General features: G+C 63.8%; 42 protein-coding genes and 2 pseudogenes. 31 read left to right on the forward strand and 13 right to left on the reverse strand.

The window, feature by feature from the left end:
- The first annotated feature begins 944 nt into the window (after window positions 1-944).
- The 13 genes from G1E_RS12365 (at window position 945) to nuoN (ending at window position 15,907) form a co-directional block, all read left to right on the forward strand.
- Window positions 945-1,358 (forward strand): NADH-quinone oxidoreductase subunit A, encoded by a 414-nt coding sequence (locus G1E_RS12365; protein WP_003251427.1) that lies wholly within the window; start codon window positions 945-947, stop codon window positions 1,356-1,358.
- A 9-nt stretch (window positions 1,359-1,367) separates the two neighbouring features.
- Window positions 1,368-2,045, forward strand: a complete 678-nt coding sequence (locus G1E_RS12370; protein ID WP_009686426.1) for an NADH-quinone oxidoreductase subunit B family protein — start codon at window positions 1,368-1,370, stop codon at window positions 2,043-2,045.
- Between the two features lie 79 nt (window positions 2,046-2,124).
- Entirely contained in the window at window positions 2,125-3,906 is a 1,782-nt protein-coding gene (gene nuoC / locus G1E_RS12375) for an NADH-quinone oxidoreductase subunit C/D (protein ID WP_009686425.1), read from the forward strand.
- A 2-nt stretch (window positions 3,907-3,908) separates the two neighbouring features.
- Complete coding sequence (nuoE, locus tag G1E_RS12380; protein ID WP_003251433.1) at window positions 3,909-4,406, forward strand: NADH-quinone oxidoreductase subunit NuoE; 498 nt, start codon at window positions 3,909-3,911, stop codon at window positions 4,404-4,406.
- Window positions 4,403-5,764 carry an NADH-quinone oxidoreductase subunit NuoF gene (nuoF, locus tag G1E_RS12385; protein ID WP_009686424.1) on the forward strand — a complete coding sequence of 454 codons (1,362 nt, stop codon included), beginning with the start codon at window positions 4,403-4,405 and terminating at the stop codon, window positions 5,762-5,764. The genes nuoE and nuoF overlap by 4 nt, the downstream gene beginning before the upstream one ends.
- A 132-nt stretch (window positions 5,765-5,896) precedes the next feature.
- Window positions 5,897-8,611: an NADH-quinone oxidoreductase subunit NuoG gene (nuoG, locus tag G1E_RS12390; protein ID WP_009686423.1), complete on the forward strand. Its 2,715-nt coding sequence runs from the start codon at window positions 5,897-5,899 to the stop codon at window positions 8,609-8,611.
- Complete coding sequence (gene nuoH, locus G1E_RS12395) at window positions 8,608-9,615, forward strand: NADH-quinone oxidoreductase subunit NuoH (protein WP_029886631.1); 1,008 nt, start codon at window positions 8,608-8,610, stop codon at window positions 9,613-9,615. Before nuoG ends, nuoH begins: the two co-directional genes overlap by 4 nt.
- Before the next feature lie 11 nt (window positions 9,616-9,626).
- Entirely contained in the window at window positions 9,627-10,175 is a 549-nt protein-coding gene (nuoI, locus tag G1E_RS12400; protein WP_016488223.1) for an NADH-quinone oxidoreductase subunit NuoI, read from the forward strand.
- Window positions 10,176-10,185: 10 nt separating this feature from the next.
- On the forward strand, window positions 10,186-10,686 hold the full coding sequence (gene nuoJ, locus G1E_RS12405) for an NADH-quinone oxidoreductase subunit J (protein WP_009686420.1): 501 nt from the start codon (window positions 10,186-10,188) through the stop codon (window positions 10,684-10,686).
- A gap of 3 nt (window positions 10,687-10,689) precedes the next feature.
- Window positions 10,690-10,998, forward strand: coding sequence for an NADH-quinone oxidoreductase subunit NuoK (gene nuoK, locus G1E_RS12410; protein WP_003251446.1), 309 nt, complete (start codon window positions 10,690-10,692; stop codon window positions 10,996-10,998).
- On the forward strand, window positions 10,995-12,848 hold the full coding sequence (gene nuoL, locus G1E_RS12415; RefSeq protein WP_009686419.1) for an NADH-quinone oxidoreductase subunit L: 1,854 nt from the start codon (window positions 10,995-10,997) through the stop codon (window positions 12,846-12,848). Before nuoK ends, nuoL begins: the two co-directional genes overlap by 4 nt.
- 49 nt (window positions 12,849-12,897) lie before the next feature.
- On the forward strand, window positions 12,898-14,430 hold the full coding sequence (gene nuoM, locus G1E_RS12420) for an NADH-quinone oxidoreductase subunit M (RefSeq protein ID WP_047149852.1): 1,533 nt from the start codon (window positions 12,898-12,900) through the stop codon (window positions 14,428-14,430).
- Window positions 14,431-14,437: 7 nt separating this feature from the next.
- A complete protein-coding gene (gene nuoN / locus G1E_RS12425; protein ID WP_009686417.1) occupies window positions 14,438-15,907 on the forward strand; it encodes an NADH-quinone oxidoreductase subunit NuoN in 1,470 nt (489 codons plus the stop codon).
- A gap of 78 nt (window positions 15,908-15,985) precedes the next feature.
- Here nuoN and G1E_RS12430 read toward each other — a convergent pair whose 3' ends face one another.
- Window positions 15,986-16,249 carry an ogr/Delta-like zinc finger family protein gene (locus tag G1E_RS12430; protein ID WP_033691101.1) on the reverse strand — a complete coding sequence of 88 codons (264 nt, stop codon included), beginning with the start codon at window positions 16,247-16,249 and terminating at the stop codon, window positions 15,986-15,988.
- A gap of 200 nt (window positions 16,250-16,449) precedes the next feature.
- Between G1E_RS12430 and G1E_RS12435 the strand changes: the two genes are divergently transcribed.
- Window positions 16,450-16,818, forward strand: coding sequence for a helix-turn-helix domain-containing protein (locus tag G1E_RS12435; protein WP_009686415.1), 369 nt, complete (start codon window positions 16,450-16,452; stop codon window positions 16,816-16,818).
- Here G1E_RS12435 and G1E_RS12440 read toward each other — a convergent pair.
- From G1E_RS12440 to G1E_RS12450, 3 genes are read right to left on the reverse strand one after another with little or no spacing between them, the layout of a single operon-like run.
- Entirely contained in the window at window positions 16,815-17,177 is a 363-nt protein-coding gene (locus tag G1E_RS12440) for a hypothetical protein (RefSeq protein ID WP_009686414.1), read from the reverse strand. The genes G1E_RS12435 and G1E_RS12440 overlap by 4 nt on opposite strands.
- Window positions 17,170-17,514, reverse strand: coding sequence for a head completion/stabilization protein (locus G1E_RS12445; protein WP_009686413.1), 345 nt, complete (start codon window positions 17,512-17,514; stop codon window positions 17,170-17,172). The genes G1E_RS12440 and G1E_RS12445 overlap by 8 nt, the downstream gene beginning before the upstream one ends.
- Before the next feature lie 11 nt (window positions 17,515-17,525).
- Window positions 17,526-17,774 (reverse strand): helix-turn-helix transcriptional regulator, encoded by a 249-nt coding sequence (locus G1E_RS12450; protein ID WP_009686412.1) that lies wholly within the window; start codon window positions 17,772-17,774, stop codon window positions 17,526-17,528.
- A gap of 219 nt (window positions 17,775-17,993) precedes the next feature.
- Between G1E_RS12450 and G1E_RS12455 the strand changes: the two genes are divergently transcribed.
- A complete protein-coding gene (locus G1E_RS12455) occupies window positions 17,994-20,066 on the forward strand; it encodes a TonB-dependent receptor domain-containing protein (RefSeq protein WP_047149853.1) in 2,073 nt (690 codons plus the stop codon).
- Between the two features lie 70 nt (window positions 20,067-20,136).
- Here G1E_RS12455 and G1E_RS12460 read toward each other — a convergent pair whose 3' ends face one another.
- A complete protein-coding gene (locus G1E_RS12460; protein WP_009686409.1) occupies window positions 20,137-20,697 on the reverse strand; it encodes an NADPH-dependent FMN reductase in 561 nt (186 codons plus the stop codon).
- 156 nt (window positions 20,698-20,853) lie between these two features.
- Between G1E_RS12460 and G1E_RS12465 the strand changes: the two genes are divergently transcribed.
- Window positions 20,854-21,072 (forward strand): hypothetical protein, encoded by a 219-nt coding sequence (locus G1E_RS12465; protein ID WP_009686408.1) that lies wholly within the window; start codon window positions 20,854-20,856, stop codon window positions 21,070-21,072.
- Window positions 21,073-21,133: 61 nt separating this feature from the next.
- On the opposite strand, the gene dnaQ is transcribed toward G1E_RS12465, so the two are convergent.
- From dnaQ to G1E_RS12480, 3 genes are read right to left on the reverse strand one after another with little or no spacing between them, the layout of a single operon-like run.
- Complete coding sequence (gene dnaQ, locus G1E_RS12470; RefSeq protein WP_009686407.1) at window positions 21,134-21,892, reverse strand: DNA polymerase III subunit epsilon; 759 nt, start codon at window positions 21,890-21,892, stop codon at window positions 21,134-21,136.
- 50 nt (window positions 21,893-21,942) lie between these two features.
- Window positions 21,943-22,389: a ribonuclease HI gene (rnhA, locus tag G1E_RS12475; RefSeq protein WP_029886642.1), complete on the reverse strand. Its 447-nt coding sequence runs from the start codon at window positions 22,387-22,389 to the stop codon at window positions 21,943-21,945.
- Window positions 22,390-22,404: 15 nt separating this feature from the next.
- Window positions 22,405-23,178: a class I SAM-dependent methyltransferase gene (locus G1E_RS12480; protein ID WP_047149854.1), complete on the reverse strand. Its 774-nt coding sequence runs from the start codon at window positions 23,176-23,178 to the stop codon at window positions 22,405-22,407.
- An 85-nt stretch (window positions 23,179-23,263) separates the two neighbouring features.
- Between G1E_RS12480 and gloB the strand changes: the two genes are divergently transcribed.
- The 7 genes from gloB to G1E_RS12515 all read left to right on the forward strand — a co-directional run bounded on the left by gloB (window position 23,264) and on the right by G1E_RS12515 (window position 33,102).
- Window positions 23,264-24,046 carry a hydroxyacylglutathione hydrolase gene (gene gloB / locus G1E_RS12485; RefSeq protein WP_009686404.1) on the forward strand — a complete coding sequence of 261 codons (783 nt, stop codon included), beginning with the start codon at window positions 23,264-23,266 and terminating at the stop codon, window positions 24,044-24,046.
- Between the two features lie 100 nt (window positions 24,047-24,146).
- The gene (locus G1E_RS12490; protein ID WP_009686403.1) at window positions 24,147-25,577 is read left to right on the forward strand and encodes a transglycosylase SLT domain-containing protein; all 1,431 of its coding nucleotides are present in this window, start codon (window positions 24,147-24,149) and stop codon (window positions 25,575-25,577) included.
- A gap of 158 nt (window positions 25,578-25,735) precedes the next feature.
- Window positions 25,736-27,565: an extracellular solute-binding protein gene (locus G1E_RS12495; protein WP_207939746.1), complete on the forward strand. Its 1,830-nt coding sequence runs from the start codon at window positions 25,736-25,738 to the stop codon at window positions 27,563-27,565.
- Window positions 27,562-29,397 (forward strand): extracellular solute-binding protein, encoded by a 1,836-nt coding sequence (locus G1E_RS12500; protein WP_047149855.1) that lies wholly within the window; start codon window positions 27,562-27,564, stop codon window positions 29,395-29,397. The genes G1E_RS12495 and G1E_RS12500 overlap by 4 nt, the downstream gene beginning before the upstream one ends.
- Before the next feature lies 1 nt (window position 29,398).
- The gene (locus tag G1E_RS12505; protein ID WP_009686399.1) at window positions 29,399-30,472 is read left to right on the forward strand and encodes a microcin C ABC transporter permease YejB; all 1,074 of its coding nucleotides are present in this window, start codon (window positions 29,399-29,401) and stop codon (window positions 30,470-30,472) included.
- Between the two features lies 1 nt (window position 30,473).
- Window positions 30,474-31,493 carry an ABC transporter permease gene (locus tag G1E_RS12510; protein WP_009686398.1) on the forward strand — a complete coding sequence of 340 codons (1,020 nt, stop codon included), beginning with the start codon at window positions 30,474-30,476 and terminating at the stop codon, window positions 31,491-31,493.
- Between the two features lies 1 nt (window position 31,494).
- Window positions 31,495-33,102 (forward strand): ABC transporter ATP-binding protein, encoded by a 1,608-nt coding sequence (locus tag G1E_RS12515; RefSeq protein WP_009686397.1) that lies wholly within the window; start codon window positions 31,495-31,497, stop codon window positions 33,100-33,102.
- 63 nt (window positions 33,103-33,165) lie between these two features.
- On the opposite strand, the gene G1E_RS30205 is transcribed toward G1E_RS12515, so the two are convergent.
- The 3 genes and pseudogenes from G1E_RS30205 to G1E_RS12525 form a co-directional block, all read right to left on the reverse strand.
- A complete protein-coding gene (locus tag G1E_RS30205; protein WP_223809676.1) occupies window positions 33,166-33,669 on the reverse strand; it encodes a methyl-accepting chemotaxis protein in 504 nt (167 codons plus the stop codon).
- A 30-nt stretch (window positions 33,670-33,699) separates the two neighbouring features.
- A pseudogene (locus tag G1E_RS30210) lies at window positions 33,700-34,275 on the reverse strand (PAS domain-containing protein); the annotation flags it as partial.
- Between the two features lie 37 nt (window positions 34,276-34,312).
- The gene (locus G1E_RS12525) at window positions 34,313-36,094 is read right to left on the reverse strand and encodes an EAL domain-containing protein (RefSeq protein WP_009686395.1); all 1,782 of its coding nucleotides are present in this window, start codon (window positions 36,092-36,094) and stop codon (window positions 34,313-34,315) included.
- Window positions 36,095-36,409: 315 nt separating this feature from the next.
- On the opposite strand from G1E_RS12525, the pseudogene G1E_RS12530 reads away from it, so the two are divergent.
- The 8 genes and pseudogenes from G1E_RS12530 to G1E_RS12565 all read left to right on the forward strand — a co-directional run bounded on the left by G1E_RS12530 (window position 36,410) and on the right by G1E_RS12565 (window position 52,006).
- Window positions 36,410-39,359: pseudogene (locus tag G1E_RS12530) on the forward strand (aminotransferase).
- A gap of 558 nt (window positions 39,360-39,917) precedes the next feature.
- Window positions 39,918-41,477 (forward strand): glycogen synthase GlgA, encoded by a 1,560-nt coding sequence (glgA, locus tag G1E_RS12535; RefSeq protein ID WP_009686389.1) that lies wholly within the window; start codon window positions 39,918-39,920, stop codon window positions 41,475-41,477.
- 14 nt (window positions 41,478-41,491) lie between these two features.
- Window positions 41,492-43,234 (forward strand): malto-oligosyltrehalose trehalohydrolase, encoded by a 1,743-nt coding sequence (treZ, locus tag G1E_RS12540; RefSeq protein ID WP_047149856.1) that lies wholly within the window; start codon window positions 41,492-41,494, stop codon window positions 43,232-43,234.
- Window positions 43,231-45,312, forward strand: a complete 2,082-nt coding sequence (gene malQ, locus G1E_RS12545; RefSeq protein ID WP_047149857.1) for a 4-alpha-glucanotransferase — start codon at window positions 43,231-43,233, stop codon at window positions 45,310-45,312. The genes treZ and malQ overlap by 4 nt, the downstream gene beginning before the upstream one ends.
- A complete protein-coding gene (locus G1E_RS12550) occupies window positions 45,309-48,083 on the forward strand; it encodes a malto-oligosyltrehalose synthase (protein WP_047149858.1) in 2,775 nt (924 codons plus the stop codon). Before malQ ends, G1E_RS12550 begins: the two co-directional genes overlap by 4 nt.
- A gap of 17 nt (window positions 48,084-48,100) precedes the next feature.
- Window positions 48,101-48,382, forward strand: a complete 282-nt coding sequence (locus tag G1E_RS12555) for a DUF2934 domain-containing protein (RefSeq protein WP_009686382.1) — start codon at window positions 48,101-48,103, stop codon at window positions 48,380-48,382.
- 156 nt (window positions 48,383-48,538) lie between these two features.
- Window positions 48,539-50,692 carry a glycogen debranching protein GlgX gene (gene glgX / locus G1E_RS12560; RefSeq protein WP_047149859.1) on the forward strand — a complete coding sequence of 718 codons (2,154 nt, stop codon included), beginning with the start codon at window positions 48,539-48,541 and terminating at the stop codon, window positions 50,690-50,692.
- A 405-nt stretch (window positions 50,693-51,097) separates the two neighbouring features.
- The gene (locus tag G1E_RS12565; RefSeq protein ID WP_009686379.1) at window positions 51,098-52,006 is read left to right on the forward strand and encodes an autotransporter outer membrane beta-barrel domain-containing protein; all 909 of its coding nucleotides are present in this window, start codon (window positions 51,098-51,100) and stop codon (window positions 52,004-52,006) included.
- A 55-nt stretch (window positions 52,007-52,061) separates the two neighbouring features.
- Here G1E_RS12565 and glgB read toward each other — a convergent pair whose 3' ends face one another.
- Together glgB and treS are read right to left on the reverse strand one after the other, a co-directional pair.
- Window positions 52,062-54,272 (reverse strand): 1,4-alpha-glucan branching protein GlgB, encoded by a 2,211-nt coding sequence (gene glgB, locus G1E_RS12570; RefSeq protein WP_009686378.1) that lies wholly within the window; start codon window positions 54,270-54,272, stop codon window positions 52,062-52,064.
- Complete coding sequence (gene treS, locus G1E_RS12575; RefSeq protein ID WP_009686377.1) at window positions 54,269-57,589, reverse strand: maltose alpha-D-glucosyltransferase; 3,321 nt, start codon at window positions 57,587-57,589, stop codon at window positions 54,269-54,271. Before treS ends, glgB begins: the two co-directional genes overlap by 4 nt.
- Window positions 57,590-57,671: the final 82 nt, after the last annotated feature.

Below are 57,671 nucleotides of genomic sequence, written 5' to 3' on the forward strand. Positions count from 1 at the left end.
CCATACAAATGGCAGCCCTCCCGCGACCCAACGGCAGCCCCAACAAACCCCATAATCAGGTCTATGTTGAGGCAGCAAACCAGCAAGGACCGCATCAGGGCGGCGAGGTGCCTGCCTTGGTTTTTGCGGTGTTGCGCAGATCGAGCGCCGCCCGCGCGGCGCTTCGCGAGCTGCGCTCGCTCCTACGTTTGTTTCGGGCCAATTATGCCTGGGGGATTTGCGCGCGAACGCTTTGGCGCACGCCTCGATATGGCGACGTACAAACAAGGCGGTCGCGCGCGCCTGGCACAGGATGGACTGGCCGGAAACAAACGTAGGAGCGGCTTTAGCCGCGATGCGCCGCGCGAGCGGCGCTCGGTTTCACAGGCGCTGCATTCCTTTCGCCATACAAATGGCAGCCCTCACGCGACCCACGCCAGCCCAACAAACCCCACAATCACGTCTATGCTTGTGGCAGCACCGCACCCAGGGCAGCACTGGCCGGCCGCTTCATCAGCCAGTCATGACCCAACCACTAAAGTATTGACCCAGAGCGGTGCAACCGCCGCGCAAAGCTGCTAGAACACGGCCCTTTCGCATTTACAAGTAGGGGGACTCGCCAGATGAACTTTACAAGGCTCAGAACAGCCCAATTAAATGGCATCAGGTCAAATGATATTAATTATCATTACGAAACTTGTAATTCGTTACCACTCGCAAGAAACATAATTAACAAAAGCGCACGCAATGCCCGAATTTCAAGGCTTTCAGCCATTTACGCGCTGCTGTTGCACTAAATCCTACGGATAAATTTGCTACAGAAATTTTACTTGCACCAGGTTTACCCATAAAATCAGCGCGATTGATTCAGCTGCGACATTTGGTCACTGCATGTGCGACACCAGGTCGCCGCTCTACACTTATTTCAGACTGCAGAGCTGGGTCTCTGTATAAGGATTTCTAGCATGTCCGATTCGGCAGGACTCATCGCCCACAACTGGGGCTTTGCCATCTTCCTCCTGGGTGTCGTCGGCCTGTGCGCCTTCATGCTCGGCCTGTCCAGCCTGCTCGGTAGCAAGGCATGGGGCCGCGCCAAGAACGAACCCTTCGAATCCGGCATGCTGCCCGTCGGCAGCGCCCGCCTGCGCCTGTCCGCCAAATTCTATCTGGTCGCGATGCTGTTCGTGATCTTCGATATCGAAGCCCTCTTTCTCTTTGCATGGTCTGTGTCCGTCCGCGAAAGCGGCTGGACCGGGTTCGTCGAAGCACTCGTTTTCATAGCAATTCTGTTGGCAGGTCTTGTCTACCTATGGCGCGTCGGGGCACTTGATTGGGCTCCCGAAGGTCGCCGCAAGCGGCAAGCGAAGCTGAAACAATGAGGCTTTGGCATGCAATACAATCTCACCAGAATCGATCCGGATGCGCCCAACGAGCAGTACCCGGTCGGTGAACGGGAAACCGTCACCGATCAGCTGCTGGAGGACCAGGTCCACAAGAACATCTTCATGGGCAAGCTCGAAGATGTGCTGCGTGGCGCGGTCAACTGGGGTCGCAAGAACTCACTGTGGCCGTACAACTTCGGCCTGTCCTGCTGCTACGTGGAAATGACCACGGCCTTCACCGCACCCCACGACATCGCCCGCTTCGGCGCCGAAGTCATCCGGGCCTCGCCGCGTCAGGCCGACTTCATGGTCATTGCCGGTACCTGCTTCGTGAAAATGGCGCCGATCATCCAGCGCCTGTACGAGCAGATGCTCGAGCCCAAGTGGGTGATCTCCATGGGGTCGTGCGCCAACTCCGGTGGCATGTACGACATCTACTCGGTCGTTCAGGGGGTCGACAAGTTCCTCCCCGTGGACGTCTATGTGCCTGGCTGCCCGCCACGCCCTGAGGCTTTCCTGCAAGGCTTGATGCTGCTGCAGGAGTCGATTGGCCAAGAACGACGCCCGCTTTCCTGGGTTGTTGGTGATCAAGGTATTTACCGTGCCGAGATGCCAGCCCAGAAAGACATGCGTCGCGAGCAGCGCATTGCCGTAACCAACCTGCGCAGCCCCGACGAAGTCTGATCCAGCGACCTGCCGCCCGCTCCCCATGGAGCCGGCGGCCTGGCTTCATTCTTAACGTTGACCCAAAGCGACCGAGACCATGACAGCGGACAACGCTATTTTCATTCCGCCCTACAAGGCTGACGACCAGGATGTGGTCGTCGAACTGCACAACCGTTTTGGCGCCGAAGCATTCGTCGCCCAGGAAACCCGCACCGGCATGCCCGTGCTGTGGGTCAAGCGCGCCCAACTCAAGGAAGTGTTGAGCTTCCTGCGTGGCGTGGCCAAGCCGTACAGCATGCTGTACGACCTGCACGGCGTCGACGAACGCCTGCGTACCCAGCGCCGCGGCCTGCCAGCCGCCGACTTCAGCGTGTTCTACCACCTGCTGTCGATCGAGCGTAACAGCGACGTGATGATCAAGGTGTCGCTCAGCGAAGGCGACCTCAACCTGCCATCGGTGACCAGCATCTGGCCGAACGCCAACTGGTACGAGCGCGAAGTCTGGGACATGTTTGGCATCGACTTTGCCGGCCACCCGCACCTCAGCCGCATCATGATGCCCCCCACCTGGGAAGGCCACCCGCTGCGCAAGGACTACCCGGCCCGTGCCACCGAGTTCGACCCGTACAGCCTGACCCTGGCCAAGCAGCAGCTCGAAGAGGAATCGGCGCGCTTCAACCCCGAAGCCTGGGGCATGAAGCGTCAGGGCGCCAACGAGGACTACATGTTCCTCAACCTCGGCCCCAACCACCCTTCGGCGCACGGTGCATTCCGTATCGTGCTGCAGCTGGACGGTGAAGAGATCGTCGACTGCGTACCGGACATCGGCTACCACCACCGTGGCGCCGAGAAAATGGCCGAGCGCCAGTCCTGGCACAGCTTCATCCCCTACACCGACCGTATCGACTACCTCGGCGGGGTGATGAACAACCTGCCGTACGTGCTCGCGGTGGAGAAGCTGGCCGGCATCCAGGTGCCGCAGAAGGTCGACGTGATCCGCATCATGCTCGCCGAGTTCTTCCGCATCACCAGCCACCTGCTGTTCCTGGGCACCTATATTCAGGACGTGGGTGCCATGACCCCGGTGTTCTTCACCTTCACCGACCGCCAGCGCGCCTACACCGTGATCGAGGCGATCACCGGTTTCCGCCTGCACCCGGCCTGGTACCGTATCGGTGGCGTCGCCCACGACCTGCCGCGCGGCTGGGACAAGCTGGTCAAGGACTTCGTCGAATGGCTGCCCAAGCGCCTCGACGAGTACACCAAGGCGGCCTTGCAGAACAGCATCCTCAAGGGCCGCACCATCGGCGTCGCTGCCTACAACACCAAGGAAGCACTGGCCTGGGGCACCACCGGTGCCGGCCTGCGCGCCACCGGTTGCGACTTCGACCTGCGCAAAGCCCGCCCTTACTCCGGCTACGAGAACTTCGAGTTCGAAGTACCGCTGGCCCACAACGGCGATGCCTACGATCGCTGCATGGTCCGTGTCGAGGAGATGCGCCAGAGTATCCGCATCATCGACCAGTGCCTGCGCAACATGCCGGAAGGCCCGTACAAGGCGGATCACCCGCTGACCACGCCGCCGCCGAAAGAGCGCACCCTGCAGCACATCGAAACCCTGATCACGCACTTCCTGCAAGTCTCGTGGGGCCCGGTGATGCCGGCCAACGAGTCGTTCCAGATGATCGAGGCGACCAAGGGCATCAACAGTTACTACCTGACGAGCGATGGCGGCACCATGAGCTACCGCACCCGGATCCGTACCCCGAGCTACCCGCACCTGCAGCAGATCCCATCGGTGATCAAAGGCAGCATGGTCGCCGACCTCATTGCGTACCTGGGCAGTATCGACTTCGTTATGGCTGACGTGGACCGCTAAGCATGAACAGCACGCTTATCCAGACAGACCGTTTCGCCCTGAGCGAAACCGAGCGCTCGGCCATCGAGCACGAAATGCACCACTACGAGGACCCGCGCGCGGCGTCCATCGAAGCCCTGAAGATCGTTCAGAAGGAACGCGGCTGGGTGCCGGACGGCGCCATTCACGCCATCGGCGAAGTGCTGGGCATTCCGGCCAGCGACGTCGAAGGTGTAGCCACCTTCTACAGCCAGATTTTCCGCCAGCCAGTCGGCCGCCACATCATCCGCGTGTGCGACAGCATGGTCTGCTACATCGGCGGCCACGAATCGGTGGTCAGCCAGATCCAGAGCGAACTGGGCATCGGCCTTGGCCAGACTACCGCAGACGGCCGCTTCACCCTGCTGCCGGTATGCTGCCTGGGCAACTGCGACAAAGCCCCGGCGCTGATGATCGACGACGACACCTTCGGTGACGTGCAGCCGGCTGGCGTTTCCAAACTGCTGGAGGGTTACGTATGACCATTACTTCCTTCGGCCCGGCCAACCGCATCGCGCGCACGGCCGAAACCCACCCGCTGACCTGGCGCCTGCGTGACGACGGCGAACCGGTATGGCTGGCCGAGTATGAATCGAAGAACGGCTACGCCGCCGCGCGCAAGGCGCTGGCAGACATGTCCGCCGACGATATCGTGCAAAGCGTCAAGGACTCCGGCCTCAAGGGCCGTGGTGGCGCCGGCTTCCCCACCGGGGTGAAGTGGGGCCTGATGCCCAAAGACGAATCCATGAACATCCGCTACCTGCTGTGCAACGCGGACGAAATGGAGCCCAACACCTGGAAGGACCGCATGCTGATGGAGCAACAGCCCCATCTGCTGGTGGAGGGCATGCTGATCAGCGCCCGCGCCCTGAAGGCCTACCGCGGCTACATCTTCCTGCGCGGCGAATACACCACCGCCGCGAAGAACCTCAACCGCGCCATCGATGAAGCCAAGGCCGCAGGCCTTTTGGGCAAGAACATCCTGGGCAGCGGTTTCGATTTCGAGCTGTTCGTGCACACCGGTGCCGGGCGCTACATCTGCGGTGAAGAAACCGCGCTGATCAACTCGCTGGAAGGCCGCCGCGCCAACCCGCGCTCCAAACCGCCCTTCCCTGCTGCCGTGGGTGTATGGGGCAAACCGACCTGCGTGAACAACGTCGAAACCCTGTGCAACGTGCCAGCCATCGTCGCCAACGGCAACGACTGGTACAAGTCGCTGGCCCGTGAAGGCAGCGAAGACCACGGCACCAAGCTGATGGGCTTCTCCGGCAAGGTCAAGAACCCGGGCCTGTGGGAGCTGCCGTTCGGCGTTACCGCCCGCGAGCTGTTCGAGGACTACGCCGGTGGCATGCGTGACGGCTTCAAGCTCAAGTGCTGGCAGCCAGGCGGCGCCGGTACCGGCTTCCTGCTGCCCGAGCACCTCGACGCGCAGATGTACGCCGGTGGCATCGCCAAGGTCGGCACCCGCATGGGTACGGGCCTGGCCATGGCGGTAGACGACAGCGTCAACATGGTGTCGCTGCTGCGCAACATGGAAGAGTTCTTCGCCCGCGAGTCGTGTGGCTGGTGCACCCCTTGCCGTGACGGCCTGCCGTGGAGCGTGAAAATGCTGCGCGCACTGGAAAACGGCCAGGGCCGCGCCGAAGACATCGAGACGCTGCTGGGGCTGGTCAACTTCCTCGGCCCAGGCCGTACCTTCTGTGCTCACGCACCGGGTGCCGTCGAGCCATTGGGCAGTGCCATCAAATACTTCCGCTCGGAGTTCGAGGCCGGTGTGGCGCCTGAAAGCGCTGGCACCCTGCGCCCGAACCTGGCGAAGCCGATTGTGGTCGGCGCATAAAAAGATAGAACGCGGGTGGTCCGTGCCACCCGCCAGCCCGCCGGCAGGCCCGAATGACTCGTGGCGTGCCGCAGGCTCACCGATTTCCATTAGCCACGCCCGCTCACGCGGGCCAACGAAGAACTTTGAACAATGGCCACTATCCACGTAGACGGCAAAGCGCTCGAAGTCAACGGTGCTGACAACCTGTTACAGGCGTGTCTGTCACTCGGCCTCGACATCCCTTATTTCTGCTGGCACCCCGCGCTTGGTAGCGTGGGTGCCTGCCGGCAGTGCGCGGTCAAGCAGTACACCGACGAGAACGACACCCGTGGTCGTATCGTCATGTCCTGCATGACCCCTGCTTCCGACGGCACCTGGATCTCCATCGACGATGAAGAGTCCAAGGCGTTCCGCGCCAGCGTCGTCGAATGGCTGATGACCAACCACCCGCACGACTGCCCGGTGTGCGAGGAAGGCGGTCACTGCCACCTGCAGGACATGACGGTAATGACCGGCCACAACGAGCGCCGCTACCGTTTCACCAAGCGTACCCACCAGAACCAGGACCTCGGCCCGTTCATCGCCCATGAGATGAACCGCTGCATCGCCTGCTATCGCTGCGTGCGCTACTACAAGGACTACGCCGGCGGGACCGACCTGGGTGTCTACGGCGCCCACGACAACGTGTACTTCGGTCGCGTCGAAGACGGCGTGCTGGAAAGCGAGTTCTCCGGCAATCTGACCGAAGTCTGCCCAACGGGCGTGTTCACCGACAAGACCCACTCCGAGCGCTACAACCGCAAGTGGGACATGCAGTTTGCCCCGAGCATCTGCCATGGCTGCTCCAGCGGCTGCAACATCAGCCCAGGCGAGCGCTATGGCGAGCTGCGCCGTATCGAAAACCGCTTCAACGGTTCGGTGAACCAGTACTTCCTGTGCGACCGCGGCCGCTTTGGCTACGGTTACGTCAACCGCACGGACCGCCCGCGCCAGCCACAACTGGCCGACGGCACCAAGCTGGGCCTGGACGCCGCCCTGGACAAGGCCGCCGACCTGCTGCGCGGCCGCACCATCGTCGGCATCGGTTCGCCACGCGCCAGCCTCGAAAGCAACTACGGCCTGCGTGAGCTGGTCGGTGCCGAGTACTTCTACTCGGGCATGGAAGCTGGCGAGCTGGCCCGGGTACGCCTGGCCCTGGACGTGCTGAACAACAGCCCGCTGCCGGTGCCGACCCTGCGCGATATCGAAGACCACGACGCCGTGTTCGTGCTGGGTGAAGACCTGACCCAGACCGCTGCCCGCGTCGCCCTGGCTGTGCGCCAGGCGACCAAGGGCAAGGCCGAGGCCATGGCCGAAGCGATGAAGGTGCAGCCTTGGCTCGACGCTGCCGTGAAGAACATCGGCCAGCACGCGCTGTACCCGCTGTTCATCGCTTCGCTGGCGCAAACCAAGCTGGACGACGTGGCTGAAGAGTGCGTGCACGCAGCCCCCGCCGACCTGGCCCGCCTCGGCTTCGCCGTGGCCCACGCCATCGACCCGAGCGCCCCGGCCGTCGAAGGCCTGGACGCCGAAGCCAAAGCCCTGGCCCAGCGCATCGCCGACGCCCTGGTGGCCGCCAAGCGCCCATTGGTGGTAGCGGGCACTTCGCTGGCCGACCCGGCCCTGATCGAAGCCGCCGCCAACATCGCCAAGGCCCTGAAGCTGCGCGAGAAAAACGGCTCCCTGAGCCTGGTGGTGCCAGAGGCCAACAGCATCGGCCTGGCCATGCTCGGTGGCGAGTCGGTGGATGCCGCGCTGGACGCCGTCATCAGCGGCAAAGCCGATGCGATCGTGGTGCTGGAAAACGACCTGTACGCCCGCGTAGCGGCTTCCAAGGTCGACGCAGCCCTGGCGGCCGCCAAAGTGGTGATCGTCGCTGACCACTCGAAAACCCCGACGGTCGACCGCGCCCACCTGGTGTTGCCGGCCGCCTCGTTCGCCGAAGGCGACGGTACCCTGGTCAGCCAGGAAGGCCGTGCCCAGCGCTTCTTCCAGGTGTTCGACCCGCAGTACCTGGACAGCAGCATCCAGATCCACGAAGGCTGGCGCTGGATGCACGCCCTGCGTGCCACCCTGCTGAACAAGCCGGTCGACTGGACGCAACTGGACCACGTCACCAGCGCCTGTGCTGCTGCCGCGCCGCAACTGGCCGGCATCGTCAATGCCGCGCCAAGCGCCGCGTTCCGCATCAAGGGCATGAAGCTGGCCCGCGAGCCGCTGCGCTACTCCGGCCGTACCGCCATGCGCGCCAACATCAGCGTGCACGAGCCACGTACCCCGCAAGACAAGGACACCGCGTTCGCCTTCTCCATGGAAGGCTACTCGGGCTCGGCCGAACCGCGCCAGCAGGTGCCGTTCGCCTGGTCGCCGGGCTGGAACTCGCCGCAAGCCTGGAACAAGTTCCAGGACGAGGTCGGTGGCCACCTGCGTGCTGGTGACCCGGGCGTGCGCCTGATCGAGTCGCAAGGCGACCGCCTGAACTGGTTCAGCGCCATTCCGGGCGCCTTCAACCCGGCCCGTGGCACCTGGACGGCGGTGCCGTTCTTCCACCTGTTCGGCAGCGAAGAAAGCTCCTCGCGCGCCGCCCCGGTGCAACAGCGTATTCCGGCGGCCTACGTGGCCCTGGCCAAGTCCGAGGCCGACCGCCTGGGCGTCAACGAAGGTGCGCTGCTGAGCCTGACCGTTGCCGGTGTGGCCCTGCGCCTGCCGCTGCGTATCAATGAAGAGCTGGGCGCTGGCCTGGTCGCGCTGCCGAAAGGCCTGGCCGGCATTCCGCCTGCCATCTTCGGTGCACCCGTCGAAGGTCTGCAGGAGGCAGCACAATGAGCTGGTTCACCCCCGAAGTGATCGATGTGATCATCCAGGTCGTCAAGGCTATCGTGGTGCTGTTGGCCGTGGTGGTCTGCGGCGCGCTGCTCAGCTTCGTCGAACGCCGCTTGCTGGGCTGGTGGCAGGACCGCTACGGTCCGAACCGTGTGGGCCCGTTCGGCATGTTCCAGATCGCAGCCGACATGCTGAAGATGTTCTTCAAGGAAGACTGGAACCCGCCCTTCGTCGACAAGATGATCTTCACCCTGGCGCCAGTCGTGGCCATGAGCGCCCTGCTGATTGGCTTCTCGATCATCCCGATCACCCCGGGCTGGGGCGTCGCCGACCTGAACATCGGCCTGCTGTTCTTCTTCGCCATGGCCGGCCTGTCGGTCTACGCGGTGCTGTTTGCCGGCTGGTCGTCGAACAACAAGTACGCCCTGTTGGGCAGCTTGCGGGCTTCGGCACAGACCGTGTCGTACGAAGTGTTCCTGGGCCTGGCGCTGATGGGCGTGGTGGTGCAGGTGGGTTCGTTCAACATGCGCGACATCGTCGAGTACCAGGCGCAGAACCTGTGGTTCATCATTCCGCAGTTCTTCGGCTTCTGCACCTTCTTCATCGCTGGCGTGGCCGTGACTCACCGTCACCCGTTCGACCAGCCGGAAGCGGAACAGGAACTGGCCGACGGCTACCACATCGAGTATGCCGGCATGAAGTGGGGCATGTTCTTCGTCGGTGAGTACATCGGCATCATCCTCATCTCGGCGCTGCTGGTAACCCTGTTCTTCGGCGGCTGGCACGGCCCGTTCGGCATCCTGCCGCAACTGCCGTTCCTGTGGTTCGCATTGAAGACCGCGTTCTTCATCATGCTGTTCATCCTGCTGCGCGCCTCGATCCCGCGCCCACGCTATGACCAGGTGATGGACTTCAGCTGGAAGTTCTGCCTGCCGCTGACCCTGATCAATTTGCTGGTGACCGCTGCGCTCGTGCTCTACAACACGCCAGCCGTCGCGGCCCAGTGAGGATTTGACCCATGTTCAAGTATATCGGCGACATCGTTAAAGGCACCGGCACCCAGCTGCGCAGCCTGGCCATGGTGTTCTCCCACGGGTTTCGCAAACGTGACACCCTGCAGTACCCCGAAGAGCCCGTGTACCTGCCGCCGCGCTACCGCGGCCGCATCGTGCTCACCCGCGACCCCGACGGCGAGGAGCGCTGCGTAGCGTGCAACCTCTGCGCGGTGGCCTGCCCGGTCGGCTGCATCTCGCTGCAGAAAGCCGAAACCGAGGACGGCCGCTGGTACCCGGAGTTCTTCCGCATCAACTTCTCGCGCTGCATCTTCTGCGGCCTGTGTGAAGAAGCGTGCCCGACCACCGCGATCCAGCTGACTCCGGATTTCGAAATGGCCGAGTTCAAGCGTCAGGACCTGGTGTACGAGAAAGAAGATCTGCTGATCTCCGGCCCCGGCAAGAACCCTGACTACAACTTCTACCGTGTTGCGGGTATGGCCATCGCTGGCAAGCCGAAAGGCGCTGCACAGAACGAAGCCGAGCCGATCAACGTGAAGAGCTTGCTCCCATAAGGACAGAAAGATGGAATTCGCTTTCTACTTCGCATCCGGGATCGCCGTGGTGTCCACCCTTCGGGTGGTGACCGGCACCAACCCCGTGCACGCCTTGCTTTACCTGATCATTTCGCTGATCTCCGTGGCCATGATCTTCTTCTCCCTGGGTGCACCGTTCGCCGGTGCCCTGGAAGTGATCGCCTACGCCGGCGCCATCATGGTGCTGTTCGTGTTCGTGGTGATGATGCTCAACCTCGGGCCGGCTTCGGTGGCCCAGGAGCGCGGCTGGCTCAAGCCCGGCATCTGGGCCGGGCCGGTCATTCTTGGCGCCCTGCTGCTGGCAGAGCTGCTGTACGTGCTGTTCGTCACCCCGAGCGGCGCCGGCATCAGCGGTACCACCGTGGGCCCGAAAGCCGTGGGGGTCAGCTTGTTCGGCCCTTACCTGCTGGTGGTCGAACTGGCGTCGATGCTGCTGCTGGCGGCAGCTGTGACCGCCTTCCACCTGGGCCGCAACGAGGCGAAGGAGTAAATCATGGGTGCTATCCCTCTCGAACATGGCCTGGCAGTCGCCGGCATCCTGTTCTGCTTAGGTCTGGTTGGCCTGATGGTCCGCCGCAACATCCTCTTCGTGCTCATGAGCCTGGAAGTCATGATGAACGCTTCTGCCCTGGCGTTCGTCGTCGCCGGGGCCCGTTGGGTCCAGCCCGACGGCCAGGTGATGTTCATTCTGGTGATCAGCCTGGCAGCTGCCGAGGCCAGCATTGGCCTGGCCATCCTGCTGCAGCTGTACCGCCGGTTCCACACTCTCGACATCGATGCTGCCAGTGAGATGCGCGGATGAACCTTCTCTTCCTGACTTTCGTCTTTCCCCTCATCGGCTTCCTGCTGCTGTCGTTCTCGCGCGGACGGTTCTCGGAGAACCTGTCCGCGCTGATCGGCGTCGGCTCGGTAGGCCTGTCGGCGGCCACGGCCGCCTACGTCATCTGGCAATTCAACGTCGCCCCACCTGAAGGCGGCGCTTACAGCCAGTTGCTGTGGCAGTGGATGTCGGTGGACGGCTTCGCGCCGAACTTTACCCTGTACCTGGACGGCCTGTCGGTCACCATGCTCGGCGTGGTCACCGGTGTCGGCTTCCTGATCCACCTGTTCGCCTCCTGGTACATGCGTGGCGAAGCCGGCTACTCGCGCTTCTTCTCGTACACCAACCTGTTCATCGCCAGCATGCTGTTCCTGATCCTTGGCGATAACCTGCTGTTCATCTACTTCGGCTGGGAAGGCGTGGGCCTGTGCTCGTACCTGTTGATCGGCTTCTACTACAGCAACCGCAACAACGGTAATGCCGCGCTCAAGGCATTCATCGTCACCCGCATCGGCGACGTGTTCATGGCCATCGGCCTGTTCATCCTGTTCGCCCAGCTGGGTACCTTGAACGTGCAGGAGCTGCTGGTGCTGGCACCACAGAAATTCCAGGCGGGCGACACCTGGATGGTGCTGGCAACGCTGATGCTGCTGGGTGGTGCGGTGGGTAAATCGGCCCAGTTGCCACTGCAGACCTGGCTGGCGGACGCGATGGCCGGCCCGACCCCGGTTTCGGCACTGATCCACGCCGCGACCATGGTGACTGCGGGCGTGTACCTGATCGCCCGTACCAACGGCCTGTTCCTGCTGGCGCCCGACATCCTGCACCTGGTAGGCGTGGTCGGTGGCGTGACCCTGGTACTGGCCGGCTTCGCTGCGCTGGTGCAAACCGACATCAAGCGTATCCTCGCCTACTCGACCATGAGCCAGATCGGCTACATGTTCCTGGCCCTGGGCGTCGGTGCCTGGGACGCGGCGATCTTCCACCTGATGACCCACGCGTTCTTCAAGGCACTGCTGTTCCTGGCCTCCGGTGCGGTGATCGTGGCCTGCCACCACGAGCAGAACATCTTCAAGATGGGCGGCCTGTGGAAGAAACTGCCACTGGCCTATGCCAGCTTCGTGGTCGGTGGCGCGGCCCTGGCCGCCCTGCCGATCGTGACGGTAGGCTTCTACTCCAAGGACGAGATCCTCTGGGAAGCCTTCGCCAGTGGCAACACCGGCCTGCTGTACGCCGGCCTGGTGGGCGCGTTCATGACCTCGCTGTACACCTTCCGCCTGATCTTCATCGCCTTCCACGGCGAAGCCAAGACCGAAGCGCATGCCGGCCACGGCATCAGCCACTGGCTGCCGCTGGGCGTACTGATCGTGCTGTCGACCTTCATCGGTGCCTGGATCACCCCACCGCTGGCCGGCGTGCTGCCTGAAAGCGCCGGCCATGCCGGTGGCGCCGCCAAGCACGCGCTGGAAATCACCTCGGGGTCGATCGCCATTGCCGGTATCCTGCTGGCAGCCCTGCTGTTCCTGGGCAAGCGCAGCTTCGTCAGTGCGGTGGCCAACAGCAGCATCGGCCGTGTGCTTTCGGCCTGGTGGTTCGCTGCCTGGGGCTTCGACTGGATCTACGACAAGCTGTTCGTCAAACCTTACCTGCTGATCAGCCACATGCTGCGCAAGGATCCGGTTGACCGCGGCATTGGCCTCATCCCTCGCCTTGCTCGCGGCGGCCACGTCGCCATGAGCAAGACCGAGACTGGCCAACTGCGCTGGTACACCGCCTCGATCGCCGTTGGCGCAGTGCTGGTACTCGGCGCTGTGGTAGTGGCTGCGGTATGACCATGAACTTTGCGAACCTTGCGACCCTGCAAAAGGAAACGAACCCGTCATGATTTTGCCTTGGCTGATCCTGATCCCCTTCATCGGCGGCTTCCTGTGCTGGCTGGGTGAGCGCTTCGGCGCCCCCCTGCCGCGCTGGATCGCGCTGCTGACCATGTCCCTGCTGCTAGGCATCGGCCTGTGGCTGTGGGCTCACGGCGATTACACCCTCGCCCCCGCACCTGGCGCCGAACCGGCCTGGGCCCTGGAATACAAAGTCCAGTGGATCCAGCGCTTCGGCATCAGCATCCACCTGGCCCTCGATGGCCTGTCGCTGCTGATGATCCTGCTTACCGGCCTGCTCGGTGTGCTGTCGGTCCTGTGCTCGTGGAAAGAGATCCAGCGTCACGTCGGCTTCTTCCACCTCAACCTGATGTGGATCCTGGGCGGCGTGGTCGGTGTGTTCCTGGCACTGGACCTGTTCCTGTTCTTCTTCTTCTGGGAAATGATGCTGGTGCCGATGTACTTCCTCATCGCGCTCTGGGGTCACAGCTCGGCAGATGGCAAGAAGACCCGGATCTACGCGGCGACCAAGTTCTTCATCTTCACCCAGGCCAGCGGCCTGATCATGCTGGTGGCGATCCTTGGCCTGGTCCTGGTCAACTACAACACAACCGGCGTGCTCACCTTCAACTACAGCGACCTGCTCAAGGCCCAGTTGCCTGCGGGCGTGGAATACCTGCTGATGCTGGGCTTCTTCATCGCCTTTGCGGTGAAGCTGCCGGTGGTGCCGTTCCACTCCTGGTTGCCTGACGCTCACGCCCAGGCGCCCACTGCAGGTTCCGTGGACCTGGCCGGTATCCTGCTGAAGACTGCGGCCTATGGCCTGCTGCGCTTCGCCCTGCCGCTGTTCCCGAACGCCTCGGCCGAGTTCGCGCCGATTGCCATGACCCTGGGCCTGATCGGCATCTTCTACGGTGCGTTCCTGGCTTTCGCGCAAACCGACATCAAGCGCCTGATCGCCTTCTCCAGCGTCTCGCACATGGGCTTCGTGCTGATCGGTATCTACTCCGGCAGCCAGCAGGCCCTGCAAGGCGCGGTGATCCAGATGCTGGCCCACGGCCTGTCGGCTGCCGCGCTGTTCATCCTGTCGGGCCAGCTGTACGAGCGCCTGCACACCCGTGACATGCGCCAGATGGGCGGCCTGTGGCACCGTATCGCCTACCTGCCCGCCATCAGCCTGTTCTTCGCCGCTGCCTCGCTGGGCCTGCCCGGCACCGGCAACTTCGTCGGCGAGTTCCTGATCCTGCTCGGCAGCTTCGTGCATGTACCGTGGATCACCGTGATCGCCACCACCGGCCTGGTATTTGGCTCGGTGTACTCGCTGATCATGATCCACCGCGCCTACTTCGGCCCGGCCAAGAGCGACACCGTACTGGCCGGCATGGACGGTCGCGAGCTGATCATGGTGCTGGGCCTGGCGGTCCTGCTGATCCTGCTGGGCGTGTATCCGCAGCCATTCCTCGACACCTCTGCCGCCACCATGAGTGGTGTGCAGCAGTGGCTCGGCTCCGCTTTCACTCAACTCGCTTCGGCCCGGTAAGAGCGCTATGGAATTCACCACTCAACACTTCATCGCATTGGCGCCGATGCTGATCACCACCATCACCACGGTGGTGGTGATGCTGGCGATCGCCTGGAAGCGCAACCACTCGCAAACCTTCCTGCTGTCCACCGTGGGCCTGAACCTGGCGCTGCTGTCGATCCTGCCGGTGCTGAAGGTGGCACCGTTGGCGGTCACCCCGCTGCTGACCATCGACAAGTTCGCCTGCCTGTACATGGCGATCATCCTGGTGGCCACGCTGGCTTGCGTCACCCTGGCCCACGCCTACCTGGGCGAAGGCTCCAAAGGCTTCCCGGGCAACCGTGAAGAGCTCTACCTGCTGCTGCTGATGTCGGCACTCGGTGGCCTGGTGCTGGTCAGCGCCAACCACCTGGCGGGGCTGTTCATCGGCCTGGAGCTGCTGTCGGTGCCGGTCTACGGCCTGGTGGCCTATGCGTTCTTCAACAAGCGCTCGCTGGAAGCCGGTATCAAGTACATGGTGCTGTCGGCCGCCGGTTCAGCGTTCCTGCTGTTCGGCATGGCCTTGCTGTACGCCGACGCCGGCAGCCTGAGCTTCGACCAGATTGGCAAGGCCCTGGCGGCTACCAGCATGCCAAGCCTGGTGGCCCAACTGGGCCTGGGCATGATGCTGGTCGGCCTGGCCTTCAAGCTGTCGCTGGTACCTTTCCACCTGTGGACCCCGGACGTGTACGAAGGCGCCCCGGCGCCGGTTGCCGCATTCCTGGCAACCGCCAGCAAGGTCGCGGTGTTCGCCGTGGTCGTGCGCCTATTCATGCTCTCCCCTGCTGCCAGCAGCGGCGTGCTGAGCACCGTACTGGCGGTCATCGCCGTTGCCTCCATCCTGGTCGGTAACCTGCTGGCGCTGACCCAGAGCAACCTCAAGCGCCTGCTTGGTTACTCGTCCATCGCCCACTTCGGTTACCTGCTCATCGCCCTGATCGCCAGCAAGGGCCTGGCCCTGGAAGCCATGGGCGTGTACCTGGTCACCTACGTGATCACCAGCCTGGGCGCCTTCGGGGTCATCACCCTGATGTCCTCGCCCTATGGCGGCCGTGACGCCGATGCCCTGTACGAATACCGCGGCCTGTTCTGGCGCCGCCCGTACCTGACCGCAGTGCTGACCGTGATGATGCTGTCGCTGGCGGGCATCCCGCTGACCGCCGGTTTCATCGGCAAGTTCTACATCATCGCCACCGGTGTCGAGTCGCACCTGTGGTGGCTGGTTGGGGCCCTGGTGATCGGCAGCGCCATCGGCGTGTACTACTACCTGCGTGTCATGGTCACCCTGTACCTGGTCGAGCCGAACCTGCGTCGCCACGACGCACCGCTGAAGTGGGAGCAGCGCACCGGTGGCGTCATGCTGCTGGCCATCGCCATTCTTGCTTTCGTACTGGGTGTGTACCCGCAACCCCTGCTGGAAATGGTCCAGCAAGCCGGCCTGCAACTGATCGGCTGATTGCCCTGCCAATGAAAACACCCCGCTGATGCGGGGTGTTTTTTTATGTGCGTGTTTTAGGTCGCTGAGCATGCCAGCTCATTCACCAGGGCTACCCAGCCCTGCGCCCGGCAGGGCCGCCTTGCGCAAATCACCATTGGCAGAAGGCAGGTAGACTTCCGGGTTGGGCATGCCGCTGGGCGACAGTTCATGGGTCATTTCGAATTCGGCACGTACCGACCAGCCACAGACCTCGGTTGTGCATTGCAAATAAGCAATGCGCAGGAAAATATGGCGACCTTCACTGGTGCGGATGCGCATCCTGCTGTGGCAGTGCGGGCAGACAAGCTTGTAAGTACTCACGGCAAGTACCTGCAAGCACTGTTCAGGTTCAACTTCAGTGAGAATGCTCGCCGGAGTGTGTCAGTATTGGCCACAAAATCGGGACTATTCTTCAGTTTGGTGTTTCTCATTGCAGAAATGCTCCTTAAAACGCAGGGCTGTATTCATAACGAGTAGTTTAAGCCCATGGAATATCATTAAACCAGTCATGGATATTTGTTATGAGTACTCACGTACTGGCTGCGGTGCTCACGCGGCTCAAGCTTCTAACTGGCGCGCAGTCCGACGCCGAACTTTCGCGCGCACTGTCGGTGAGCCCGCAGACGCTCAGCAGCTGGAAGGTGCGCGATAGCATTCCCTATTCCCTTTGCATCGAGATCGCCAGGCAACATGCCTGCTCGCTGGACTGGCTTCTGCTCGGCCATGGCGAGCAGGCCCCGGCAAGCCGGGGCCTGACGGGTTGGGAAGCCGATGTGCTCGAGCGCCTGCGCACCTTGTCGCCCAGCGACCGCCAAGCCATCTTGCTGTTCATCGAAGACAAGCAGCGAATCCGGCAACTGGAACAGCGGTTGAGCGAGCTGGCGGGTTAACCCCGCTTACGCCAGCGCTGGATCAGTTCACGCGGGTCGAGGGTGTCGACCAGCACCATGACCTTCAGGCTGACCGGAATGACGATTACCGCTGCCACAAAACCGGCCATGCCACGTGACAGCAAGGGCACCGACTCCGAAATCAGCGGCTCGAACAAATGGCCCACGCCTACGGTGACAAACACCAGCAAGAGTTTCTTGGCCAGTGTCAGCCGCTTGGCGGTGTTGGTGATCAACCGGTCGCGTGCGGCACTGACCAGCAACGCCCCCAGCAACGCGGCGAACAACACATTGCCATCCACCCCCAGCATCTGCGCCAGGGTTGAACCCAAGTGGTCGCAGAACCATTGTTCAGGCATGTTTCAGCCCTCGTCGCGGTCCAGCAAGGCAAGGCGCGGAACCCAAGGTATGCAGGATCGCGGCTTCGACAAAACGGGTGTAACACACGTGCAAGGCGCGCCCATGGTCATGCCCGGCCACGTCCTCGAGGCGTTGGTAGCCCCGCTCACGCAGCGCCGCTCGCCAGCGGGCGAACTCGCTTGCCGCGGCAATCACGGCACAGCGCGCGGCCACCTCCAGCGCCGCATCACTGACTGGCTGCTGCAGCTTCAGCCGTTCATGCAACCTGCCCAAGTCCACCCGCGGCCAGAACGGGTCGTGGCTATCGGCAATGCGTGGTAGGCGATCGGTACTCATGCGTCACCTCCTCATTGCTCGGCCAGCATGCCGTAACGAATAGCCTTGATCACTGCAGCTACCCGGGTGGGCACATCGAATTTGCGCAGGATGTTGGACACGTGGAAATTCACGGTCGACTCCTTGCACGCCAGGATCTGCCCGATTTCCCAGGAACTCTTGCCATAGGCGCACCACAGCAGCACCTGCTGTTCACGTGGTGTCAGGCGCACCGGGGCGTCCGCCAGAGGGTGCTGCGAATGTCGAGCGTTGTCGGTCATGTTTGAACTCCACGGGTGAGTGAGCACGGCACGCTTGCCGATCTGCGTTCACCTTACGAAGCCCGGGCGGCAGCCTCCATCGCCGCCGCTTGTAAAGAACTTTCGTACAAAAGCGTCTGACGAAAGCAGCGGGAAAATGAGTGCTTTTCTTCGTGCTCCCGGCGGCATTTCGCTCGTCTCAACGCCGTTGTCCATTCGCTTTTCGCCTGGAGTCGTACAATGCGTCGCGTTATGCCCCTGTCATCCTGCCTGGGCCTGCTGGCTGCCATGGGCGCCACCCAGCCCGTCGTGGCGGCACCCTCGGTCGAGCTCGACCAGGTTCTGATCACCGACGAGGAGCAGACCGAACTGACGGCCGCCACCCAGCGCCTGCGCGAAATACCGGGCGCCAGCAACCTGGTGGACATGCAACGGGTCGGCCAAGGCCGGGTGGCCAGCAACCAGGACGTGCTGGCCTACCAGCCCGGTGTGTTCGCACAATCGGCAGGCAACGACGGGATCAAGTTGTCGATCCGCGGCTCAGGCCTCAATCGTGCCCCGGGGGCACATGGCTCTGGCATCTACACGATGTTCGACGGGCTGCCATTGACCGGCCCGGGGGGCACCCCCTACGAGCTGTTCGAACCCTTGTGGCTAAGCCGCGCCGAAGTGTTGCGCGGCGCCAACGGCTTCGATCAGGGCGCGCTGGCACTGGGTGGCGCGATCAACTACGTCACCCACACCGGCTATGACGCTGCACCGCTGCAGGTGCGCTACGAGGTGGGCAGCCGCGGCTACCAGCATCGGCATATCAGCTCGGGCCAGGTGCTGGGCGACCTCGACTACTACGTCGCGTTGACCGATGCCGAATACGACGGTTACCAGGCTCACAGCAGCGGCAGTGCCAAGGGCGTGGCTGCCAATGTCGGCTACCGCTTCAACCCCAACCTCGAAACGCGCTTCTACCTGCGCTACCGGGAAACCGAGAACGAACTGGCCGGGCGCCTGACCAAGGACCAGATCAAACACCACCCTCGGGCGGCCAACCCGGCCTACCTGGCCCGTGACGATAGCCGCCCGCAACCGGGCAGCACCTGGGTAGGCAACAAGACTACCTTCTACCTCGAAGATGACGCGCGGGTGGAAGCCGGCCTGGTCTACCACGACTACCCCATGGACCTGCGCGAAGGGCCGATGCGCCTGAAGGTGGCCTATACCGACGTCAGCGGCACGCTCAACTATTCGCGCCGCGACAGCCTGTACGGCCACGAGAGCAAGACCACCCTCGGCTGGCGCACCACCAAACACCTGCCAAACAGCGGCGCCTCGCAGTTCGCCCGCACTGGCGACGTGTTCGGTGCAAGGACGCGGGACTTCACCTACCAGGGCTCCGATACCGTGCTGCATGCCGGCAATGACCTGGAACTGGTGCCCAACCTGTGGCTGACCACCGGCCTGGCCATGATCTACACCCGGCGTGAAAGCGACGTCACCTACCCTGCCGAGGGCGGCAAAGTGAGCATGCATGACTGGGATTACGCCCCCCGTGTGGGCTTGCGCTACGACCTTCGGCCGGACCTGCAGGTGTATGGCAACCTCAGCCGTTCGGTCGAGCCGCCACACCCCTGGTCGCTGATCTGGAGCGCACCGAGTACTGGCGGCAAACAGATCCAGCCGATCGAAATGCAGAACCAGACTGCAACCACCCTGGAAGTGGGCGCACGTGGCGATTCGGGCATCGGCCGCTGGGACCTGGCCTGGTACTACGCACAGGTGCGCCACGAACTGCTCGCCGTGGAAGTGGTGCCGAACTTCACCTCCGAGTTCAATGCCAGCGCCACAGTGCACCAAGGTGTGGAAGCCAGCCTCGTCAGCACCTTGTGGGAACGCGCAGGCACGGGCAAGTTGAGCCTGCGCCAGGCCTATACATTCAGTGATTTCCACTACCGCGATGACGAGGCGTTCGGTGACAATCGCCTGCCTGGCATCCCCATGCACTATTACCAGGCCGAGCTACGCTACGACTGGCCGAACGGTTTCCATGCCGGGGTGAATACCCAGCTGGCATCCAAGGTTCAGGTGGACTACGCCAACAGCTACCACGCTGATGAATATGCCCTGCTCGGCGCGCGTATCGGTTGGGATTCACCCCGCCAGGACTGGCAAACCTGGCTGGACCTGCGCAACCTCACCAACCAGCGTTATGCAGCGACGGTGACGCCCGCCTACAACGATGCCGGTAATGACAATGCGCGCTCCACCCCGGGCGAAGGCTTCAGCGTATACGCCGGGGTTTCCTACAGCTTCCGCTAACGCATGGCGCCCCTTGCAGCAGCGGGCCAGGCCACTGCGGCAAGGGGCATCTCACGAGTGGGTTGGCGGTTCAGACCGACCGGTTCAGCTTCACCCATGAAGCAAACTTGTCGATGAAGGCCTGCAGGAATGGCCGGGTCTTGTCGTTGAGCTTGCCCGACTCGTCGAACAGGTTGGCGGCACCGCCAATGTAGGCTTCGGGCATCTGCATGCACGGCATGTCCAGAAATACCAGCGCCTGGCGCACGGCATGGTTGGCACCAAAGCCGCCGATAGCCCCTGGCGAAACGCTCACCACCGCAGTGGGCTTGCCGCTCCAGGCACTGTGCCCGTAAGGCCGGGAGCCAACGTCAATGGCGTTCTTCAGGCAGCCGGGGACCGAGCGGTTGTATTCAGGGGTGACGAACAGCACGGCATCGCTGCGGCGAATTTCATCGCGAAACCGTTTCCAGGACTCGGGAGCACCCTCGGCCTCGACATCCTCGTTGTACAGCGGCAGATCGCCAATTTCGACGATTTTCAGGGCAAGGCTGGACGATGCCAGCTCCGCAAGTGCGCGGGCGACCTTACGGTTGTAGGACTCCTTGCGCAAGCTACCGACAACAACCGCAACCGAATACACCTGGCTCATGGCAATTTCCTACCTATACGGGTTAAAGGACGTTGTAGTTATAGATGACCGTTTCTCGCCGCTTTGGTTTTTTTTCATCGACGCGAAAACTTCCAGCCCTCCTGCACGGTCTATGACTACAGACATTTCCTACGTATTTCAGAGGTTTCCACCCAAATGGCAGCAGTAATGGTCGGCCAATTCCACGCCCGTGACGCCGAAGGCCGCATCTACCCCGTGCACGAGTTCCAGGAGTCGACCCTGCAACTTGACGGCAGCACACTGGGCGCCCCCATCACCACCTACCGCCTGGCCATCGGCGACAAGGTCAATTACCTGGGTGAAAACCGCTTCGAGCTGGCCCGCAGCGGTGTCGAGCTCATTCGCATTCCGTGAAGCAAGCCGTGGCGCATGGCCGGTGATGGATGACCGGCAGCAGCAAGACAGATAGCCACAATCAGCCGGCAGCTGACTCGGTCAGCAGCTGCCACATCGAAGGCCCGCCTGCCGATTTGGCTATGGCTGCCAACCGCTCGGCATGCGCTTCCAGCTCTTGGGCATTGGCCATGATCACGCGCCCCGGCGCTCGCCCGGTGATCCGGCGGATTTCGCTGCCGCCGCCAGCCTGCCCGTCACCCTCGGCATCCGCCCCATGACCGGCCAGCGACAGGCTGGTCTGGCCACCGGTCATCGCCAGGTAGACGTCGGCCAGCAGTTCCGAGTCGAGCAGTGCGCCGTGCAGCTCGCGGCCCGAGTTGTCGATATCGTAGCGTTTGCACAGCGCATCGAGGCTGTTGCGCTGCCCCGGGTGGCGCGAACGCGCCAGCAGCAAGGTGTCGAGAACGGTGCAGTACTGCGACACGTCCGCGCGATGCTGCTGGCCCAGCAAGGCGAATTCGTTGTTGATGAAGCCTACGTCGAACGCCGCGTTGTGGATGACCAGCGTGGCGCCTTGGATGAACTCGAAGAATTCATCGGCCACATCGGCGAAGCGCGGCTTGCCGACCAGAAACGCGTCGGTGATGCCGTGGACGTTGATCGCCCCCTCGTCACTTTCGCGGTCCGGCTGCAGGTAGACATGGAAATGCCGCCCGGTCAGCCGCCGGCCGATCACCTCGACACAGCCGATTTCGATGATCCGGTGACCTTCGCCAACCGGCATACCCGTGGTCTCGGTATCGAGAATCACGTACCGTTTATCTTGCTGCTGCTCCACGCCGGGTGCTCCAACTTGCATCAGTTACAAAGCGGCGATTGTACCCCAGCTCAACGCTGGGCGCGCACCTCATCGACCCCACGGTTGGCCAACTGGTCGGCCCGTTCGTTGCCGGGGTGGCCGATGTGCCCGCGTACCCACTTCCAGGTGACCTTGTGGCGGTTGACCTGCTCATCGAGCAGTTGCCACAGGTCGGCGTTTTTTACCGGCTCCTTGGCCGCGGTTTTCCAGCCGCGCTTCTTCCAGTTGACCATCCACTCGTTGATGCCCTTCATCACATATTGCGAGTCGGTGGTCAGCACGACTTCGCATTCACGCTTGAGCGACATCAGCCCCTGGATCGCCGCCATCAGTTCCATGCGGTTGTTGGTGGTTTCACGTTCGCCGCCCCACAGTTCCTTCTCGACGCCCTTGTAGATCATCAGCACCCCCCAGCCACCCGGGCCAGGGTTGCCCTTGCAGGCACCATCGGTAAACATTTCGACGCTATCGCTCATGTACCACTCTTGAATTCAGTGCTTGTCAGTTTCAGGGTTGGCTGCCGTGCGGTTGACCTTGGCCAGCGGCAGCGGCAGCAGCTTGCCCATGGGCTCGCGACGCTGCTGACGCAGGGGCCGCAGCCCTACCACCATCTTGCGCGCCACCAGCAGGTAGACCCCACCACCGGCACCTTGCCAGCCGCCGGCCAGCCGCTCCCAGCCTTGCAGGCGCTGCTGCCAGGCCGGTGAGGCAAGCGGCGGACGATAGCACCCGAAGCGGCGTTTCTCCAGCGCGAAGCCCAGCAGGTTGAGCCAGTCGCCAACCCGCGACGGCGAGATGCAGCGCGCCTTGCGCAAGGCGCCATGGCTGAAGAAATGGCGCAGGCCCCAACTGCTCCACGGGTTGATGCCCACGATCAGCAAGTGCCCACCCGGGCGCACGGCACTGGCTGCCTCGCGCAGCAGGCCATGCGGGGACAGGCAGAAGTCCAGGCCATGCTGCAGCACCACCACGTCGGCAGCATGCTCGCTCAGCGGCCAGGCCTGTTCCTCGCAGACAATTTCAACCCCAGGCAACGGCGCACCAAGGCGCACATTGCGCTGCACCTGGGGTGCCTGGGGCGGTGCTTCGGCGCAGGGCCCGTAATGCACCAGGTAACCGCCAAAAAAGCGCCCCAGCTCTTCCTCCAGCAGTTGGTCTTCTTCCTTGAGCATCAGTTGGCCGAGTGGGCCATTGAACCACTCACGGGCCAGGCTGATCAGCTCGACCCAGTCCGGATCGGCCTGGGCAAAGGCTTGGTCGGTCATTGCGCTCTCCCTCGAAGGTTCTCCCGCCGCGCCATCGCGGCTAAGATGCCTTCATGTGCCACGCTAGGTGAATCGGATCCGCACCATGATACAGATCGATGCTCTTCCCGCTTTCTCCGACAACTACATCTGGTTGTTACAGGATACTGCCAAACGCCGTTGTGCGGTGGTCGACCCCGGCGACGCCGGCCCGGTGGAGCGTTGGCTGGCCGCCAACCCCGGCTGGGCGCTGAGCGACATCCTCATTACCCACCACCACAACGACCACGTCGGCGGCGTGGCACGGCTCAAGCAACTGACCGGCGCGCGGGTCTGTGGCCCGGCCAACGAGCAGATTCCCTGCCGTGACCTGGCGCTGGACGAGGGCGCCGAGGTCGAAGTGCTGGGCGTGGTGTTCCAGGTGCTGGCGGTGCCCGGCCACACCCTGGGCCATATCGCTTTCTTCAGTGACCAGCCGTCGGAAACCCCGCTCCTGTTCAGCGGCGATACCCTGTTCGCGGCCGGTTGCGGGCGCATGTTCGAGGGCACGCCCGAGCAGATGCAACCCGCCCTGGCCCGCCTGGCGGCCCTGCCCGCGCACACCCAGGTGTACTGCGCCCACGAATACACGCTTGCCAACCTGCGCTTCGCCAAGGCCGTCGAGCCCGACAACCCGCATGTGCAGCAGCGCTTCGACGAGGTGACCCGGTTGCGCGCCGACCAGCGCATCACATTGCCGTCGACAATTGGCCTGGAGCGCCTGACCAACCCTTTTTTGCGCACCTCTGAAACATTAGTTAAACAAAAAGCAGACGAATGGAAGGGACATTCCAACGCTACGCATGTCGCTGTTTTTGCTGCCTTGAGGTCTTGGAAAGACACCTTCTGATAACCGCAAGATATATCGCAATCTGTGCTCAACGGTTGACCCGGCCCGGAGCGGTTTCTAGAATCGCCGAAATTTTTTGCCCGGATACCTGTCTCAGCCGATGTCTTCCCGTAGCCGCAGAACCTCTCATTCAGTCGCCCTGACGCGCCTGGCCCAAATCAGTGCGCTGGCTCTGGCCGCCACTCTGGTGGGTTGCCAGAGCACCCGTCAGCTCGACGAATCCGATAGCGTTCGCGCGCACAACTACCAGGCGCGGATCAAGCACAAGCCCGCGCCGCTGCTGGTCAAGCCGGCCGAGCAGGCGCCACAGGACGTATGGGAGCGCATGCGCCAGGGCTTTGCCCTGCAGGACAGCATCGACGTCAACCCGCGCATCGAGCAACAGCGTTTGTGGTTCGCCAGCAACCCCACCTTCATCGAGAGCGCCGGCGAGCGCGGCAGCCTGTACCTGCACTACATCGTCGAGCGCCTCGAGGAGCGTGATATGCCCCTGGAGCTGGCGCTGCTGCCAGCCATCGAAAGCGCCTACAACCCGATGGCGTATTCGCGGGCCAGCGCCGCAGGCATGTGGCAGTTCATGCCGGCAACCGGTCGCCACTTCAACCTGCGCCAGACCAATTTCTATGACGGCCGCCGCGACATCACCGCCTCGACCAATGCCGCGCTGGACTACCTGACCCGCCTGCATGACATGTTCAACGGCGACTGGCTGCTGGCCCTGGCCGCCTACAACGCCGGCGAAGGCACGGTCAGCCGCGCCATCGAACGTAACGAGCGCCTGGGCCTGCCAACCGACTACTGGAACCTGCCGCTGCCCCAGGAAACCCGTGACTACGTACCCAAGTTGCTGGCGCTGTCGCAGGTGGTGTCCACGCCTGAAGCCTATGGCGTCAATCTCACCCCGATCGCCAACGAACCGTACTTCGAAGCAGTGGCGATCAACGAACGCTTGGACCTGACCCGGGTTGCCGCCTTCGCCAACATCGACGAGGACGAGCTGATCCAGCTCAACCCGGCGTTCAAGAAACGCATGACCGTCGATGGCCCGAAACAGCTGCTGGTGCCAACCGCCAAAGCACAGCTGCTCAGTGCCAGCCTGTCCAACCTCAACCCCGAGCAACTGGTCAGCCTGCAACCGCCAAAAGCCGCATTCGCCCGCGCCGTGGCCGAAGCCAAGGCACCGGTGGCCACGCGTAGCTACCGGGTCAAGCGGGGTGACAACCTCGGTGCCATCGCCAAGGCCAACCGCGTATCGATCAAGGACATCAAGCGCTGGAACCGCCTGTCCGGCAACAACCTGCGCGCTGGCCAGGTCCTGGCCCTGCGCGGCGGCAACGCCCCGAGCGCCGCCGGCAATCGCGTAGCGGCGTCGGCGCAGCGCTCTACCCAGTACAAGGTGCGCAAGGGTGACTCGCTGTACCTGGTGGCCAAGCGCTTCAACGTGGAAATGAAGCACCTCAAGCGCTGGAACCCGCGCAGCGGTCATGCCCTCAAGCCCGGGCAGACCCTGACCGTCTACGTCGGGCATTGAAAGTCTCAAGCTGCAAGCAGCAAGAAAAAAGCAATTCGCGTACACCGCCGCTTTTTCTTGCAGCTTGAAGCTTGAAGCTTGCCGCTCTCTTTTTCCCACCCCCCCAAGCTGTTACTGTACGCCGACAAAAGCCCAACGCCTCTGGATCGGATGCCGACTTGATACGTCCCCTCCTGCTGTCAATCAGCCTGGCCTTGAGCTTTCCCGCAGTCGCGATGGTGAGCGAAAGCCACGGATACGCGCAGTTCGGCACGCTCAAGTACCCAGCCACGTTCACCCACTTCGACTGGGTCAACCCGCAAGCGCCCAAAGGCGGCACGTTGCGGGCAATGGCCTTTGGCACCTTCGACACCCTCAACCCCTATACCTTCAAGGGGTCGAGCCCGGTTACCACGCCCAACTTCCAGCAGTACGGTATCAGCGAGCTCAACGAGCCGCTGATGGTCGGTACCGGCCAATACGACCCGTCCGGCGACGAGCCCACTTCCAGCTACGGCCTGATTGCCCGCTCGGTGGAATACAGCGAAGACCGTAGCTGGGTGGTGTTCAACCTGCGCCCGGAAGCCCGCTGGCATGACGGCAAGCCGATCACCGCGGCAGACGTGGCCTTCTCCTACCGCACGTTGCTCAAGGACGGCCACCCGATCTATCGCACCAACCTGCAGGAGGTGCAGCGGGTCGACATCCTCGGCCCGCTGCGCATCCGCTTCGTGTTCAAGCGCGCTGGCAACCCACTGCTCATCCTGCGCCTGGGCGAGATGCCAGTGCTGCCCAAGCACTACTGGCAGCACCGTGACTTCAAGGCCACTACCTTCGAGCCGCCATTGGGCAGTGGCCCGTACCGCATCACCGAGGTGCAGCCGGGGCGCCGGCTGGTGTTCGAGCGCGTCAAGCGTTACTGGGGCAAGGACCTGGCCGTCAACCGAGGCAAGTACAACTTCGATCGCGTGGAGTACGAATTCTACCGTGATGCCACCGTGGCCTTCGAAGCGTTCAAGGCCGGTGAATTCGACATCTATATCGAACACCAGGCGAAGAATTGGGCCAACGGCTACAACTTCCCGGCCGTGCGCCGGGGCGAGGTGATCAAGGCGCAGATCCCGCACCGCATCCCCACGCAAACCCAGGGCCTGTTCATGAACAGCCGCCGGGCGACCTTCAGCGACCCGCGGGTACGCCAGGCACTGGGGCTGATGCTCGACTTCGAGTGGACCAACCGCGCCCTGTTCAGCAACGCCTACCGGCGCTCGACCAGCTACTACCCCAACAGTGAGTTCGCCGCCAGCGGTGTGCCCACCGGCAAGGAATGGCTGCTGCTGGCCCCATTCCGTGACCAGTTACCCGCCAAACTGTTCAGCGAACCGTACCAAGTCAGCCACACCGCCGGCCGTGGCGTCAGCCGCGAAACCTTGCGCCAGGCACTGGCCCTGCTCGCCGAGGCGGGGTGGAAGCTGAACGGCCAGCGCCTGGTCGACAGCAAAGGCCAGCAGTTGCGCATGGAGCTGCTGCTGGTAAACCCCAACCTTGAACGCATCCTGCAACCTTATGTCGAAAATCTGTCCAGCATCGGTATCGATGCGCGCTTGCGCACCGTGGACCGTGCCCAGTACAAACAACGCCTGGACCAGTTCGATTTCGACATGATTCTGATGACCCTCAATCAGACCCTGAGCCCCGGCCTGGAGCAGTGGTTGTACTTCCATTCGAGCCAGGCCGGCACCAAGGGCAGCAAGAACTATGCAGGGGTCAAGGACCCGGTGGTCGACCACCTGCTCGACACCCTGTTGGCCGCACGCACCCGCGACGACCAGGTGGCTGCCGCCCGCGCCCTGGACCGCGTCCTCTCATGGCAGTACTACATGATCCCCAACTGGTACCTGGACAACCATCGCCTGGCCTACCGCAACCGGTTCGCCTTCGTCACCACACCGCCCTATACCCTTGGGCTGAACAGCTGGTGGATAAAGACTTCGGAGAAAGCCCAATGATGCCAACGCACCGCTTGCGCCGGCTGGCTGGCAGCCTGTTGCTCGCCTGCCTGAGCCTTCCCGCCCTGGCCGCACCGCAACATGCGCTCACCCTGTACGACGAGCCGCCCAAATACCCTGCCGACTTCAAGCACTTCGACTACGTGAACCCCGAGGCGCCCAAGGGTGGCACCTTCCGCCAGTCCAGTTTCGGCGGGTTCGACAGCCTCAACCCGTTCATCAACAAGGGCGTGCCGGCCGAAAACATCAGCATCATCTACGACACCCTGATGCGCCAGAGCCAGGACGAACCCTTCACCGAATACGGCCTGGTCGCCGGCAAGATCGAGAAAGCCCCGGACAACAGCTGGGTGCGCTTCTACCTGCGCCCCGAAGCACGTTTCCACGATGGCCACCCCATGCGTGCCGACGACGTGGTGTTTACCTTCAACGCCCTAATCAAGGATGGTGCGCCGCTGTATCGTCAGTACTATGCCGACGTCGCCGAGGTGGTCGCCGAAGACCCGTTGAAAGTGCTGTTCAAGTTCAAGCACCGGAACAACCGTGAGCTGCCGCTGATCCTCGGGCAGTTGCCGGTGCTGCCCAAGCACTGGTACGAAAACCGCGACTTCAACCGCGGCAACCTGGAAATTCCACTGGGCAGCGGCCCGTACAAGGTGGCCGAGGTCAAGGCCGGGCGCTCAGTACGCTACGAGCGGGTCAAGGACTACTGGGCCAAGGACCTGCCGATCAACCGTGGGTTCTACAACTTCGATGTCATGACCTTCGACGCCTACCGTGACACCACCGTAGCCCTGCAAGCGCTCAAGGCCGGGGCGTTCGACTATGGCCTGGAAGTCAGCGCGAAAAACTGGGCCACCGCCTACGACGTGCCCGCCGTGCGCGAAGGCCGGCTGATCAAGGAAGAGCTGCCCAACGGCAACCCCACTGGCATGCAGGGCTTCATTTTCAACATCCGCCGGCCGGTATTCCAGGATGTGCGCGTACGCCACGCCTTGAGCCTGCTGCTGGACTATGAATGGACCAACAAGCAACTGTTCAACGGTGCCTACACCCGTACCGGCAGTTACTTCGAAAACTCGGAAATGGCCGCCCGTGGCTTGCCCAGCGCCAGCGAACTGAAGATCCTCGAGCCGCTGCGCGGCAAAGTACCCGACCAGGTGTTCACCGAGGCCTTCCACAACCCGGTCAGCGACGGCAGCGGCATGATCCGCGAGCAGCAGCGCCAGGCCTACAAGCTGCTGCAGGAGGCCGGCTGGAAAATCGTCGACGACAAGATGGTCGATGCCCAGGGCAAACCGGTAAGCATCGAATTCCTGCTGGCGCAGACCGAGTTCGAACGCATCCTGCTGCCGTTCAAGCGCAACCTGGCTGACCTGGGTATCGAGCTGAACATCCGCCGGGTCGATGTTTCGCAGTACATCACCCGCCTGCGCTCACGCGATTTCGACATGATCGTCGGCGGCTATCCGCAGTCCAACTCGCCCGGCAACGAGCAGCGCGAATTCTGGTCCAGTGCCGCCGCCGACAACCCCGGCAGCCGCAACTTCATCGGCCTGCGCGACCCGGCCATCGACCAGCTGGTCGACCAGCTGATCAATGCCGACTCGCGCCAAAGCCTGATCGACCATTGCCGCGCCCTTGACCGGGTATTGCTGTGGGGCTATTACGTCATCCCCAACTGGCACATCAAGACCTGGCGGGTAGCCTACTGGAACCACATCGGGCACCCGAAGGTGTCGCCCAAGTACGACATCGGCATCGACACCTGGTGGATCAAGCCCGGGGTAAGCCCGGCCGTCAGCGCAGCCCCTGCGGACGAGGCCAACTGAGATGCTGGCCTACATCCTGCGCCGCCTGCTGCTGATCATCCCGACCCTGTTCGGCATCCTCATCATCAACTTCATCATCGTCCAGGCTGCCCCCGGTGGCCCGGTCGAACAGATGATCGCCAAGCTCGAAGGCTTCGAGGGCGCCACCAGCCGCATTGCCGGTGGCGGTGCCGAGGTGTCCGTGGCGGGCTCCAACTACCGTGGCGCCCAAGGCCTGGACCCGGCGCTGATCGCCGAAATCGAGCGCATGTACGGGTTCGACAAATCGCCGCCCGAACGCCTGTGGATCATGATCAAGAACTACGCCCGACTGGATTTCGGCGACAGCTTCTTCCGCGATGCCAAGGTCATCGACCTGATCATCGAAAAGATGCCGGTGTCGATCTCGCTGGGGCTGTGGAGCACCCTGATCATGTACCTGGTGTCGATCCCGCTGGGCATCGCCAAGGCGGTACGCCATGGCAGCCACTTCGACGTGTGGACCAGTTCGGCGATCATCGTCGGCTATGCGATCCCCGCCTTCCTGTTCGCCATCCTGCTGATCGTGCTGTTCGCCGGCGGCAGCTACTTCGACTGGTTCCCGCTGCGCGGCCTCACCTCCAACAACTTCGATGAGCTGAGCACCACCGGCAAGGTGCTGGACTACTTCTGGCACCTGGTGCTGCCAATCACCGCGCTGGTCATCGGCAACTTCGCAACCATGACCCTGCTGACCAAGAACAGCTTCCTCGACGAAATCAACAAACAATACGTGGTGACCGCCAAGGCCAAAGGCCTGAGCCGGCCACGGGTGCTGTATGGCCATGTGTTCCGCAACGCCATGCTGCTGGTGATTGCCGGCTTCCCTTCGGCGTTCATCGGTATCTTCTTCACCGGCTCCCTGCTGATCGAGGTGATCTTCAGCCTCGACGGCCTGGGCCTGATGAGCTTCGAGGCGGCCATCAACCGCGACTACCCGGTGGTCTTCGGCACCCTGTTCATCTTCACCCTGCTGGGGCTGGTGGTGAAACTGATCGGCGACCTGACCTACACCCTGGTCGATCCACGCATCGACTTTGCCAGCCGGGAGCACTGACATGGCCTTGTCCCCCCTCAACCGACGTCGCTTCGAGCGCTTCAAGGCCAACCGCCGTGGCTGGTGGTCGCTGTGGTTGTTCCTGATCCTGTTCGGCCTCAGCCTGGGTGCCGAACTGATCGCCAACGACAAACCGATTGCCGTGCGCTACGACGGCCAGTGGTACTTCCCCGCCTTCAAGCGCTACCCGGAAACCACGTTCGGCGGCGAGTTCCCGCTGGAAGCCAACTACAAGAGCCCCTACATCCGCGAGCTGCTGGCCAAGAAAGACAGCTTCGTGCTGTGGGCGCCGATCCCGTTCAGCTACCAGAGCATCAACTACGACCTGCGTGTTCCGGCCCCGGCACCGCCCTCGGCGGACAACTGGCTAGGCACCGACGACCAAGGCCGCGACGTGCTGGCGCGGGTGATCTACGGCTTCCGCATATCGGTGCTGTTCGCCCTGACCCTGACCGTGGCCAGCTCCATCATCGGCGTCCTAGCGGGTGCCTTGCAGGGGTTTTATGGCGGTTGGGTCGACCTGGCCGGGCAACGCTTTCTGGAAATCTGGTCGGGGCTGCCGGTGCTGTACCTGCTGATCATTCTTGCCAGTTTCGTGCAGCCGAACTTCTGGTGGCTGCTGGGCATCATGCTGCTGTTTTCCTGGATGAGCCTGGTCGACGTGGTGCGCGCCGAGTTCCTGCGCGGCCGCAACCTGGAGTACGTGCGTGCCGCCCGAGCCCTGGGCATGCGCAACGGCGCAATCATGTACCGGCACATCCTGCCCAACGCCATGATCTCGACCATGACCTACATGCCGTTCATTCTCACCGGCGCCATCGGCACCCTCACGGCCCTGGACTTCCTCGGCTTCGGCCTGCCCGCCGGTTCGCCCTCGCTGGGCGAGCTGGTGGCCCAGGGCAAGTCCAACCTGCAGGCACCCTGGCTGGGCATCAGCGCCTTCGCGGTGCTGGCGCTGATGCTGAGCCTGCTGGTATTCATCGGCGAATCCGCCCGCGACGCCTTCGACCCGAGGAAGTGACATGAGTGAACAGAACCTGATCGAAGTGCGCGACCTGGTCGTCGAGTTTGTAACCGGCGACCAAGTCAACCGGGTGGTCGATGGCATCAGTTTCGACATCCGCAAAGGCGAGACGCTGGCGCTGGTCGGTGAAAGCGGCTCGGGCAAGTCGGTGACTGCGCACTCGATCCTGCGCCTGCTGCCCTACCCCTTGGCCCAGCACCCCCGCGGCAGCATCCGCCATGAAGGCAAGGACTTGCTGCAGCAGAACGAAAAAACCCTGCAGCGCATTCGCGGCAACCGCATTGCGATGATCTTCCAGGAGCCGATGACGTCGCTGAACCCGCTGCACTGCATCGAAAAGCAGATCAATGAAATCCTTCTGCTGCACAAGGGCCTGACCGGCAAGCAAGCCACTGCGCGCACCCTGGAGCTGCTGGAAATGGTCGGCATCCCGGAGCCACGCAAGCGCCTCAAGGCCTTGCCCCACGAGCTGTCCGGCGGGCAACGCCAGCGGGTGATGATCGCCATGGCCCTGGCCAACGAGCCGGAACTGCTGATTGCCGACGAACCGACCACGGCGCTGGATGTGACCGTGCAGCTGAAAATTCTCGACCTGCTCAAGGAACTGCAGGCACGCCTGGGCATGGCGCTGCTGCTGATCAGCCATGACCTGAACCTGGTGCGGCGCATTGCCCACCGCGTGTGCGTGATGCAGCGCGGGCAGATTGTCGAGCAGGCGGACTGCGCGGCCCTGTTCAGCGCGCCGCAACACCCCTACACGCAGATGCTGATCAATGCCGAGCCCAGCGGGCTGCCGGCGCATAACCCGGTAGGCGCGCCGCTGCTGCAAGTCGATGAGCTCAAGGTCTGGTTCCCGATCAAGAAGGGCCTGCTGCGGCGTACTGTCGACCATGTCAAGGCGGTGAACGGGGTCAACTTCAGTTTGCCGCAGGGGCAAACGCTGGGCATCGTCGGGGAGTCCGGGTCGGGCAAGTCGACATTGGGCCTGGCGATCCTGCGGCTGATTGCCAGCCAGGGGGGTATCCGCTTCCACGGGCAAGACCTGCAGGGGTTGAACCAGAAAGCCGTGCGCCCGTTACGGCGCGAGATGCAGGTGGTGTTCCAGGACCCCTTCGGCAGCCTCAGCCCGCGCATGTGCGTGGCAGACATCGTTGGGGAGGGCTTGCGCATTCACGGTATCGGCAATGCCCAGGAGCAGGAGGCGGCCATCATTGCGGCGCTGGAGGAGGTAGGGCTCGACCCGGGCACCCGGCACCGCTACCCGCATGAGTTTTCGGGTGGGCAGCGCCAGCGCATTGCCATCGCCCGGGCGCTGGTGCTCAAGCCGGCGCTGATTCTGCTGGATGAGCCGACCTCGGCACTGGACCGCACGGTGCAGCGCCAGGTGGTCGAGTTGCTGCGTAATCTGCAGCAAAAATACAACCTCACTTACCTGTTCATCAGCCATGACCTGGCGGTGGTCAGGGCACTGAGCCATCAGTTGATGGTGATCAAGCATGGGCAGGTGGTTGAACAGGGGGATGCGCAGGCAATCTTCCATGCACCGCAACATCCGTATACCCGGCAGCTACTGGAGGCGGCGTTTCTGGAGGTGGAGCCTTCGTGAAGCCGCGCCCGGGCAGTTTGCTAGGGTGATGCGAGCCTGGGCGGCGCGTTGCCCGCTGCCTGGCTACAGGTCTTCGCTCACCCGGCCAACGGCCGCCACCACTTGCCTGGCACCGGCCTGAATACCGCCTATGGCCGTACTCGCCTGGGTAACGAAATCTACCGCATTGGCCGCTTCCTGGCGGCTGCGCTCGACCTCGCTGACCGCCTGGTTGGCCAGCAGATGATTGTGCGCGACCACCGCATCGATCTCGGCCGTGGCGGTGCTGGTGCGCCCCGCCAGTTTGCGCACTTCATCGGCCACGACGGCGAAGCCCCGCCCTTGGTCGCCGGCGCGCGCAGCTTCGATCGCGGCATTCAGGGCCAGCAGGTTGGTCTGCGACGCAATGGCCCCAATGGTCTGCACGATCGTACTGATGACCGTCGACTGCTGGCCCAGGGCAGCAATGGTATCGCCGGCGCAGTGTAATTGGCTCGCCACGTTCTGCATGGCCTGCTGCATGCCCTGCATCACCGTGACACCATCGCTGGCACTGGCGTCCGTGCGCCGGGAAATGTCCAGCGCCATGTTGGCCGCCTGCCTTACCGCCTGTTCACGCTCGACCTGGGCGGTCACCACCGTGGCGAACTTGACCACTTTCACCAGCTTGCCACTGGCATCATGGACCGGGTTGTAGCTGGCCTCCAGCCAGATCTCGCGCCCTTGGCTGTCAATACGCCGGAATCGCCCAGTCACGTACCGGCCAGCATTGAGCGTGCGCCAGAACGCCGTGTACTCGGCACTGGCGGTTTCCTTGGCATCACAGAAAATTCGATGGTGCTGGCCGACCAGCTGCTCCAGGCGGTAGCCCATGGCGGCGAGAAACATCGGGTTGGCAGCTTGCACCCTGCCGTCCAGGCCAAACTGGATCATCGCCGTGGAACGCAGCAAGGCCTCGAGCAACGCCTGGCTCTCCAGCCCAGGCGCGGCTAGCCACTGTTGCAGGGGCATGCCCACGACATCGCCCGGCGCGGCGCCGAGTGCCTGGGCAAAACCCGCGGTGCACTCCGCGATACGGTTCTGCCCGTCCAGGCGCAGCATGGCACCCTGCTCAAGTTCGGCCAGGCGCTGACGCAGTTGCACGAGCTCGGCCTGTTGCGCTGCCAGTGCAGTTTTAAGGTGGCGATTAAACATCAATAAGACCTGCGATGTTATGCATCATGGTGGGAAGTCAGACGACAGACACTTTCTGTTGAGTGTCGTGAAACCACTCCTTGAAAACGGCTGCAGGCATCGGTCTGGCGATGAAATAGCCCTGCGCTTCAACACAGCCCCAGGCGCAGGCCTGGACCAACTGTTCGGCGGTTTCGATCCCTTCGGCGGCCACTTGATAACCGAGTTCGTTGGCCAGCCCTACCACCGACTGCACCAACAATGCTTCACGCGTGCCCGAGGCGGCACGGTGCACCAGCGACCTGTCGAGCTTGACGATGCTGGCGGGGATTTGCGTCAGGTAAACCCAGTTGCTGTAGCCCGTGCCGAAGTCATCGATGGCAATGGCGATGCCTGCCTGGTGCGCACGCAGCAGTTGCTGCAGCACTTCTTCGGGCTGTTCGATCAAGACACTCTCGGTGAATTCGAGCTGTACCCGCTGCGGCTCGATGGCCTGGGCCTGCAAGCTGTGCAGCAGTGCATCCATGAACCCTGCGCTTTCCAGGTCGCGCGCGGTGACGTTGAAGCTGAGACTGAAATCCAGGTCCCGGGTACAGGCCAGCACCCGCAAGGCTGCGCGCATCACCCAAAGGCTGAGGCTGGCCATGAGCGCCGTTTTTTCAGCCAAAGGGATGAACTCCGCCGGGGCGACATCGCCCAGTAGCGGGTGGCGCCAGCGCAGCAAGGCTTCGGCAGAACCGCATCGGCCCGAAGGCAGCTCAATCCGCGGTTGCAGGTGCAGGCTCAGTTCATCGTCGCTCTGCAGCGCCTGGGCCAACGAGGCCAGCAACAGGAACGCACGGCGTTGCGCAGCGTCCACGTCCGGCTCGTACCACCCATGCCGGCCAGGCCTGCGCCGCGCGGTATCCGCTGCCGCGACTGCCCGGCGCATCCACTCCATGCCGTCACGGTCTTCGCACTGCTGCGTGATGGGGGCGATGCCGATACCGGCGTCCAGCAACACCGGAATCTGGTGGCATTGCGCAGGCGCCTGCAGGGCGTCGACAATCCGCTCGCACAAAGGCTGTACGTCGGCTGCGTCTTCCAGCAGCACACCGAAGCGGGTCGGGCTGATCTTGTACAACGACAAGCCGTTATCCAGCTGGCTGGCGATGCGCGCCTTGGCCTGCAGCGTCAGGTCGTGGGCAAAGTTGTAACCCAGGCCGCGGATGATATCGCTGAGGGCCTCGGCGGCCATGATGTCCACCGCCAACAGCGTCAGCGACTTACCCCGCTCCAGGCCCGCCACCACATCACACTCGAGCTTCAGGCGGTTGAACAGGCCGGTGGCCTGGTCGTGAAAATTGTTGCGGCGCATGCCGGCGATGATGTGCATGGCCATTTCGCTGAAGGACGTCAGCATCGACCGTTGCGCCTCATCCAGGGCGGGCCGTGGTGCAGTATCGATGATGCAGAAGCTGCCGATGGCCACCTGGCTGTCTACCAGCAGCGGGGCCCCGCAGTAATAGCGAATGCCAGGCTCACCCGTGACCAGGGGGTTGTCGGCAAAGCGCGGGTCCAGGGCAGCGTCCAGCACTTCCAGTGGCTGTGCCTGGAGAATGGTGTGGGCACAGAATGAAACATCCCGGGGGGTGGCATCAGCGGCCAGCCCGCCCTTGGCCATGAACCATTGCTCGCACTCCCCTACGATCGAAACCAGGCAGATCGGCATGGAAAAGTAGCGGCGGGCCATCTCGACCAGCGCAGTCAGTTCGCTGCTCTGCGGCTGATGCAGTACGCACCATTCGGCGATCTTCGCCAAACGGTCGGGTTCATTGGGCGGAACGGGGGCAACTTTCATGGCATCTCACCTGTCCCACGCGGACCCAAGCATAGAGTAATAGCACTACGCTACATCAATACTTGTACAGAGAGAAATTTTTGTACAACTTTTCGCATTAAATTTCGACAGACGGTGATGCAACATCACCTGCCTAGTAAGAGATCGGCCCACGAAGGAAGTTCACCAACCCCCGGTTTCACGGGCACACACGTACCGTTTCAGTGTGTAACAGCCACTGCACCAGTCATCAGAAAATCTGATGACGATCGTCTTTAGTCATCAGCCAGGTAGGGCATAAAGTCGCTTCGTCCACCCGCCTCAACGGTAGAGCCCATGTCCAGTCACCCCCAAACTGCCTCCCCTGCCCTCCACGCGCTGGTCCAGCGTTCCAGCTTGCCAGGCCCTGTGCTCAGCGCCCCCCAGGCGCAAGGCCTGCTGCAGGCCCACTACGGCCTCACCGGTGAGTTGTCGGCCTTGGGCAGCCAGCAGGACCTGAACCTGCGTGTGGTCGCGCCGCAAGGCAGCTTCGTGCTCAAGGCATGCCATGGCAGCTACGCCCAGGTCGAACTGGAGGCCCAGCATACGGCCCTCGCCTACCTGCGCAAGCATGGCCTACCCGTGCCAAGCGTGCGCCCGGCACTCAGTGGCGAAGCCTTGCTGGAACTGGACGTCGCAGACCAGCCATTGCGGGTACGCCTGCTGGAATACATCGAAGGCCAACCGCTGACCCGCCTTGCCCACCTCCCGGCGCAACTGATGGCCGAACTGGGCGGGCTTTGCGCAAAGCTTGACCGGGCCTTGGCCGGTTTCGACCACCCTGGCCTCGAGCGCACCCTGCAATGGGACCCCAAGCATGCGCAAACGCTGATAGAGCACCTGCTCCCTGTGCTGCACGATGCCGACCAGCGCCGCCGTATCGCACAGGCCACCGCTGTGGCTGCCGAACACCTGGCACCCCTGATCGGCAGCCTGCCAAGCCAAGCCGTGCACCTAGACATCACCGACGACAACACCGTGTGGGCGCGCGACGACCAGCGCCAATGGCAATTGCGAGGGCTGATCGACTTCGGCGACCTGCTACGTACCTGGCGCATCGCTGACCTGTCGGTAACCTGTGCGGCGCTGCTGCACCACGCCGAAGGCGACCCGCTGCGGATCCTCCCGGCGATCCGCGCCTACCAGGACCACAACCCACTCACGGAGGAAGAGCTACGGGCCTTGTGGCCACTGGTGCTTAACCGCGCCGCAGTACTGGTGCTGAGCAGCGCACAGCAGTTGGCGGTGGACCCAGGCAACCAGTACACCCGCGACAATGTCGCCCATGAGTGGGAAATTTTCGACACCGCCACCGCCGTGCCCTTCGCCCTGATGCAGGCAGCGATCCTGCGGGCTGCCGGGTTGCCGGTCGCCATGCCAGACATGAGCGGCGGCGCGCCGCTGCTTCCCGAACTGCAAGGGCAGGCGGTGCACCGGCTCGACCTCGGCGTGCTCAGTGCGCACTATGAGGCGGGCAACTGGGAGCAACCTGGCTTCGACCAGCACCTGCTCACCCGGCAACCTGCCCCGGCCTGCACCCTGTACGGGCAGTATCGCCTGTCGAAAACCCATATCGACCGCGCCGCAGAACCGGCCACTTGCGCCCTCGGCGTTGAACTGCATGTGCCGCACGCAAGCCTGCTCCAGGCACCGGCGGCCGGCACCTGGCAGCGCCATGGCGATGCTGGCGGTTGCCTGCGTACTGCGCACTGGGCCCTGTGGCTGCAGGGGCTGCAGGATGCACCAGCCGAANNGGCGGGCCCCCCCAGCCGATGGCCAGGCCGTGGCCCAGGGCCAGGCGCTGGGCCGTAGTTGCGGCGTGCTTCGCGTGCAAGTGTGCCTGGGCACCGACACCCAGCCACCGTTCTTCGCCACCCCTTCCCATGCCGATGCCTGGCTGGCCCTGTGCCCTTCTCCCGCGCCGCTGCTGGGCCTGGACTGCGATGCCGAGCCACTGCCCGACCCACAGGCCCTGTTGGCGCGTCGCGACGCCAGCTTCGCGCGCTCGCAGAAACACTACTACGCGCAGCCACCCCACATCGAACGTGGCTGGCGCAACTACCTGTTCGACATGCAAGGCCGCGCTTACCTCGACATGCTCAACAACGTTGCGGTACTGGGCCACGGCCACCCGCGCATGGTCGCCGAGTCGGCGCGGCAGTGGTCGTTGCTCAATACCAACTCGCGCTTTCACTACGCAGCCGTCACCGAGTTCTCCGAGCGTTTGCTGAAGCTGGTACCCGAAGGCTTCGACCGGGTATTCATGGTCAACAGCGGTACCGAAGCCAACGACCTGGCGATACGGCTGGCCTGGGCCTACAGCGGCGGGCGCGACCTGCTCAGCGTGCTGGAGGCCTACCACGGCTGGTCGGTGGCCACCGATGCCATCTCCACGTCGATCGCCGACAACCCGCAGGCGTTGGACACCCGCCCGGACTGGGTGCACCCGGTCGAGGCGCCGAATACCTTCCGCGGCCGCTACCGTGGCGCCGACTGCGCAGCAGACTACCTGCGCGATGTCGACACCAAGCTGGCCGACCTCGATGCCCGTGGCCGACAGCTGGCCGGCATCATCTGCGAACCGGTGTACGGCAATGCCGGTGGCATCGCGCTGCCAGCGGGGTACCTGCGCGAGGCCTATGCCAAGGTCCGGGCCAGGGGCGGTGTGTGCATCGCCGACGAGGTCCAGGTCGGTTACGGCCGCCTGGGTGAATACTTCTGGGGCTTCGAGCAGCAAGGCGTGGTGCCCGACATCATCACCATGGCCAAGGGCATGGGTAACGGCCAGCCGCTGGGGGTGGTCATTACCCGCCGCGACATTGCCGAAGCACTGGAGGCCGAGGGTTATTTCTTCTCGTCTGCCGGTGGCAGCCCGGTCAGTTGCCGCATTGGCATGGCAGTACTGGACGTGATGCAGGAAGAAGGCCTGTGGGACAACGCCCGCGACACCGGGCGCTATTTCAAGGCACGCCTGCAGGCGCTGGTCGACAAGCACCCGCTGGCCGGCGCCGCGCATGGCTCGGGCTTCTACCTGGGCCTGGAACTGGTGCGCGACCGCGAAACACTGGAGCCCGCCACGCAGGAAACCCAGCTGCTCTGCGACAGGCTGCGGGAATTGGGCATCTTCATGCAACCCACAGGGGATCACCTGAACATTCTCAAGATCAAGCCGCCAATGTGCACCAGCCGGGCCAGCGTGGATTACTTCGTCGACAGCATCGACCGGGTGCTGGGTGAAGGGCTGTAGCGGCTCACCTTCTGCCAGATCGAGCGCCGCGCGAGCGGCGCTTCGCGGATAAACCCCACGCCCACCCACGGCCCTTTTTCGGGCGAGCACAAGCGCACCAACATGGCGCATGCCCTCCATCGCGCCACAAAAAGGCGCGGCATCAGCACGCAATTACCCACCCCGCTTCATGCTTGTTCACATCCACTCACAAACGCCAACGTTTGCGTCTAGCCCGCATGCTCTCAAATGTGACCAGTGGGTCACCTTTTCTGCCTTTTCTCTCCTACACTCGGTTTTCGGCCCGCGATTTGCTCAATGGAAGAGTGACGAAAATAAGTCGAACTTTACGGAACGCGGGCAGGTCAGGAACTAAGTAGGCCAAACGCAACGGGATCTCCCAGCTTCGGCCACCACCCCTACCCGCTCAAACGCCTTCGGCCGGAACGCCGAGAGCGCGGTGCCTGCGCGCACGACCTTGGGGCATGGAAAGCAGTACGTATTCAGCAAGCAGAGAGAACCAGTACGAAACAACGCCACGGGTGCCAGCACCCGGCAAGCATAGGGACGGAGAGAAGTATGATCAGTGCCGCTGTCGAGCCACACGTAAACACGTTCACCACCGAGAAGCGCGAACCGCTCACCCCGGATTTCGCCACGACAGCCAAGGCACCCGGCGCCCAGCGCCAGCACAACCCCAACAAGCGCAAGATTCTGTTCGTGACCTCGGAAATCGCCGACCTGGTCAAGACAGGCGGCCTGGGTGACGTGTCTGCAGCCCTGCCGCGCGCCCTGGCGCACTTGCACGATGTTCGGGTATTGATCCCGGGCTACCCGCAGGTGGTCGAAAGCGACAACCCGATCCATATCGTCGGCGAACTGGGCGGCCACGCAGCCCTGCCGCCATGCAAGATCGGCCGCATGGACATGCCCGACGGCCTGGTCATCTATGTGCTCATCTGCCCCGAACTGTACCAGCGCGACGGCACCCCCTATGGCGCCAACAACGGTCGCGACTGGCCAGACAACCACATCCGTTTCGCTCGCCTGGGCCTGGCCGCGGCGGAAATCGCAGCCGGCGAAGGCATGATCCACTGGAAGCCCGAAGTGGTGCATGCGCATGACTGGCCGGCCGGCCTGGCGCCAGCCTACATGCACTGGCGCGGCCTCAACACGCCAACCCTGTTCACCATCCACAACCTGGCCTACCAAGGTGTGTACAGCCGTGGGTGCAGCCCCGAACTGGCCATCCCGGAACACGCCATGCAGCAGGAAGGCATGGAGTTCTACGGCAAGCTGTCGTTCCTCAAGGCGGGCCTTGCCTATTCCAGCCACATCACCACGGTCAGCGCCACCTATGCCCGGGAAATCACCACCCCGGAATTCGGCTGCGGCCTGGATGGTTTCCTCGCCAGCAAAGCCCAGCAAGGCCTGCTTGGCGGCATCCCCAACGGTATCGACGAAAGCTGGGACTCGGCCACCGACAAGCACCTGCAGCACAACTTCAGCATCAATGACTGGGAAGGCAAGGCACGCAATACCCACGAAGTACGTCAACTGTTCGGCCTGGACGACTCCGAAGGCCCACTGTTCGCAGTGGTTTCGCGCCTGGTTTACCAGAAAGGCCTGGATTTGACCTTGGCCGTGGCCGACTACATCGTCGAACAAGGCGGGCAGATCGCGATCATCGGCCGTGGCGAGCCTGAGGAAGAACAGGCCATGCGCGAACTGGCGCTGCGCCACCCAGGCCGTATCGGGGTACGCATCGGCTTCAACGAAACCGACGCCCGGCTCATGTTCGCCGGCAGTGATTTCCTGCTGATGCCCTCGCGCTACGAGCCCTGCGGGCTCAGCCAGATGTATGCCCAGCGCTTTGGCTCGCTGCCAGTGGCGCGCAATACCGGCGGCCTGGCCGACACCATCGAGTGCGGGGTCACGGGCTTCCTGTTCAACGAATCGACCGTCGACAGCTACCGCGAAGCGCTTGGCCGCGCCTTCTACGTTTATGGCAAGAAAGATCTGCTCAACGCCATGCGCTGCCTGTCGATGACCCAACCGTTCAACTGGTGCCAGGCGGTGGAACCCTACGCCCGGCTGTACGAAGACCTGGTCAAGCAAGCACAACTGAGCCACTACTGAGCGAGGGCAGTAAGATGCACAGGCATGGCGCACACTTGCTGGACGCCACGTCGGCGCGCTTCGCCCTCTGGGCACCCGATGCGCGCAGCGTGAGCGTGGAACTGGAGCAGCAGCCGGCTATCGCCCTGCAGCCCGATGAAGACGGTTGGTTCAGCGGCGTGGCGCCCTGCCGGGCCGGCGACCGTTACCACTTTCGAATTGATGATGAACTGCAGGTGGCCGACCCGGCGTCGCGCTACCAGCCTACTGGCGTGCACGGCCCCAGCCAGGTGGTGGATGTGGCCAGCTACCCCTGGCAGCACCCGTGGCTAGGCCGCCCCTGGCACGAGGCGGTCATTCAGGAGCTGCATGTAGGGCTGCTCGATGGCTACCAGGGCGTAACCCGGCAACTGCCGAAGCTGGCCGCGCTGGGTATCAGCGCAATAGAGCTGATGCCCCTGGGGCAGTTCCCCGGCGAGCGCAACTGGGGCTACGACGGTGTACTGCCCTACGCCCCGCAGCACACCTACGGCAGCCCTGAGCAACTGTGCGCGTTGGTCGACCAGGCCCATGGTGAAAAGCTGATGGTGCTGGTAGACGTGGTGTACAACCACTTCGGCCCCGACGGCAATTACCTGCACCAGTATGCCAGCCCGTTCTTCCGGGAAGACCGGCAGACGCCCTGGGGCGCGGCCATCGACTTTCGCCGCCCGCAGGTGCGCGAATACTTTATCCAGAACGCACTGATGTGGCTGTGCGACTACCGCTGCGACGGCCTGCGCCTGGATGCCGTACATGCCATCGACCAACCCGATTTTCTGGTGGAACTGGCCGAGCGCGTGCGTGCCGCAGTGGAGCCCGGGCGCCACGTGTGGCTGGTGCTGGAGAACGAGCACAACCAGGCCACCCTGTTGCAACAGGGTTTCGACGCGCAGTGGAACGATGACGGCCACAACGCCCTGCATGTGCTGCTCACCGGCGAGACCGAAGGCTATTATGCCGACTACAAGGACCGCCCCATCGACCAGCTGGCACGCTGCCTGGCCGAAGGCTTCGTGTTCCAGGGCCAGGCCAACCGCCACGGAACGCCGCGCGGCGAACCCAGTGCGCATCTGCCACCCAGTGCCTTCGTACTGTTCTTGCAGAACCACGATCAGGTTGGTAACCGCGCACTGGGCGAGCGCCTGACCCGCCTGTGCCCACCGCCGGCGCTGCGCGCTGCCACCACCTTGCTCCTGATGGCACCGATGATCCCCCTGCTGTTCATGGGTGACGAAGAAGGCAGTTGCCAGCCCTTCCTGTTCTTTACCGACTTCCACGACGAACTGGCCGATGCAGTGCGCGAAGGCCGCCGTGGCGAGTTCGCCCATTTCAAGGCCTTCGCTGACCCCGAGCAGCGCGAGCACATCCCCGACCCCAACGCCGAACAGACCTATGCCGCATCGCGCCCTTACAGCAAGCAGGTGCTGGCCGGCTGGCATGGCCTGTATCAGCAGTTGCTCGACCTGCGCCGCCACCATGTGATCCCGCACCTGCCTGGCAGCTGTGCGCTGGGCGCCGAGGTGCACGGTGACAAGGCAGTCACCGCACGCTGGCAGCTGGGCAATGGCAACACCTTGCGCATCGACCTGAACCTGGCCGACAGCCCGCAGCCGGTCGAGCTGCCGCCACCGCCCTTGCGGTTGTTCGACAGCGGCGATGCTCGCCACCCCGACAGCCAACTGGCGGCGTACAGCTGCGTGGTCAGCCTGCTTCCCCCTGCCCAGGAGCGCCCATGAGCGAAACCGCCCTGCACCGCTTGGCGAACCGCGTCGGGCTTAGCCGCGACTGGATCGACGCCAATGACCGCCCTCAGCGCGTGAGCGACCACGTGCTGCGCAACCTGCTCGAAAGCCTCGGCCACCCGGCCGGCGACGATGCGGCAATCGCCGCAAGCCTGCAGGCCTTGGAGACCGCTGACGACAGTGAGCACCTACCGCCCTTGTTGACGGCCGACCAGGGCCAGCCGCTGGACCTGTCACGCTATTTCAGCGCGGCCAGCGTCGCCCGTTGCACCCTCGAGGACAGCGCCACGCGTGTGCTGGAACTTGACCGGCAGGCCCGCCTGCCCGGTGAACTGCCTGTCGGCTACCACCAGGTCGAAATCGACAGCCGCCGTTTCACGGTGGCCGTAGCGCCGCCCCGTTGCCATAGCCTTGAAGACAGCCTTGAGCACAGCGCGCAGCAACCACCCGCGCGCTGCTGGGGGCTGGCGGTTCAGTTGTACAGCCTGCGCCGCCCTGGCGACGGCGGTTATGGCGACTGCCTGGCCCTTGAACAACTGGCCCGCTCGGCCGCAGAGCGCGGCGCCGATGCCTTGGCCATCAGCCCGATTCATGCCCTGTCGGCCATCGACCAGGAACATTACAGCCCCTACTCGCCCTCCAGCCGCCTGCTGCTCAATACCTTGTACGCCAGCCCCGCCGCCCTGCTGGGTGAACGGGAAGTGCGCATGGCCATCGAAGCCTGCGGCCTGGAGCAACAGCTGGAAGAACTGCAGCAGCGCCCGCTGGTTGACTGGCCACGTGCCGCCAGCGCTCAGCTGCGTGTGCTGGAGGCGCTGTACCAGGGGTTCAGCCAAGGCAGCCACCCGCTGCGCGAAGACTTCTACAGCTTCCGCGAAGCCGCCGGTGAAGCGCTGGAGCATCATTGCCGCTTCGAAGTGCTGCAGGCTCATGCCGTGGAGCACGGCCTGGGCGCCGACTGGCGGCACTGGCCCACGCCCTGGCAAGACCCCTGTCACCCGCAAGTCCAGGCCATCGCCGAGGCCTACCCGGCCAAGGTGGAGTTCCACGCGTTCTGCCAATGGCTCACCGAGCGTGGCCTGCAACGCGCCCACGAGGCCGCCCGCGGCAACGGCATGAGGGTGGGCCTGATCGCCGACCTGGCAGTTGGCGCCGACGGTGCCGGCAGCCAGGCCTGGAGCCGCCAGGACGAATTGCTGTCGGGCCTGAATGTGGGCGCACCGCCCGACATTCTCAACCGGGCCGGACAGAACTGGGGGATTTGCGCCTTTTCGCCCGAAGGCCTCAAGCGCAACGGCTACCGTGCGTTCATCGAAATGTTGCGGGCCAACCTGGCGCATGCCGGCGGCCTGCGCATCGACCACGTCATGGGCCTGCGCCGGCTGTGGCTGATACCGCAAGGCGCCGAGCCCAGCGAAGGTGCCTACCTCAACTACCCGCTGGAGGACCTGCTGCGGCTGCTGGCGCTGGAATCGCACCGCCACCAGGCCATCATCCTAGGCGAAGACCTGGGCACGGTGCCCGCCGGCCTGCGCGAAGCCCTGGCCGACAAAGCCGTGCTGGGCATGCGCGTGCTGCCTTTCGAGCAGCGCCAGCCTGGGCAGTTCACGCCGATACTCGACTGGCCCGATAACGCCCTGGCCACTACCGGTACACACGACCTGGCGCCCCTGGCCGGCTGGCTGAAAAACCGCGATATCGACTGGAGCCACCGCTTGCAACTCATTGACGCTGCCACCGAACTGCACTGGCGCCACGACCGCCAGAAACAACACGACGGCCTGCGCCGCACCTTGCAAGCCAACTATGGCGTGCTCAACGACGATGACGCCGTGATCGATGCCGCCATCCGCTACGTGGGCCATACCCGGGCGCCACTGGTGCTGGTACCGCTGGAAGACCTGTTGGGCTGCGACGAGCAACCCAACCTGCCAGGCACCACCACCGGCCACCCCAACTGGCGCCGGCGCTTCGCCCGCCCGGTGCATGAACTGCTCAATGACGACGATGCCGCGCGGCGCCTGGAGCTGCTTGCCCAAGCCCGCGAACAAGCCTGGGAGCGTGACCGATGAAGCCCTTGAGCGCCACCTTGCGCCTGCAGTTCCACAGTGACTTCACCCTCGACCACGCCGTGTCGCTGGTGCCCTACTTCGCCCAACTCGGCATCAGCCACCTGTATGCCTCACCCATCCTCAAGGCCCGTGCCGGTTCACGCCACGGCTACGACGTGGTCGACCCGACCCAGGTCAACCCCGAGCTGGGCGGCGAGGCGGCGTTGCAGCGCCTGGTCGCGGCCTTGCGCCAGCATGGCATGGGGCTGATCCTCGACACCGTGTCCAACCACATGGCCGTAGGCGGCGCGGACAACCCGTGGTGGCAATGCCTGCTGGCCTGGGGCCGGCGTAGCCCGTACGCAGAATTCTTCGACATCCAGTGGCATTCCAGCGATCCGCTGTTGGCCGGGCAATTGCTGTTGCCGTTCCTGGGCAATGACTATGGCGTGTGCTTGAAAAACGGCGAACTCCCGTTGGAGTTCGACAAGGACCGGGGCGTGCTGCAAGTCGCCCACTACCAACACCGTTTCCCGATTTGCCCGATCGACTACGGCTGGATCCTGGCCCTGAGCCCGGACCCCGCCTTGCAGGCCCTGGCAGAGCATTTCACGGCGCTGGGCGAAGCGGCCACGCCATTGGCTGACGCCCTGCCCCTGCAGGCCGAACTGGCGCGCCTGGTGCAGCAGGGTGCCGACCTCGAATCGGCCCTGGTGGCGTTCGACAGCCGTGCCGAAAGCGGCTTCAAGCGCCTGCACCTGCTGCTGGAGCGCCAGACTTACCGGCTGGCCAGCTGGCGCACCGCCGCCGACGACATCAACTGGCGGCGCTTCTTCGACATCAACGAACTGGGTGGCCTGCGGGTCGAGCGCGCGGTGGTGTTCGAGGCGACCCACGCCAAGCTCTTCGAGCTGATCGAACGCGGCCTGGTGGACGGCCTGCGCATTGACCATATCGACGGCCTGGCCGACCCGCGCGGCTATTGCCGCAAGCTGCGCCGGCGCGTCGACGGCCTGCTGGCCAGTCGGCCGCTGAACGCCGCGGTCGAACACTTCCCGATCTACGTGGAAAAGATTCTCGGCAGCGGCGAACACCTGCACCTCGACTGGCACACCGACGGCACCACTGGCTACGAGTTCATGAACCAGGTATCGCTGCTGCAGCACGACCCGGCCGGCGAAGCACCGCTGACCGAGTTGTGGGCCAACGTCAGCGAGCGCCCGGCCTTTGCTGAAGAAGTGCGCCAGGCGCGCCACCTGGTGCTCAACGCCAGCCTGGCAGGCGACTGCGAGTCGGTAGCCCAGGCGCTGTTGCAGGTCGCCCGCAACGACCTGATGACCCGCGACCTGACCTTGGGCGCCATCCGCCGTGCCTTGCAGGCGCTGGTGGCGCACTATCCGGTCTACCGCACCTACTTCAATGCTTGCGGGCGCCCGGCTGAAGACGAAGTGTTTTTCCAGCAAGCCCTGACCAATGCCCGCCAGGACCTGGCCGAAGCCGACTGGCCGTTGCTCGACCAGCTGGAACAGTGGCTGGGTGGCCAAGGCTGGCGGCAATTGCCGTCGGGGCGCGCGCGCAAGCAGTTGCGCCATGCCTGCGTACGCTTCCAGCAACTGACCGCGCCCAGTGCCGCCAAGGCGGTGGAGGACACGGCCTTCTACCGCAGCGCGCGGCTGCTGTCGCGCAACGATGTGGGCTTCGAGGCCGAGCGCTTCAGTGCCCCGCTGGCGCACTTCCACAACGAAGCGCAACGGCGCCTGCGTGACTTCCCCGACAACCTGCTGGCCACCGCCACCCATGACCACAAGCGTGGCGAAGACACACGCGCCCGCCTGGCTGTGCTCAGCGAGCGTGGGCCGTGGCTGGCCAGCCGCGTGGAGCACTGGCGCGAGCTGGCGGCGCCGCTGCGTGCGCCGCTGGAGGACGGCCTGGCGCCCAGCCCCGGCGACGAGCTGATGCTGTTGCAGACGCTGCTCGGCAGTTGGCCGCTGGACCTTGACCTGCACGACGCCAACGCCTTGCGCCAATACGCCGAACGCGTGCGCCAGTGGCAGCAGAAGGCCCTGCGCGAGGCCAAGCTGCGCAGCAGCTGGAACGCACCGAACGAAGCCTACGAGGCGGCCTGTGCCCGCTACCTGGACGGTTTGCTGCTGGGCAGTGAAAACCAGCAGTTGCGCCAATCGGTGGCCGATGCCGCACAACTGCTCGCCTGCCCCGGCGCCCTCAATGGCCTGGTGCAGGCCCTGCTGCGCATGACCACCCCGGGCGTGCCCGACCTGTACCAGGGCAACGAATACTGGGACCTGAGCCTGGTCGACCCGGACAACCGCCGCGCCGTGGACTACGCTTTGCGGCGTGCCACCCTGGAAAGCGCCACCCCTGTGGCCGAGCTGCTGTCGCACTGGCGCGACGGCCGCCTCAAGCAGGCCTTGGTAGCCCGTGTGCTGGACTGCCGCCAGGCGCACGCCGAGCTGTTCCGCCGCGGCGCCTACCTGCCGCTGACGGTACAGGGCCGGCATGCCGACAAGGTCGTCGCCTTCGCCCGGCTGGGTGAAGGCGAACGCGCCATCGTCGTGGCCCCACGCCTGGCCAACAGCCTGCTCGGCAGCGCGCCAACACCGTTGATCCCGGCACAGAACTGGGACGACACCCGGCTGGTTTTACCGTTTGCCGTATCACCTGCCAATTCGACGGGACTTTTCCCATGCGCGGCGGTCAGCTCATCAAGGGAGCTGATGTTGAGCGCCGTGCTGGCGGAGTTTCCGGTCAACCTGTTGATCCAACAATCTTGAGCATCAGGAGCGTTTCGATGAGTGTCGATGAAAAGCGTATTCGCGAATTTGCCTACCAGATCTGGGAGTCAGAAGGTAAACCCGCCGGCCAGGAAGACCGCCACTGGGAAATGGCCCGCAAGCTGGCCGAGGCCGAGGCCCTGGCGCCAAAAGCCGCACCGCGCAAGCGGGCCCCTGCCAAACCCAAGCCGGCAGCCGAGCCCAAGCCGCCGGCCGAACCCAAGGTAGCGGCACTGCCGGGGGTTAAACCCACGGCGGCGAAGAAACCAAGGGCGGTCAAAAAGCCAACTGCCGGTTAAACCGGTTTCGGCCACTTCGCGGCCTGCCCGCTCCCCCATGATCGCCACACGGCTGGCGGTCGTGGTTGCTTCAGGGGGACCGGGCGCCACCGAGAGGGCACCTGGGCAGCACTGCATCACTTCCATACCTTTCACCACGGCCATTTGAGGATTGCCATGAGCCCCCGTACCCCGAAGAAAACCCGCTCGGTTGCCCCAACCCGCATCCGCGAAGGCCAACCCTTTCCCCTCGGCGCCACCTGGGATGGGCTGGGCGTCAACTTCGCCCTGTTTTCGGCCAATGCCACCAAGGTCGAGCTGTGCCTGTTCGACTCCACCGGCGAGCATGAGCTCGAACGCATCGAGCTGCCCGAATACACGGACGAGATCTACCATGGCTACCTGCCCGATGCGCACCCGGGCCTGGTGTATGGCTACCGCGTCTACGGCCCGTACGAGCCGCAAAACGGTCACCGCTTCAACCCCAACAAACTGCTGATCGACCCTTATGCCAAGCAGTTGGTCGGCGAACTGAAGTGGTCCGAGGCGCTGTTTGGCTACACCATCGGCCACCCAGACGACGACCTGTCGTTCGATGAACGTGACAGCGCCCCCTTCGTGCCCAAGTGCAAGGTGATCGACCCGGCCTTCACCTGGGGCCGTGACGAGCGGGTACAAGTACCTTGGGAGCGCACCATCCTCTACGAGGCGCACACCCGCGGCATCAGCATGCGCCACCCCGCTGTGCCGGAGGAGCTGCGCGGTACCTTCGCCGGCTTGGCCAACGACGAATTGCTCAAGCACATCAAGGACCTGGGTGTTTCCAGTATCGAGTTGCTGCCGATTCACGCGTTCGTCAACGACCAGCACCTGCTGGACAAGGGCCTGAACAACTACTGGGGCTACAACAGCATCGCCTTTTTCGCGCCCCACCCGCGCTACCTGGCCAGCGGCAAGATCGCCGAGTTCAAGGAGATGGTCGCGCACCTGCACGACGCCGGGCTGGAGGTGATTCTCGATGTGGTCTACAACCATACCGCCGAGGGCAACGAACGCGGCCCGACCCTGTCGATGCGCGGTATCGACAACGCCTCGTACTACCGCCTGATGCCGGATGACAAGCGCTACTACATCAACGACTCCGGCACCGGCAACACCCTGGACCTGAGCCACCCCTGCGTGCTGCAACTGGTCACCGACTCGCTGCGCTACTGGGCCGGCGAAATGCACGTGGACGGCTTCCGCTTCGACTTGGCGACCATCCTTGGCCGGTACCATGACGGCTACAGCGAGCGCCACGGCTTCCTCGTGGCCTGCCGCCAAGACCCGATGCTGAGCCAGGTCAAACTGATTGCCGAGCCATGGGACTGCGGGCCAGGCGGCTACCAGGTGGGCAACTTCGCCCCCGGCTGGGCCGAATGGAACGACCGCTTCCGCGACACCGTGCGCGCCTTCTGGAAAGGCGATGAAGGCCAGCTGGCCGACTTTGCCGCGCGCATGACGGCCTCAGGCGACATGTTCAACAACCGTGGCCGCCGGCCGTACTCCTCGGTGAACTTCATCACCGCCCATGACGGTTTTACCTTGCGCGACCTGGTGTCGTACAACCACAAGCACAACGAAGACAACGACGAAAACAACCAGGACGGTACCGACAACAACCTGTCGTGGAACTGCGGCGCCGAAGGGCCGACCGAAGACCCGGCCGTGAACGCCCTGCGCATGCGCCAGATGCGCAACTTCTTCGCCACTTTGCTGCTGGCCCAGGGCACGCCGATGATCGTGGCGGGCGACGAGTTCAGCCGCACCCAGCACGGCAACAACAACGCCTACTGCCAGGACAGTGAGATCGGCTGGATCAACTGGAACCTCGACGAGGAAGGCAAAGAGCTGCTGGCCTTCGTCAAGCGCCTGACTCGCCTGCGCCTCACCTACCCGGTACTGCGCCGCTCGAGGTTCCTGGTCGGCGATTACAACGAAGCGATCGGGGTCAAGGACGTGACCTGGCTGGCACCGGATGGCGGCGAGATGACCGTGGAACAGTGGGAAGACCCGCACGGCCGCTGCCTGGGCATGCTGATCGATGGCCGCGCGCAGGTCAGCGGTATTGCCCGGCCCGGTGCCGAGGCAACCGTGCTGCTGATCGTCAACTCGCACCATGATGTGGTGCCGTTCAAGCTGCCGACAGTACCGGATGGCGATCACTGGAACTGCCTGATCGACACTGACCGGCCCGAACTGCGCAAGGGCCAGCACCTGCAGTTCGACAGCACCTTCGAGGTGAAGGGGCGCTCGATGGTGTTAATGGTGTTGCAACGCGAAGACGAGTGAACCGGGCAGGCGCGGTGGGCAGGTGCCCGCCGCGGCCTCTTCAGTGCCTGTGAGATCGAACGCCGCCACTGTCAAAGCGTGGCGCTAGCAATCATTCTTCATAGCGCCCGTGCGGGAAATAGCAAACGCCGCTATAGCCGCACGGTTTTTCTTTTGAATCAGCGCCTTGGTCACCCCCACAAAAGGTGAACGGGCCTTTCACGTTTTCTTGACGCAAGCCCTCCCCTCTCCTTAGCTGAAGATTACCGAGCAGTAAAAATCTCGCGCCGAGCCTCTAGCGCGCGCCTTTGGGCGCGTGTGCCGAAGCGGGCGTGCTGGTTTGGGTCGCCCTCTGTTTTGCCGTACAGCCTGTGACAACAGACCAGGTCCTCAAGCTGTACTTCACAAGAGCAAAGGAGACCCGCCATGAAAACCACTTCGAGCCCCGTGCGCATCGACCGTCTTTTCTACGCGGTTTCCACGTCGCTGCTTCTGGCAACCCCGGTGGAAACGTTCGCGTATGAGTGGTCCCAGCTTTATCCGCCTCTACCCCGCAACGGCACGCAAGCGCCCGAACCGTTCGCAGCGCCCGACCTGCAGCTGATGACCGGCCCCGAGTTGTTCGTACGTGCAACGCCAGCAGGCGATGTGCAACGCGCCGGGAGGGTGGTCGGCCACAACAACCTGCAAAGCAGCTTCAATGGCATGCGCCCGCTGTTGGGCGACAAGCCGCGCAATACCGCGCAACTGAGCGGGGAAAACCAGGGCATGTACTGGAGCATGGCCCACGCGCAGGGCTGGCACCTGGATGCCGTGGCCGTGGGTTCGCGCATCGAGGTGGATGGCGGGGGTGACACCGGCCAACGGCCGGGCGACAGCGGCCACGCGATGACCTTCTCGGTGGAGGGCGGCTATCCGATCCCACTGGCTGGCAGTTGGGTGATCGAACCCCAGGCGCAATTGATGAACCAGCAGTACTTAACCGGCAGCCAAGGGCAGCACGCAACCCGGCAGGCCTTCGACAGCCAGCCCAGCTGGAGCGGCCGCGTCGGCGCCACATTGTCCGGGCGCTATGAAATGCGCGGCATGCCTCTGGAGCCTTATGTGCGGACCAACGTGTGGTATGACTTCAGCAACCCTGACGAAGTGAAGCTGGAACAGGTCGACAAGATCTCCAGTTCGCGCTTTTCGACAACGGTGGAACTGGGCCTGGGGCTGGTGGCGCGGGTAACGCCCTCGGTGGCCATGTTCGTCAGTGCCGACTACAGCAGCGATGTGGATGGCAATGACCTCAATGGGCTGATTGGCAGCCTTGGGGTGCGCATGCGGTGGTAGCCTGCGCTGGCCCTGGCGCCGGCAAACCACCGGCAGGGCCAGCACAGCAGGTGCATCAGGCGGGCTTCATCACCAGCACACCCAGCGGGGGCAGGTTCAGGGCCAGCGACTGCGGCTGGCCGTGGCTGGCGATGTCTTCGCTGTGCACCAGCCCAAGGTTGCCGACATTGGAGCCGGCGTACATCTCGGCATCGCTGTTCAACAGCTCCTGCCAGCGCTCGCCGAACGGCACGCCAATGCGGTAACCCTCACGCGGAACCGGGGTGAAGTTGGCGACCACCAGCACGGGTTCGCCACTGCTGCTCCAGCGCAGCCAGGCAAACACGCTGTTCTGCGCATCGTCACCGATCAGCCACTGGAAGCCCTGTGGCTGGCAGTCCTGCTCATGCAACGCAGGCACCTCGCGGTACAGCCGGTTGAGGTCACTCACCAGGCGCTGCACGCCTTGGTGCTCAGGGTACTGCAGCAGGTACCAGTCCAGCTGGCTATCGTGGTTCCACTCCCGCCACTGGCCAAATTCGCAGCCCATGAACAGCAGCTTCTTGCCGGGGTGGGCCCACATGAAGGCCAGGTAAGCGCGCAGGTTGGCGAACTTCTGCCAGCGGTCGCCGGGCATCTTGTCGATCAGCGAGTGCTTGCCGTGTACCACTTCGTCGTGGGAAATGGGCAGGATGAAATGCTCGGAATAGGCATACACCAGGCCAAAGCTCATCTCGTTGTGGTGGTGGGCACGGTGGACCGGGTCGTTCTGGATATAGTGCAGGGTGTCGTGCATCCAGCCCATGTTCCACTTGTAGGCAAAGCCCAGCCCGCCCTGCTCGATCGGCTGGCTGACCCCGGGCCAGGCGGTGGACTCCTCGGCGATGATCAACGCCCCCGGCGCCTCATGGGCCGCCACACCGTTGAGGTGGCGAATGAAGTCGATGGCCTCGAGGTTTTCGCGCCCGCCGTGGCGGTTGGGCACCCACTCGCCGGCCTTGCGCGAATAGTCCCGGTACAGCATCGAGGCCACCGCATCGACGCGCAGCCCGTCGATGTGGAAATGCTTCAACCAATGCAGCGCAGAGGCCATCATGAACCCGCGCACCTCATTGCGGCCCAGGTTGTAGATCAGCGTGTTCCAGTCCTGGTGGTAGCCTTCCAGCGGGTTGTCGTACTCGTACAGGGCCGTGCCGTCGAAGCGCGCCAGGCCATGTTCGTCTGTCGGGAAGTGCGCCGGTACCCAGTCGAGCAATACCCCGATGCCGCCCTGGTGGCAGGCATCGATGAACGCGGCGAAGTCCTCGGCACTGCCGTAGCGCGAGGTGGGGGCGAACATCGACAGTGGCTGGTAGCCCCAGGAACCGCCGAACGGGTGTTCCATGATCGGCAGCAGTTCAATATGGGTGAAGCCCAGCGCCTGCACATACGGCACCAGGCGCTCGGCCAGTTCCCGCCAGTTGTAGTAGCGCCCGACCTCGCCGGCCTCGTCCATTTCGCAGCGCCAGGAGCCGGGGTGCAGCTCATAGATCGACAATGGCGCGTTGTACGCATGGCGCTGCGCCCGTTGCGCCATCCAGTCGTGGTCTTGCCAGGCATGGCCCAGCTCACCCGCTACCTTGGACGCCGTGCTCGGCGGCAATTCGGTGGCGCGGGCCAGGGGGTCGGCCTTCAACGGCAGGATGCCATCCTTGCCGAGCACTTCGAACTTGTAGGTTTCACCCACGCCCAGCCGTGGGATGAACAGCTCCCACACCCCGGCACCATGGCGCAGGCGCATCAGGTGGCGGCGCCCATCCCAGTTGTTGAAGTCGCCCACCACCGATACCCGCCGGGCGTTGGGGGCCCACACCGAAAAGCACACCCCGTCGACGCCCTCGACCTGCACCGGCTGCGCGCCGAAACGCCCGGACAGGTCGCGGTGGTTGCCCTCGGCAAACAGGTGCAGGTCCATGTCGCCCAGTTGCGGACCGAAGCTATACGGGTCCTCGGTCACCTGCTCGCCACCGGCCCAGCCGATCTGCAGCAGGTAAGGCTGTGCTGTATCGAGGTGCGCGGTGAACAAGCCTGGCAGGCTGCCCTGCGCCATTTCGGTGAGGAGGCGCCCGTCTTTGCGGGCAAGAATGCGCACATTCAGGGCGCCGGGGAGGAAGGCGTTGACCACCTGCCCGCCTGCGCCGTCGTCATGGGGGCCGAGTACCGCAAATGGATCGGCGTGTTCGGCGCGGGCCAGGGCATCGAGGTCCCGTTGCCGAAGGCCGCCGTTTTCACGCGTTGTTACGTTCATTCTGACTCTCCCCAGGTACTGATCAGTCCATGCAGGCCATGCAAAGGCACGGCCAGCCAACTCGGCCGATTCTCGGCTTCATAAGTAATTTCGTAGGCGGCCTTTTCCAGGCAGAAAAGCTCCAGTGCAGCGCGCTCGCCTTCCGCCTGCTGCCAGGCGTGGGGCATGGCAGCGGTGGCCAGGCCGTACGCCTCGACAAAGGCATGCCGCGACTGGTGCAGGTACTGCCGGGCCACCCGTTGCCGGGCTTGCCGTGCCGCGTCGGAAAGGTCCACCGTAGACGCGCTGCGCAAGATCATCGCAGCAGCATAGTCCAACGACCGCAATACGCCGCTGACATCTTTGTAGGGGCTGTGTTTGGCCCTGCGTTCTTCCAGGGGTCGGGCCGGCTCACCCTCGAAATCGATCAGGTAGGCATCACCCTGCACCACCAGCACCTGGCCCAGGTGCAAGTCACCGTGCACGCGCATCAGCAAGCCGCCCTCGGCCTGCTCGGCCAACTGGCGAACATGCTCGACCAGGCCGTCACGCTGTTGCTGCAGGTCGTCGACCAGCGTCTGGCTGTCGTGGTCCAGGTGGTCGCGGTGCTGCGCCAGCAGGTCGAGGGCATGGGTCAACTCGGCACTGATCTGGGTCACCCAGCGTTCGCGGTCGTGGGCATCGCTGGGCCGCGGCTGGAAGGCCGGGTCATCGGTGGGTGCTGCCAGCAACACGTGCATCTCGCCCAGGCGCTGGCCGAACAAGGCGGCGAAGGCTGTGAGTTCGGCGAGGGCGTCGGTATGTGCCTCGGTATCCGAACGGGTGGGCTCCATCTGGTCACGGATGGCGCGCTCCAGGGTGTTCTGGGTCCAGGCCCAGGCGTCGCCCTGGTTGCTCAGGTAGCCTTGGGCGATCATCAGCAGGTGCGGGGCTGCCTGCGCATCTACGCGGCTGACCCAGGCCAGCAGTGGTGAAATATTGGCAAAGCCGGCAGCGGTCAGGTAGGCGCTCATTTCAAGCTCCGGGTGAATGCCCGGGTTGACCCGGCGGATCAACTTGAGCACCACGCGGTCGCCGATGACCACCGAGCTGTTGGACTGTTCGGCGCTGAGGTAGCGCACCTCGCTTTCTTCATTCAGCCCCAGGCCGGCCAGTTGCTCGGTGCTGTCGAAACGCAGCTCGCCGTCAGCGTCGCCGCACGCCAGCCGCGTGCTTTCCTGGCACGCACGCAATACGGCGCGGATGAACGGCTCAAGCACGAACGCATCGGTAATCAGACCCACCTGATGGGCCCGGCGCACCCGGGACAACGCCAGTTGCTGTGGCAGCGCACTGTTGATCTGCTCCTCGGGCAGCAGCCCGAACGGCAATTGATAACGGGTGGCCACGCCGTCACTGAGCACTTCGAGCTCGCTGAGTAATACCGGCGTAGTGGCGGTGCCGAAACGCACGCCATAACACAGCCGCACCTGGTCTATGGGCCCTTCCTTGCCCGCGAACCAGCGCCGTTTCGGCAGGTACTGGGGCAGGATGTTGGTTTGCAGGGTGTCGCTGGCAGGCGCCGCCAGCAGTTCTTCCATGCGTTTGCGCAATACCAGCGTAATCAATTCGGGTAACCCCTCGGTGGGCTGGGCGTGCCAGCTGGGCATACGGTCGTGCGAAGCCAGCAGGAACCAGTAAAAGCCATAAGGTGGCAAAGTCAGCAGGAACGGCAGCTGACCGATTGGCGGGAACGCACTGCCGCCGAGCATCTCCACCGGTACTTTGTCGGCGTACTGTGACAATTCCAGTTCTGCCGCCTGGGCGGCGCGGGAAACGTTGGCCACGCACAGGATGACCTCGGTGTTGCCATCGGCATCGGTGTATTCGCGAATGTAGGCCAGGATGCGCCGGTTGCTGGGGCTCAGCGTGCGCAGCGTGCCACGGCCGAAAGCCTTCTGCTGCTTGCGCACCGCCAGCATGCGCCGGGTCCAGTTGAGCAGCGAGTGCGGGTCGTGGCTTTGTGCCTCGACGTTGACCGTCTGGTAGCCATACAACGGGTCCATCACCGGGGGCAGCACCAGGCGCTGTGGGTCGGCGCGGGAAAAACCGCCATTGCGGTCCGGCGACCATTGCATGGGCGTGCGCACGCCATCGCGGTCGCCCAGGTAGATGTTGTCGCCCATGCCCAGCTCGTCACCGTAGTACAGCGTGGGCGTGCCGGGCATCGACAGCAGCAGGCTGGTGAGCAGTTCGATGCGCCGGCGGTCACGCTGCAGCAAGGGCGCCAGGCGCCGACGGATGCCCAGGTTGATGCGCGCGCGGCGGTCTTCTGCGTAGTAGTTCCACAGGTAGTCGCGCTCGCGGTCGGTGACCATTTCCAGGGTCAGCTCGTCGTGGTTGCGCAGAAAGATCGCCCATTGGCAGTTGGCCGGGATCTCCGGGGTCTGGCGCAGGATGTCGGTGATCGGGAAACGGTCCTCCATGGCCAAGGCCATGTACATGCGCGGCATCAGCGGGAAATGAAAGGCCATGTGGCATTCGTCGCCGTCGCCTTCGCCGAAGTACGGGCGGGTGTCCTCCGGCCACTGGTTGGCTTCGGCAAGCAGCATGCGGTCTGGGTAGTTGGCATCGATCTCGGCGCGAATGGCCCTGAGCACCCCGTGGGTTTCAGCGAGGTTTTCGTTGTTGGTACCATCGCGTTCGATCAGGTAAGGGATGGCGTCCAGACGCAGCCCGTCCACGCCCAGGTCGAGCCAGAAGCGCATCACCCCGATTACCGCCTTGAGCACCTGCGGGTTGTCGAAGTTGAGGTCTGGCTGGTGCGAGTAGAAGCGGTGCCAGAAATACTGGCCTGCCACCGGGTCCCAGGTCCAGTTGGACTTTTCGGTGTCGAGGAAAATGATGCGGGTGCCATCGTACTTCTGGTCGTCATCGGACCATACGTAAAAGTCGCGCGCCTTGCTGCCACGCTTGGCGTGGCGGGCGCGCTGGAACCAAGGGTGCTGGTCGCTGGTGTGGTTGATGACCAGCTCGGTGATAACCCGCAGGCCACGCTTGTGCGCCTCGGCGATGAAGCGCCGGGCATCGGCCATGCTGCCGTAGTCGGGGTGCACGGCCTTGTACTCGGCGATGTCGTAGCCGTCGTCGCGCCGCGGCGAAGGGTAGAACGGCAGCAACCACAGGGTGTTGACGCCCAGCTCGGCGATGTAGTCCAGCTTGCTGATCAGGCCGGCGAAATCACCGATGCCATCGTTGTTCGAGTCGAAGAACGACTTGATGTGCAACTGGTAGATGACAGCGTCCTTGTACCACAGCGGGTCGTCGATGAAGGCTGCCGGGCGGGAACGCTTGGCCATGGGTGACTCCTTGCATGTCTGTGGACCGTGTTGGCTGGCGTTGCGGCTGCCGTGCAGCCTATTTGCCGGCGATGGGCCGCGA

The sequence above is a fragment of the Pseudomonas sp. TJI-51 genome (assembly GCF_000190455.2).
Classification (GTDB): domain Bacteria; phylum Pseudomonadota; class Gammaproteobacteria; order Pseudomonadales; family Pseudomonadaceae; genus Aquipseudomonas; species Aquipseudomonas juntendi.

Excerpts from the sequence above, each read along its gene's own strand:
- nuoL (WP_009686419.1), top strand. The coding sequence starts at position 10,995 with ATGAACCTTCTCTTCCTGACTTTCGTCTTTCCCCTCATCGGCTTCCTG.
- G1E_RS12500 (WP_047149855.1), top strand. The coding sequence starts at position 27,562 with ATGATGCCAACGCACCGCTTGCGCCGGCTGGCTGGCAGCCTGTTGCTC.
- glgB (WP_009686378.1), bottom strand. The coding sequence starts at position 54,272 with ATGAACGTAACAACGCGTGAAAACGGCGGCCTTCGGCAACGGGACCTC.
- G1E_RS12510 (WP_009686398.1), top strand. The coding sequence starts at position 30,474 with ATGGCCTTGTCCCCCCTCAACCGACGTCGCTTCGAGCGCTTCAAGGCC.
- nuoH (WP_029886631.1), top strand. The coding sequence starts at position 8,608 with ATGAGCTGGTTCACCCCCGAAGTGATCGATGTGATCATCCAGGTCGTC.
- G1E_RS12440 (WP_009686414.1), bottom strand. The coding sequence starts at position 17,177 with ATGCCTGAACAATGGTTCTGCGACCACTTGGGTTCAACCCTGGCGCAG.
- G1E_RS12565 (WP_009686379.1), top strand. The coding sequence starts at position 51,098 with ATGAAAACCACTTCGAGCCCCGTGCGCATCGACCGTCTTTTCTACGCG.
- G1E_RS30205 (WP_223809676.1), bottom strand. The coding sequence starts at position 33,669 with ATGGCGCTGGACATTTCCCGGCGCACGGACGCCAGTGCCAGCGATGGT.
- nuoC (WP_009686425.1), top strand. The coding sequence starts at position 2,125 with ATGACAGCGGACAACGCTATTTTCATTCCGCCCTACAAGGCTGACGAC.
- glgA (WP_009686389.1), top strand. The coding sequence starts at position 39,918 with ATGATCAGTGCCGCTGTCGAGCCACACGTAAACACGTTCACCACCGAG.
- G1E_RS12550 (WP_047149858.1), top strand. The coding sequence starts at position 45,309 with ATGAAGCCCTTGAGCGCCACCTTGCGCCTGCAGTTCCACAGTGACTTC.
- nuoJ (WP_009686420.1), top strand. The coding sequence starts at position 10,186 with ATGGAATTCGCTTTCTACTTCGCATCCGGGATCGCCGTGGTGTCCACC.
- G1E_RS12465 (WP_009686408.1), top strand. The coding sequence starts at position 20,854 with ATGGCAGCAGTAATGGTCGGCCAATTCCACGCCCGTGACGCCGAAGGC.
- G1E_RS12515 (WP_009686397.1), top strand. The coding sequence starts at position 31,495 with ATGAGTGAACAGAACCTGATCGAAGTGCGCGACCTGGTCGTCGAGTTT.
- G1E_RS12505 (WP_009686399.1), top strand. The coding sequence starts at position 29,399 with ATGCTGGCCTACATCCTGCGCCGCCTGCTGCTGATCATCCCGACCCTG.
- nuoF (WP_009686424.1), top strand. The coding sequence starts at position 4,403 with ATGACCATTACTTCCTTCGGCCCGGCCAACCGCATCGCGCGCACGGCC.
- G1E_RS12365 (WP_003251427.1), top strand. The coding sequence starts at position 945 with ATGTCCGATTCGGCAGGACTCATCGCCCACAACTGGGGCTTTGCCATC.
- G1E_RS12445 (WP_009686413.1), bottom strand. The coding sequence starts at position 17,514 with ATGAGTACCGATCGCCTACCACGCATTGCCGATAGCCACGACCCGTTC.
- nuoN (WP_009686417.1), top strand. The coding sequence starts at position 14,438 with ATGGAATTCACCACTCAACACTTCATCGCATTGGCGCCGATGCTGATC.
- G1E_RS12370 (WP_009686426.1), top strand. The coding sequence starts at position 1,368 with ATGCAATACAATCTCACCAGAATCGATCCGGATGCGCCCAACGAGCAG.
- nuoI (WP_016488223.1), top strand. The coding sequence starts at position 9,627 with ATGTTCAAGTATATCGGCGACATCGTTAAAGGCACCGGCACCCAGCTG.
- G1E_RS12480 (WP_047149854.1), bottom strand. The coding sequence starts at position 23,178 with ATGACCGACCAAGCCTTTGCCCAGGCCGATCCGGACTGGGTCGAGCTG.
- G1E_RS12525 (WP_009686395.1), bottom strand. The coding sequence starts at position 36,094 with ATGAAAGTTGCCCCCGTTCCGCCCAATGAACCCGACCGTTTGGCGAAG.
- G1E_RS12455 (WP_047149853.1), top strand. The coding sequence starts at position 17,994 with ATGCGTCGCGTTATGCCCCTGTCATCCTGCCTGGGCCTGCTGGCTGCC.
- glgX (WP_047149859.1), top strand. The coding sequence starts at position 48,539 with ATGAGCCCCCGTACCCCGAAGAAAACCCGCTCGGTTGCCCCAACCCGC.
- nuoM (WP_047149852.1), top strand. The coding sequence starts at position 12,898 with ATGATTTTGCCTTGGCTGATCCTGATCCCCTTCATCGGCGGCTTCCTG.
- G1E_RS12450 (WP_009686412.1), bottom strand. The coding sequence starts at position 17,774 with ATGACCGACAACGCTCGACATTCGCAGCACCCTCTGGCGGACGCCCCG.
- G1E_RS12555 (WP_009686382.1), top strand. The coding sequence starts at position 48,101 with ATGAGTGTCGATGAAAAGCGTATTCGCGAATTTGCCTACCAGATCTGG.
- G1E_RS12490 (WP_009686403.1), top strand. The coding sequence starts at position 24,147 with ATGTCTTCCCGTAGCCGCAGAACCTCTCATTCAGTCGCCCTGACGCGC.
- nuoE (WP_003251433.1), top strand. The coding sequence starts at position 3,909 with ATGAACAGCACGCTTATCCAGACAGACCGTTTCGCCCTGAGCGAAACC.
- nuoK (WP_003251446.1), top strand. The coding sequence starts at position 10,690 with ATGGGTGCTATCCCTCTCGAACATGGCCTGGCAGTCGCCGGCATCCTG.
- malQ (WP_047149857.1), top strand. The coding sequence starts at position 43,231 with ATGAGCGAAACCGCCCTGCACCGCTTGGCGAACCGCGTCGGGCTTAGC.
- rnhA (WP_029886642.1), bottom strand. The coding sequence starts at position 22,389 with ATGAGCGATAGCGTCGAAATGTTTACCGATGGTGCCTGCAAGGGCAAC.
- G1E_RS12435 (WP_009686415.1), top strand. The coding sequence starts at position 16,450 with ATGAGTACTCACGTACTGGCTGCGGTGCTCACGCGGCTCAAGCTTCTA.
- treS (WP_009686377.1), bottom strand. The coding sequence starts at position 57,589 with ATGGCCAAGCGTTCCCGCCCGGCAGCCTTCATCGACGACCCGCTGTGG.
- G1E_RS12460 (WP_009686409.1), bottom strand. The coding sequence starts at position 20,697 with ATGAGCCAGGTGTATTCGGTTGCGGTTGTTGTCGGTAGCTTGCGCAAG.
- gloB (WP_009686404.1), top strand. The coding sequence starts at position 23,264 with ATGATACAGATCGATGCTCTTCCCGCTTTCTCCGACAACTACATCTGG.
- treZ (WP_047149856.1), top strand. The coding sequence starts at position 41,492 with ATGCACAGGCATGGCGCACACTTGCTGGACGCCACGTCGGCGCGCTTC.
- nuoG (WP_009686423.1), top strand. The coding sequence starts at position 5,897 with ATGGCCACTATCCACGTAGACGGCAAAGCGCTCGAAGTCAACGGTGCT.